The sequence below is a fragment of the Aerococcus urinaeequi genome (genome assembly GCF_001543205.1).
In the GTDB taxonomy this organism is placed as follows: domain Bacteria; phylum Bacillota; class Bacilli; order Lactobacillales; family Aerococcaceae; genus Aerococcus; species Aerococcus urinaeequi.
The window spans coordinates 1153427-1211097 of the sequence record NZ_CP014162.1; the positions used below are offsets into that span (position 1 = coordinate 1153427).

The following is a 57671-nucleotide window of genomic DNA, read 5'->3' on the forward strand; positions in this document are numbered from 1 at the left end:
ACGTGTAGACTACATGGACGTTTCACCTAAACAAGTAGTATCTGTTGCAACAGCATCAATTCCTTTCTTGGAAAACGATGACTCTAACCGTGCCTTAATGGGTGCCAACATGCAACGTCAAGCTGTGCCATTGTTACAACCACATGCACCACTAGTTGGTACTGGTATGGAACATAAAGCAGCAGCTGACTCAGGTGCTGCAGTCGTTGCACAATACGATGGTGTTGTTGAGTATGTTGATGCACGTGAAATCCGCGTACGTCGTGAAGATGGTGCTTTAGACAAGTATCCATTAATCAAATACCACCGTTCAAATGCCTCAGCATCTTACAACCAAACGCCTAACGTGACTATTGGAGAAAACGTAACTGCTGGAGAAATCCTAGCAAACGGACCTTCAATGGAAAAAGGGGAAATGGCTTTAGGTCAAAACCCTCTGATCGCCTTCATGACTTGGGATGGTTATAACTACGAGGATGCGGTTATCATGTCTGAACGTTTAGTTAAAGACGATGTCTACACTTCTATTCATATTGATGAATTAGAATCTGAGGCACGTGATACTAAACTAGGACCTGAAGAAATCACACGTGAAATCCCTAACGTAGGTGAAGATTCTCTACGTAACTTGGACGAACGCGGTATTATCCGTATTGGTGCTGAAGTTCATGACGGTGACATCTTAGTTGGTAAAGTAACGCCTAAAGGTGTAACTGAGTTATCAGCAGAAGAGCACTTATTACATGCGATCTTTGGTGAAAAAGCACGTGAAGTTCGTGATACATCATTACGCGTACCACATGGTGGTGGCGGTATCGTTAACGACGTGAAAGTATTCTACCGTGAAAACGGCGACGAATTATCACCAGGTGTTTCTATGTTAGTTCGTGTATACATTATCCAAAAACGTAAGATTCAAGTTGGGGATAAAATGGCCGGACGTCATGGTAACAAAGGGGTTGTGTCTCGTATCTTACCTCAAGAAGACATGCCTTACATGCCTGACGGAACACCAGTTGATATCATGTTAAACCCTCTAGGGGTACCTTCTCGTATGAACATCGGGCAAGTATTAGAGTTGCACTTAGGTATGGCTGCACGTGAGATGGGCATTCATATTGCAACACCAGTATTTGATGGTGCGAACGAAGAAGATGTATGGGAAACAATCAAAGAAGCAGGTATGGCAAGCGATGCTAAAACTGTTCTTTACGATGGTCGTACAGGTGAACCGTTCGACAACCGTGTTTCTGTAGGGGTTATGTACTACTTGAAACTTTCTCATATGGTCGACGACAAATTACATGCGCGTTCAACAGGTCCTTACTCACTTGTTACACAACAACCTTTGGGTGGTAAAGCACAATTTGGTGGACAACGTTTCGGTGAGATGGAGGTTTGGGCACTAGAAGCATACGGTGCGGCATACACATTACAAGAAATCTTGACTTACAAGTCAGATGACGTTGTAGGACGTGTACAAACATACGAAGCTATCGTTAAAGGTGAACCAATTCCAAAACCAGGTGTACCTGAATCATTCCGTGTATTGGTTAAAGAATTGCAATCATTAGGTCTAGACATTGAAGTATTAGACTCTGATAAGAAAGCAGTAGATTTACGTGACATGGATGAAGTAACACCGGGCTTCCCTAAAAAAGATCAAGAAAACAAAGAAAATGCAGTTGATGCAGATGCAACTGTTGAATCACAAGCAAGTGAAATCACTGCACAAAAACAAGTAAACGAATAATTTGGGCAAATTAGATAAGGGAGGTTGGCCCCTTGGTAGATGTAAATAGATTTGAAAGCATGCGTATCGGGTTGGCTTCACCAGACAAGATCAGATCTTGGTCTTATGGTGAGGTTAAGAAACCTGAAACCATCAACTACCGTACACTTAAATCAGAAAAAGAAGGTCTATTCGATGAAAGAATCTTTGGACCTTCTAAAGATTGGGAATGTTCTTGTGGTAAATACAAGGGCATTCGCTATGCTGGTGTTGTTTGTGACCGTTGTGGCGTTGAAGTTACACGTTCTAAAGTACGTCGTGAGCGTATGGGTCACATTGAGTTAGCGACACCTGTAACACATATTTGGTACTTTAAAGGTATCCCATCTCGTATGGGCTTAATGTTAGACATGAGCCCACGTTCTCTTGAAGAAGTAATTTACTTTGCATCATATGTTGTAACAGATGCAGGTGATACACCACTAGATTACAAACAATTGTTATCTGAAAAAGAATACCGCGATAATAAACGTGAGTATGGTGAAGGCTTCAAAGCAGCAATGGGTGCAGATGCAATCAAGACCTTGTTATCACAAGTACAAATTGATAGCGAAGTTGCTGAATTAAAAGAAGAATTGAAAACAGCTAAAGGTCAAAAACGTACACGTGCAATCCGTCGTTTAGATGTTTTAGATGCTTTCCGTAAGTCTGGTAACGATCCAGCTTGGATGGTTATGGATGTTATTCCAGTTATCCCACCAGAACTACGTCCGATGGTTCAGTTAGATGGTGGTCGTTTCGCTACTTCTGACTTGAATGATTTATACCGTCGTGTAATTAACCGTAACAACCGTTTGAAACGTCTATTAGACTTAAATGCACCAAATATTATCGTGCAAAACGAAAAACGTATGTTACAAGAAGCAGTGGATGCCTTATTCGATAACGGTCGCCGTGGTCGTCCAGTTACTGGTCCAGGTAACCGTCCGTTGAAATCATTGTCACACATGCTTAAAGGTAAGCAAGGACGTTTCCGTCAAAACTTACTTGGTAAACGTGTTGACTACTCTGGTCGTTCTGTAATCGTTGTTGGTCCATCATTGAAGATGTACCAAGCTGGTTTACCAAAAGAAATGGCCCTTGAATTATTCAAACCATTCTTAATGCGTGAATTGGTAGCCCGTGATATGGCAATCAACGTGAAACATGCTAAACGTAAAATTGAGCACCATGATGAAGATGTTTGGGACGTTTTAGGCGAAATCATTCGTGAACATCCAGTGCTATTGAACCGTGCACCTACCTTACACCGTTTAGGTATCCAAGCCTTTGAACCAGTATTGGTTGAAGGTAAAGCGATTCGTCTTCACCCACTTGTGTGTGAAGCCTATAATGCCGACTTTGATGGTGACCAAATGGCCGTCCATTTACCATTAGGTGAAGAAGCGCAAGCAGAGGCACGTTTATTAATGCTAGCTGCTACGCATATCTTGAACCCTAAAGATGGTCAACCAGTTGTTACACCGTCTCAAGATATGGTCTTAGGAAACTACTACCTAACAATGGAAGAACCTGAAGTAATGGGTGAAGGTATGTTAATGTCTTCTATTAATGAAGCGCATATCGCCTACACTAACGGTTACGTGCAATTACATACACGAGTTGCATTCCCAACAGATGCACTACCTAAAAAACCTTGGACTGAAAACCAAAAAGGTAAATTGATGGTGACAACTATCGGTAAATTATTCTTTAACGAGGTAATGCCTGAAGAATTCCCGTACATCAACGAACCAACAACTGAAAACTTAGAATCATCTCTATCTGACAAGTTCATCATGGAACCAGGTACAGACGTAAAAGAGTTCATCAGTCGTCAAGATATGGTTTCACCATTCAAGAAAAAATACTTAGCGCGTATCATCGCACAAGTATTTAAAGTATCTAAGATTACTGAAACTTCAATTATCTTGGATAAAATGAAAGACTTAGGTTTCAAATACTCTACACGTTCAGGTATTACCGTAGGTGTGGCAGATATTACAAACCTAGAATCAAAAGCGGCGTCTATCCAAAAAGGACATGACCGTGTTGACAAGATTACAAAACAATACCGTCGTGGTTTGATTACAAACGACGAACGTTATGACCAAGTTATCGATACTTGGAACAAAGTAAAAGATGAAATCCAAATCGCCCTAATGGACTCACTTGATCAAGATAACCCATTCTTCATCATGTCCGATTCAGGTGCCCGTGGTAACATTTCTAACTTTACCCAACTTGCTGGTATGCGTGGTTTGATGGCCGGACCTAACGGTAAGATCATCGAGTTACCTATCTTGTCTAACTTCCGTGAAGGTTTGACCGTACAAGAAATGTTTATCTCCACTCACGGTGCCCGTAAAGGTATGACCGATACGGCCCTTAAGACAGCCGATTCAGGTTACTTGACTCGTCGTCTTGTTGACGTTGCCCAAGATGTCATCATTCGTGAAGCAGACTGTGGCACTGACCGTGGTTTAGCGATTGAAGCAATCAAGAATGGTAACGAAGTGATTGAAACACTTGAAGAACGTTTGACTGGCCGTTACTTACAAAAAGAAGTACGTCATCCAGAAACTGGCGAAATCATTGCGCACCACAACGAATTAATCGACGAACAAACTGCTCGTCGCATCGTTGAAGCTGGTATTGAGCAAGTAACGATTCGTTCAGCCTTCACATGTAACACTCGTCACGGTGTATGTAAACATTGTTACGGACGCGACCTATCTACTAACCAAGAGGTAGAAGTAGGGGAAGCAGTTGGTACAATTGCTGCACAATCTATCGGTGAGCCAGGTACACAGTTAACAATGCGTACATTCCATACTGGTGGGGTTGCCGGTGATGACATCACTCAAGGTCTTCCTCGTATCCAAGAGATTGTTGAAGCACGTCATCCAAAAGGTCGTGCCGTGATTACTGAAGTTGCTGGAGAAATCGAAGCAATCGAAGAAGACGAAGCAAGCCGTACGAAGACAGTATTTGTTAAAGGTATGACAGACTCTCGTGAGTATAAAGTACCTTACACAGCGCGTATGAACGTTGCTGAAGGCGATACTGTTCACCGCGGACAACAATTAACAGAAGGTTCAATCGATCCTAAAGACTTACTACGTGTAACAAACACACTAACTGTTGAAACATACATGTTAGATGAAGTTCAACGTGTATACCGCTCTCAAGGGGTAGACATCAATGATAAACACGTGGAAGTTATGGTTCGTCAAATGCTACGTAAAGTACGTGTCCTTGATCCAGGTTCAACAGACTTGTTACCAGGTAAATTAATGGATACTGCAGACTTTACAGATGCCAATACGCAAGCTATCCGTTCAGGTGAACTACCTGCAACTGCTCGCCCAGTATTATTAGGTATCACCAAAGCAGCCTTAGAAACAAATAGTTTCCTATCTGCAGCTTCATTCCAAGAAACAACTAAAGTCTTAACTGACGCGGCAATCCGTGGTAAAGAAGACCACTTACTTGGATTAAAAGAGAATGTTATTATCGGTAAGATCATCCCTGCAGGTACAGGTATGGCTCGCTACCGTGAAATGGAACCGAAAAAAATCGGTGACACACAACAATTAATCTACGGAGAAGAAGCAGACGTAGATACTGAAATTAGCCCAATTGACTACTCAAGTATTCAAGAAAACTAATTCACCATTGTAGAAACGACAACTGAATATTCAGACGAGAAAAAATCCCTAGGCCAAATTGGTCTAGGGATTTTGTGTTTTATAGAGAGAAAAATTTTGAAATTTACGACCGGGCCGTCACTTTGAAGGCAATATAAGACCGGTCATCAAAGCTGACTTGGTCAGGGTTGAGGCCTTTTGTGGAAATATATTGATCAATTAAATACGGATCATTGTGGATAATTGCTTGCAGGTAAGCTTCCGTTTCTTCAAAAGTTGGTCGAATATCTGGATAACCATCTGATGTTAGGGCTATTTCATCCCCAGCTTGAACAGGTATAGTTGTGATTAAGCTGCTTGGAATCTCTTGTCCGTTTAAAACCGAATAACCAAACCGTGTATCAGCCTTGTTGGCAAATGCGTTTGAGGAAATTAAATAGGGCATAATGGCGTCTCTGGCCTCTTGGTGGTGATTAGGGTCGATATGCAAGATGAGTGACCGGAAGGCGCTTAAAATATCATCAGAGACCTTTGGTTGGGTATATAATTGCCCGTTTACACTAGCTTGGCAATCCCCAATTAGGTAGATACACTTGTAGAAATCAGAATACAAAGCCATAGCAGCTTGTGGACCATGTTCGATTCGGTCTAGCGGGAAATCCACATGTGTATAAAACTTGTCCTCAAAAGCTTGGTTAACACCTGAAATAACCGTTTCGATAGGTGCTTGTGGATCTAATGTGGCTAAGAAATCATGGATGATGTTGGACGCCATTTTGCCAGTTTTCATGCCTTTATGGGTAAAGTTCGACTTGGATGTTACCCCGTCTATAACAGCGATGAAGTGGTCATTTTTAAAAAGAGCGTCCTCGCATAAAGCTGGCTGGTCATATTTACCTTGGATGAAAGTGTGTTGAATTTGCAAATTCTCTCCCTCACATTCTATACTTTGCTAATTACAGTATATAGAAGACGATGGGATAGGCAAAGAATAAGTAAGGGATAAATGGCAGACCAGTCGGCGGGTTAACATTTTTTATTTTCACATAACAGATGTGGCAGAGGGCTAGACCACTAGCGATCAACAGAAGATATGAGAAGGTTAAGGGACCGAGCATTAGGCCTAAGACTGCTAGCGTCTTAACATCACCACCACCTATACCTTGATGAAGCAGGTAATTGCAAGTGATTAAAGTGGTGAAGACCAGCAGGGAAAAGGTAACGTGGGTTAAGAGCGCTAGGTGCGGGTTTCGGTAAAGATAATAAATAACAACTAATAATAATATGACTTGAAACCGGTCTGGTATGATTTGTAAAGCCAGATCGGCACTGGTCATGATGAGTAAGGTGGCAAAAATCATGCAGAGAAGAATAGCAGTTACAGTCGGGTGGTTCAGAAAAAACAAGAAAGAAAATATAGCGAAAAATCCTTCACAGAATGGATAAATAAAAGGTATTGATTGGCGACAAGTCTGGCATTTACCTGTTGATAGTCCGTAACCGATAATTGGTATCAAGGCTAAGGGTGAAATCGTGACTTGACAATTGTCGCATTTGGAACGACCGCGGATAAAGGATTGTCCAAGGACTGTTCTTGAACCGACCACCATAAAAAACGAAGCAAGACTAGCAAAAAGGGCCAATAAAATGCTATAATAAACAAACAATATCATTTTCAACCTCCATATGTTTTATATACGTGTTTTTTCTGCCGATGCGCTAAAAATGACGAAAAATAAAATTTTTATGGAAATAGTATTGACAGTGTCTAAATCAGATGGTATTATTTAATAGTTGTCTTTGATAGATAACTAATTGAAATATTTACGGAGAATTAGCTCAGCTGGGAGAGCGTCTGCCTTACAAGCAGGATGTCGGGGGTTCGAGCCCCTCATTCTCCACCATGACTCGTTAGCTCAGTCGGTAGAGCAACTGACTTTTAATCAGTGGGTCGTAGGTTCGAATCCTACACGGGTCATATTCATTTTGAATAAAAAATATTTGCCGGCTTAGCTCAGTTGGTAGAGCATCTGATTTGTAATCAGAGGGTCGAGGGTTCAAGTCCTTTAGCCGGCATATATAGAAAAACTCCTTCATCGAAAGATGGAGGAGTTTTTTTGCGTACATTTAAATACAAATGATTCATAAATTGAGGAGAATCCCTACAAGTTATGCTGTAAAAAGAATTATGAGTTTTTACTGTGAAGTGTAAATTTTTATAAACCGGTTTCAAGAAACATTTTACGTAATCCTTACAATTACCTAGCGATATTTACCCGATATATGTAAAGAATTAATATTGGATTGTTAAGATAATTGAGGAATTAAAGAGTGAGCTTCGAAGTCTATTCGTTAACGTAAGAAGTATTTATTCAAAATAAATGGAAAGGAGACATTGTATTGGCAGACTTACAGTTTTTGCATATGTCAGATACGCACTTTTTAAAGGTTTATCAAAATGCACTTGAGAAATGGGGCGTTGAATACAACCCTACAGAAATATTAGAAGGCTTTTTAAAGACGATTGATTTTACTAAATTTGATTTCGTTGTTCATACAGGGGACTTGGTTCATGATGGTGAATTGGCAGATTATCAATCTTTTAAAGAATTGATGGAAACCTATATTCCAGAAGAAATCCCGGTATTTTATTGTTTAGGAAATCATGATAAGAAAAGACTATTCCATCAAGTTTTCAACGGTGAAGATACTGATAAAAAGTGGGATTACATATCTGAATGTAAGGATTATCAGCTAATCTTTCTAGATAGTTCATCGGAAGAAATGCATGATGGCGTAATTGACCTGTCACAAGCTGAGTGGTTGAAAGCACAATTAGAGGCTAATAGAGACAAGGAAATTTTTATTTTCCAACACCATCCACTAGATATTAGTTGGATAAATGGGCTGGAGAAAACCCAAGTGCCAGATAATTATGATCAATTATTAAATCAATATGATATTAAAGGGATCTTTACAGGTCACTTACATCAGAATAGACATTACATGGTGAACAATCGTATTCCACAGCATACAGCAAATTCACTCGTATTTGGGATGACGATTGACGATGTATGGAATAATAATCGCTTAGGATATAGCGTTGTTAAAGTGGTTAATGGCAATTTAGATGTGTATACAGACATTGTTAATCCAGTTGTTGAGCGGTTTAATCAGAATATTTTATAAAGTAAGGGAGAAAGAAAATGAAATTAAATAAAAAGTTATTTTTGTTGGGGGCAGCGGCACTCTCGCTAGCAGCATGTGGCAATAGTGGTAGTGCTGATTCAAGTAATGGAGATGGGCCGATTACTATTGAGTATTGGCACCCAAATGCGGATACACAAGGTGGACAAGCTGTTACAGAATTAGTTGAAGAGTTTAATGCCTCTCAAGATGAGATTGTTGTTGAAGCAACCTTTAATGAAGGGATGTATCAAGGGTTGATGCAAAATCTTCAAACAGCAGTGGCGAGTGGAGATGCCCCAGCCCTCGTACAAATTGGTTGGTCTTACCGTGAATATTTTGCCAATAATTTTGAGTATACAGAACCGCAAACTGTTATTGAAGAGTATTTCCCAGATGATGCTGAATACCTTTCAACTAAATTTGCAGAAAATATTTTTGCTTTAGGTACGGGAAATGATGGTAGACAAGTGGGTACACCATACTCGCTATCAGTTCCTGTTTTATATTTAAATATGGACATTTTAAATGAAGCAGGTGTAAATCCAGACGATTTAACAACTTGGGAGGCAGTAGAAGAAGCTGCCAAAACGATTTCAGAAAAAACAGATGCTGATGGCTTATATATCGCAGAGCATGCAGATAACTGGAATATTCAAGCAATGATTGAATCAAATGGTGGAAAAGTCATTGGTGAAGATGGTAAGGCTGCATTTGCCGAACAAGCTGGCTTAGATACTTATACATTCTACCAAGATATGGTAAATGATGGGGTTGCCTTACATGCACCAAATGATCAAGGGCAACAAGCCTTTATCTCTGGCCAAGTTGGTATGGCACATATGACGATTGCTCAACGTTCAAATGTTACTTCTAACAGTACTTTTGAAGCTGCTGCTGTAGCGTCGCCTGCCTTTGAAGGACAAGAAGCAAACTTACCAGCAGGTGGTTCAATGTTAGTGATGACTGCTGAAGAAGAGGCTGAGCAACAAGCAGCTTGGACCTTTATGAAATTCTTGTATGAGCCGGATAATGTTGCTACGTGGACTGAAAGTACGGGCTATGTGCCAGAAACTGCTGATGCAACTGAAAATGCTGAATTAGATAAATTATTAAATGAAGATCCAATTTTCTCTGCAGCAAATAGCTCGCTAGATAAAATGGTACCTTGGGCGCCGTTCCCTGGAAACTCAGGTTTAGAAGCAGAACAAATGCTAATTGACTTACGTGATCGTATTTTAGGTGGCGCAGATGTTGAAACAGAAGTTCCAGCTACTCAAGATGATATTAATGCATTAATTGACTAGTGTATTCATCTTTAAAGAATAGAGGCTAAGGTAGTATAGATATCCTTTATACTACCTTTTTTATTAAGGAGGAAATAATGAAGTCATTCATTAAAAATAGACAATCGCTACTAATGCTTTTGCCAGCAATTGTCTTATTTGGTATTTTCGTATTTTGGCCAACGCTATATACCTTTTATTTGAGTTTTTTTGATTGGAATATGGTAAGTCCCAAGAAAGAATTTGTAGGATTAGAAAACTATATTGCCGTTTTCACAGATTCAGAGAGTTATGCTGTCCTATGGAATACGGTAGTTTATATTCTAATTTTAATGGTATTAAATTTTATTGTGCCCTATGTATTAGCTTTTGTACTACAATTTATGATTCCAAAATTCAAAGACTTTTTTAAATCAGCATTTTTCCTACCATCATTCATTTCAATGGTTGTAGGGTCAATGATTTATAACTGGATGTTAAATCCTTCATCTGGTCCAGTCGCAGAGATTGCTGGATTTATGGGTATGTCGATTCCTAACTGGACTACTTCACAGAATTTGGTAATTTTAGTGATTTGCTATATCACTGCTTGGAAGGTATTTGGTTATAACTTTATTACTTTGTATGCGGCAGTAGCGAGCATTTCTGAAGAAATCATTGAAAATGCACGCTTGGACAATGTCCCAACTTGGCGATTATTTTTAGATATTGTTTTACCGATGAGTTCTTCTGCTGGTTTATTTGTTTTGATTAATACAATAGTTACGGGTCTACAATATGTATATACGCCAATTTCAGTAGTAACTTCAGGTGGACCGGATGGTGCTTCGAGTAATTTAGTGTATGAATCGTATGAACAAGCCTTTGTTTTATTTGATACGGGTTACTCTGCTGCATTTTCTATGGTTACTTTATTATTATTCGCAATTTTACTATTGGTTCAAATCCGAGTAAGTGAACGGAGTGTGTACTATGAAAACTAGAGTAGGTATTAGTAATATCTTGTGGACAATCATATTCATTTTGATTTGTATTATCTGGTTATTCCCGATTGTTTTTGCAATTGGTACGTCCTTTAGACCACTCCAGGATGTATATAACAATGTCTTGAATATCGTGCCATTAAATCCAACATTTTCTAATTATCTGACACTATTTGACCGACTACCTATGTTAAAAATTATCATGAATACATTTACTATTGCGACAACTGTTACTGTCGGGAAAATGGTTATTTCATTCTTAGCTGCTTATGTATTTGTATACTTTGATTTCAAGAATAAAAGTACCATGTATTTTATGTTTATTGCGAGTATTTTTATTCCATTTACTGTCACTATGGTACCTAACTATTTAATGCTGTCAGATATCAACTTGAATGATAATATTATGGGTGTTATTTTCCCTCAAATCGCTGATGCGACAGGTATCCTGCTATTGAATCAAGCGATGCGCAATATTCCAAAATCATTAATTGAGGTTGCAAAGCTAGAGAATGCTAGCCATTGGCAAATTATGAGAGATATCATCTTACCGATGATTAAATCGCAAATTACATCGTCTGGTATTTGGTTTTTTGTGAATTCATGGAATGAATTTGTGTGGCCGTCATTAATCTTGCGTTCGCAGGAATCATATACTTTACCCTTAGCATTACAAATGTTCATTTCAGCAGAAGGTGGTACAAACTTCTCAGTAGCGATGGCAGTATCTGTAGTTACAATGAGTATTCCATTGGTCTTATATCTTATTTTCCAAAAGTATATCATTGGTACTTTCACATCTGCAGGTATTAAATAGGAGGAAATTATGACAAGTATTCAATTAAACCATATTAAAAAAGCATATGGGGAAACAGTAATCATGGAAGACATGGACTTCCAAATTAATGAAGGAGAACGATTGGTCTTATTAGGACCATCGGGATGTGGTAAATCAACAATCTTACGTATGATTGCAGGTTTTGAAGAAGTTAGCGGTGGAGAATTGAAGTTTGGCGATAAGGTCATGAATGGTGTAGAGCCAGGCCACCGTAATGTAGCAATGGTTTTTCAAAATTATGCCCTATACCCGCATATGACTGTTGAAGAAAATATTATGTACGGTTTAAAGGTAAATAAAGTACCCTTAGAAAAGATTCAAGACCGTTATGATGAAGTTGTAGAAGCTTTAAACTTGAAACCCTACTTAGATAGAAAGCCTTCTGAACTATCTGGAGGACAGAGACAACGTGTATCTTTAGCACGTGCAACGGTAAAAGAAAGTTCAGTATTCTTGTTAGATGAGCCATTATCAAACCTGGATGCTCAGTTACGTGTATCAGCTCGGGAATCTCTAATGGATATCCATGATAACTATAAACAAACAATGGTTTATGTTACCCATGATCAAATTGAAGCAATGACATTTGGTACCCGTATTGCCTTATTGAATTTTGGGGAATTACAACAAATTGATACACCAGAGAATATTTATCGCAAGCCAGCGAATATTTTTACAGCTAAATTTATAGGTAATCCACCAATGAATGTGATTGAAAATAGTTATGTGGATGCTGGAAATGTTGTTATTGGTAGTCAGAAAGTGCGTTTAGCAGCTAATTGGCAAGATTATTTGAAAAATAAAGAAGCAGATAATCTACGGGCAGGTATTCGTCCAGAATCTATACGTCTACATAGAAGACCTAAACCTAATACCTTTGAAGGGAAACTCATCCATGTGGAACATCAAGGGGCAACTTATGCAAATGTGGTAGAAGTAGATGGCGAACTAGTGACAGCCGTATCTAAATTTAGAGTTGCTGTAAAAGGGGATAATGTTTATCTAGAATTTATCAACGATCAGCTACACTTCTTTGACCACACTACAACCAACAATGTTGGTTATCCTGAAAATATTCTACAGAAAATTGAAGCGAATACTGTTGGTAATAGAGAGTTGTTTGAAATGATTGAACAAGATAATGCCAACCAACAAGCTGAAATGGTAGAAGCTAACCTATAGTCATAATATAAACGGAAGTATCCACATTCACTCTTATCAATTGAATCAACTTCCGTAAAAACCACTCTTACATTGTCACAATTGATGATGACTATATAAGGGTGGTTTTTGTATTGATTAACGTTTTCTTCTACAAAACAATTTTCTTAAGAGAATACTAAACAAAACTTTACCTTTAGGAGTAGCTATCTCACGTATAATTTAAGCTTAGAAGAGAAATGGAGGATATGTAATGGTAGATAATCAATACCAAGGTCTATCGGATGAAGAAGTACAGTCCAGGGTAGCTGAGGGGCAAGTAAATCAGACAAGTCACTCAACGCAAAAGACAAACATTGAAATTATTAAAGAAAATGTTTTTACTTTATTTAACGCCTTGAACTTTTTATTGGCTTTCTTACTGTTGCTGGTTGGGGCATATAGTAATATGGCATTCATTGCAATTATCATATTGAATATTATTATTGGGATTGTTCAAGAAATCAGAGCCCGTAATTTGGTTAGTCAACTCACGATTTTATCGAATAAGCCTGTGAAAGTTATCCGGGATGGTCAAGAAACTACGGTGGCTTCTACTGATTTAGTCTTAGGAGATCTTATTTTACTAGAGGGTGGTGACCAAGTACCTTCAGATGCACGGGTAGTAGAGGGTTCAAGTGAATTGAATGAGTCCCTTTTAACCGGTGAATCAGATGCTATTTTAAAGCAAAAAGACGATGACTTATTATCTGGTTCCTACTTAACAAGTGGTCAATTACTGGCTGAAATAGTGCATGTTGGGGATGATAATTATGCAGAACAACTAGTAGCTGAAACAAAGTCCCAACCCTATGCACGTTCAGAATTAACCGAAGCGATTAAAAAAATTGCGAAGTTTACCTCTTATATTATTATTCCACTAGGAATTGTACTATTCCTACAAGCCTTCCTTTTAAGAAGCGATGCAGTAGATGTGGCTGTGATTAATTCAGTTGCCGCTTTGATTGGTATGCTACCTAAGGGATTAGTCTTATTGATTTCTTTAGCCTTATCAACGGCGGTATTAAAACTAGGAAAACAGCATGTACTTGTGCAAAATATGTATGCTGTTGAAGCTTTAGCCCATATGGACACTTTGTGCTTAGATAAGACAGGTACAATCACCCAAGGGAAAATGTCAGTTGAAGGGATTTATCCACTTGCCAACGTATCTCAACAAGAATTAGGAGAAAAATTGGCTAACTATACCGCTGCAAGCATGGACAGCAACTTAACGATGAGCGCTTTGAAACAACATTTTGAAGATCAGTCAGCTACAGTAGGTGCAGCGCAAGTGATGCCATTTTCATCCGAACGTAAGTGGGGGGCAATTACTTTTGAAACAGCAGAAACTATTTTCGTGGGTGCGCCAGAATATTTACTCAATGAAATGATTGATGAGATTATTACAGCACAAAATGAGGGCTTGAGAGTCTTGTTAGTAGGTCAATCTACAAACGCACTTGGAGATGACCAGCCTGATATTGCTGATATGGGTATTCAGCCTATTGGTTATATCACACTAAGCGATCCTATTAGACCTAACTCGAAAAGTACGATGGACTTTTTCCAAAATGAGGGTGTAGATATTAAAATTATCTCAGGTGATAATCCGCAAACCGTTGCTAGAGTAGCGAAAAATGCTGGTCTTGAAGGGAGTACTCAAGCAATTGATATGAGTCAAATTCAAGACGAAAAATCAGTTAGACAAGCAGCCCACCAATATAATGTATTTGGCCGGGTATCACCGCAGCAAAAGAAATTGCTGGTTGCTGAGTTACAGGAGGCAGACCATATTGTTGGGATGACAGGGGATGGGGTAAATGATATTTTAGCCTTATCACAAGCTGACTTGTCTATTGCTATGGCAGAAGGAGACGGGGCTACGCGTCAAATGGCTGATTTAATTCTTGTAAATTCAGATTTTGGTGATCTACCAGCGGTAATTTCTGAAGGCCGTCGTGTGGTGAATAATATTACACGGTCATCGAGTGTCTTCTTTATCAAAACCTTATATTCACTAATTGTGACACTAATCTGTATTGCTTTAAATTTTCCGTTTCCATTTATTCCATTACAAATTACAATGATTGATGCATTTATTGAAGGTTACCCTGCCTTCTTCATATCATTTGAAGCAAGTAATGAACAAGTGAAGGAACGATTCTTACCTAAAGCACTAGCTGCTGCATTACCAAGCGCCTTAACTGTGTCTCTAGCTATATTTGTTTCTTTACTTTTGGTTAAAATGGGTATACTAGATTTTGAAACAGCCCGTACTTTTGATTATGTCTTTTTAACTGGGGTATCATTATTTGCGGTATGGAAATCTTGCTTCCCATTCAATAAATTACGACTCTTCCTAGCGTTAACGAGTACGATTGCTATGGCAGTGATTGCGGTGGCATTACCACATTTTTCTGATATTTTGACTATTCAACCGATGACCATCAATGAAGTGATTATCAGCTTTATTTTATTAGTGGTTGCTTTTGGTTTTTGGAAAATATTACATCGCTATGAATCAGCCTTTAAAGCCCTTTTCATACGATTGCATTTTTAGTAGCCTTTCATTGTGACATTTTAAAGTAAGGCATTATATAAAGAGGCCCCCAGTAAAACGGTAGATAACCAGTTTACTGGGGGCTATTTGTGTAACTTTATTTCTTCAAAATGTCGACTTTATCTGTTTTTTCCCAAGCAAAATCTTGGTCATCTCGACCAAAATGGCCGTAAGCAGCAGTTTTACTGAAGATTGGTTGACGTAGTGATAACATATCGATAATCCCATTTGGGGTTAAATCAAAGTTGTCGCGCACAAGGCCGACTAATTCATTTTCAGATAAGTCACTTGTACCAAAGGTGTCAATCGCAATAGATACAGGTTCTGCAACCCCAATAGCATAGGCTAATTGGATTTCAACTTTACGCGCTAAGCCAGCTGCGACCAAGTTTTTGGCAATATAGCGAGCCGCATATGAAGCAGACCGGTCAACTTTAGTCGCGTCTTTACCTGAGAAGGCCCCACCACCGTGGTGAGCAGATCCACCATAAGTGTCGACGATAATTTTACGACCAGTTAAACCTGAATCGGCTTCTGGACCACCGGATACAAACTTACCAGTTGGGTTGATGAAGTAACGCGTGTTTTCATCTAACCAGTTGTCAGGCATCGTAGGTTCAACAACGTGTTTGATCACGTCTTGGCGGATTTGGTCTAGTTCAATACCTTCAGTATGTTGTGTTGAAATGACGATGGTATCAATGCGTTGTGGTTGGTTGTTGTCATCATATTCGATGGTTACCTGAGTCTTACCATCTGGACCTAAGTAGTTTAATTCACCACTTTTACGGACTTCAGCTAGTCGACGAGATAGGCGGTGACTTAAAGCAATTGGCATTGGCATTAACTCTGGTGTCTCGTCCGTAGCATAACCAAACATAATCCCTTGGTCACCGGCACCAATCAGCTTGTTGTCCACTTCGCCCGTTTCCCGGGTTTCAATGGCATCATCTACACCTTGTGCGATGTCAGGTGATTGTTCATCTAGTGAAACCAATACGGCGATGGAGTCAGCGTCAAATCCGAATTTTCCATCACGATAACCAATTTCACGAACGGTATTGCGAACGATTTTTTGGATATCCACATATGCGCTAGTTGTTACCTCACCGAATACTAGGACAAGTCCTGTATTTACGGCAGTTTCGCAAGCAACTCGAGCTTGTGGGTCTTGTGCAAGAATCGCGTCTAGAATGGCATCAGAAATTTGGTCAGCAACCTTATCTGGATGTCCTTCTGTGACTGATTCAGAAGTAAATAGTCGTTTATTCATGTTGTTTCCCCCAAAATATAAATTTTATGGTTACAAGGAATTTTTGCCTAAGCAAACCCTATCGGGAAGAATTTATTGTAACGTCCCCCATTATACATGATATGAAGGGAATAGTAACGGGAAAATGGCGGTATTTTCAATTTTCTGATAAGTTTTTATAGACTATTTTTAAGATTAAGATAACCCTGCATTAATTGCCTTACTATAGTTTCATGTTATAATATTCGAGATGATTAAATGTAGCAAGTTTAAGGAGGCAGCGATGAGTTACCAAGCATTATACCGCGTTTGGCGGCCGCAGACATTTGGAGATATTGTTGGCCAAGAGGCTGTTGCGCGTACGCTGCAAAATGCCATTCGAACTGGCAAAACGAGTCACGCTTACTTGTTTACGGGTCCTAGAGGGACTGGTAAGACGAGTGCGGCAAAAATTCTATCGAAAGCCATCAACTGTCCAAACCAGGTGGATGGGGAACCATGTAATGAATGTGAAATTTGCCGGGCAATTACTGATGGTACGCTACCTGACGTGATTGAAATTGATGCGGCTTCAAATAATGGTGTTGAGGAGATTCGTGATATCCGTGATAAGGTTCGCTATGCACCAACGGAAGCGCAATATAAGGTCTATATCATTGATGAGGTCCACATGCTTTCAACGGGTGCTTTCAATGCTTTATTAAAAACCTTAGAAGAACCACCAGCTAATGTAATTTTTATTTTAGCAACGACTGAGCCGCATAAGATACCTGCAACGATTATTTCAAGAACCCAACGTTTTGATTTTAAACGTATTTCACGTCAGGCGATTGAGGAACGGATGGCATTTATCTTGGACCAGGACGGTATTGAATATGAGAATGGCGCCCTTACTGTAATTGCTCGGGCAGCAAACGGTGGGATGCGGGATGCCTTGTCCTTGTTAGACCAGGTGATTTCCTTTTCCGATGGGACTTTATCACTTGAAACGAGTCGGTTGGTGACGGGGGCCTTGTCTGAAGAGCAGTTGGTTCAATATACGGAGGCCCTAGCTAATGGGCAAGTGACGGCAGCTTTAGACCACTTACATGCTTTAATGGCTGGTGGTCAAGATGCGGCGCGTTTTGTGGAAGAGCAGTTGGTTTTTGTGCGTGATTTAATGATTGCCAAGGAAACCAAGGCGGATACAGCTGAGATTGAAGATTTGACCCAACGTTATGACGAAGCTTTTTATAGTCTAGCGAAAACGATTGATGTGAATGTCTTGTATAAGATGATGAAAGTCTTCCGAGAAACACAGGCAGAGATTCGTTTTTCATTGCAACCAACGATCTATCTAGAGGTCGCGACGGTCCAGGTGGCCAGTCAAATCGGTGGTCAGGCGGCTGTTGTTCATAGTGGTAACCAACAAGTGGCGGCCAACCAAGAAGGCGAACATGTCTTGCCAACGCAAGTGAGTCAAGCGCTAGCTGAATTGCAAGAACAAGTGGCAAATTTAACGGCACAGGTCCAAAATGGAAGCGGAGAGCCAGCTAAACCTGCGCCAAGTAAGCCAGCTAAGCGGTCAGGGAATGCGACGGCCTTTACGCCAAATTTGACGAAGGTCTTTCAAGTGTTAAATCAAGCGACTAAGAAAGACTTGAATGATATCGCGAATTTATGGGAAGGGCTGATAGAGAGTCTACCAAGCATGCAGGCGGCCTTATTGAAGGCAACTTTCCCAGCGGCGGCTTCACCAAATGCATTCGTAGTGCGGTTTGATTATGAAATTCTGTGCAAGAAGGTGGATGACGATACGGAGACCCGTCAAGAAATTGAGCGGATTCTATCTAATCAACTAGGTCACCCAACGAAGATGTATTATTTAACGAGTGACCAGTGGCAGTCTGCCCGTCAAAGTTATGTCCAAGCTATGAAGAATGGCGAATTGAGTGACTTGGTTGGGAACGATGCAGTGGCTACTAAAGGGTCGGCGACAGATGCTGAGGCCTTTACTCAGGAAGATGAAGTGGTGGATGATGGGCTGGATGAGAACGGATTGAATGAGGAAGAATCGCGTTCGCGTCAAGAGCAAGTCGATCAAGCAACTTCACTATTTGGTAAGGATAATGTTACAATAATAGATGATTAGGTCATGGGGCTTGATGCCAAAATGACAATGAATATGTAATTTGAAAAATATGAAAAGCTAAAAGGAGACGATAAAATGGCAGGCGGAATGGCAAATATGCAACAAATGATGCGTAAAATGCAAAAGATGCAACAAGAGATGGAGTCAGAACAAAAGAGTATTGAAACAAAAGAGTTTCAAGGAACTGAACCTTCAGGTATGGTAAACGTGACGGTAACAGGTGACCGCCGTGTGAAAGCAATCAACATCAAACCGGATGCAGTCGATCCAGAAGACGTTGATATGTTGCAAGATTTATTGATTGAAGCAGTGAACAACGGACTTGGAAAAGTAGACGCTGAAACTGCAAACGTTATGGGCAAATACACTAAAGGTATCCCAGGACTATAATCAAGGCAAAGAATATGGTTGATAATGATGGACCATTTATACCATGAGTAGCGGGACTACGCATGGTATTTTTTTGACAGGATGTGAGCACCACTTGTGCTAATCCTGCCTTTTATTAGCCAGCGCGTGACCTTTTTGCCAAGAATGATTGAAACAATGTTAGGAAAGTTAGATGCAGGGGTGTAGAGAATGCAGTATCCAGAACCAATCGCTAAGTTAATCGATTCTTTTAGTAAGTTGCCAGGGATTGGCGCGAAGACGGCGTCTAGGTTGGCTTTCTTCGTCTTGGACATGCCTGAGGCGGATGTGCTGCAATTTGCGTCTTCCTTGGTGGACGCCAAGCGTGAGCTGCGGTATTGCTCAGTTTGCGGGAATATTACCCAGTCTGATCCTTGCGAAATCTGTGCGGATGAAAACCGCGACCAATCACGGATTTTAGTGGTGGAGCAGGTGCGTGATGTGGTGTCTATGGAACGGATGCGTGAGTATCACGGCCTCTACCACGTCTTGCACGGGGTCTTGTCACCAATGGAAGGGACTGGGCCGGAAGACTTAAATATCCAACCCCTATTGACCCGTTTGCAAGATGACCAGGTCAAGGAAGTGATTGTGGCGACGAATGCGACAGCTGAAGGGGAAGCGACCGCAACCTACCTGTCTCGTTTGATTAAACCTGCAGGCATTCAAGTATCGCGGATTGCTTACGGATTATCCGTTGGTAGTGACATAGAATATGCGGATGAGATGACCCTATTGCGTGCCCTTGAAGGCCGCCGTGATATCGATTAACTAGTCTATAATAGATTTTAAGGAGACCTCATGGACACACAAACATTTGCTGGGAAATTTATCACTGTTGAAGGACCGGATGGCGCAGGCAAAACGACCCTTATTCAGGGACTGACACAAAAGCTTGAAGACAAGTTGGCTGTACCTTTAAAGTTGACCCGCGAGCCAGGTGGCGACCCGATTGCGGAAGATATCAGAGAAGTGATTTTAAGCCCGGAAAACGTGGCTCTAGATTCTAGAGCTGAAGCCCTTTTGTATGCAGCTAGCCGTCGTCAACATTTAGTCCATACCGTACTGCCTGCACTTGAAGCTGGGCACATGGTCTTATGTGACCGGTTCGTCGACTCGTCAATTGCCTACCAAGGCTACGGTCGTGAAATTGGCGAAGAGGGGATTATTGCTATCAATCAATTTGCAACTGATGGTTGCCAACCAGATCTTACTTTATATTTAGATATTACTGCTGAAGAAGGGATTCGCCGGATTCAAGCTAACCGTAGTCAGGCTGAACAAAACCGCTTGGACGTTGAAGCCATTGATTTCCATCAACGTGTTCATAAAGGGTATGGCGTCTTGAAAGACCGTTTCCCAGAACGGATTAAAGTCATTGATGCCACCCAAGATCCTGAAAGTATACAGCGGGATGCCTTGGCTATTTTAGAAAGTCATTTCCCAACTTTATTTCGTTAATAGAGCTAGTCATCCAAATCATTAAAGCGCCTTAAAGCAATGGAAAGGAGTCCATCTATGGCACACGAACATTTTGATATCGCCAAGAAGCAAGCGGATTTGACCGCTATGATGGACCGGGTCCTCGTCAATAACCGTCTTGGTCATGCCTATATTTTTGAAGGGATGGTCGGCGCTGGTCAAGAAGACATGGCACTTTATTTAGCAGCTTATTTGAATTGCTTAAATCCTGATGACCAAGGGGCTCCTTGTGGTACTTGTAACCATTGTCGTCGGATTCTGTCTGCTGATTATCCGGATGTTTTCCATATTGAGCCAGACGGCAATACCATCAAAATTGACCAGACCAGAGATTTGAAAGAACGGTTGTCTATGTCTTCACTTGAAGGGGACAATCAAATTTTTATCATTCATGAAGCAGAGAAAATGACCGTCAATGCAGCCAACTCTTTGTTGAAGTTTATCGAGGAACCGCATGAAAATGTCTTTATTTTCCTTCTAACCAATAATAGGGACGCGATCTTGTCGACGATTGTCTCCCGCTGTCAGATGATTCATTTTCCTCAATTGAACCAGGTAGATTTACAGGCTTTGTTTGAGGAAGCAGGGATTAAACCAAGTATGGCGACAACTTTAACTGCCTTGACCAATGATATTGATGAAGCGATTGCCCTGGCTGAGGATGAAGATTTCCAACAACGTTTGACCTGGTCGATGCAATGGGTAGATTTAATCGTGAAAAAGGACCCTCGCGGACTAACCATGGTGGCCTCAGACTGGATGAAGGGTCCTAAAGGTAGAGCGGATATGATTCAAGCGCTTAATCTTGTAGCTTTTCATTTTCATGATTTACTTTATTTATTGCTGCATGCAGATCAAGGACAAAACAACCAAGATCAGATGGTTTTTCCTAATGATTTTGGGAAATATCAAGGAATGCTGGCTAAGATTACGGTCGAAGAAGCAACAAAAGCCCTACATTTAGTAGGGCAAGCACAACGGATGATTCAATCAAATGTGAGTGTACAATCCGCTATGGAATATATGGTGCTAGCCTATTGGAAGAAATAGGCTTAAATCTTTATAAGACACCGATAATACCAAAGATAGAGATATTTGTTAGTAAAGATAAGATCTTTCGTTTCATGATTTCGTCTCCTTTTTGTTAGAATATAGCAGAATTATAGGGGAAATTTTATTTATTGTCATATATTACAAAGGAGCAACAGCGTGAACATTGGCACAAAATATAGAGATTTAAGAACGGAGCGAGGGTTAACCTTAAAGGATGCAACCACTGGGGAGATTTCTTATTCCCAACTCTCAAAGTTCGAACGTGGTGAATCTAGCATCACAATTCATCATTTGGTGAACTTAGTTCATAATCTGGGTATATCCTTTTCAGAATTTATTGCTGCTATTGAAAAATTCGATAGTCCATATAAATTATATATTGAAGAAATTGATAGTGCTTATAAACAAGGTGATATTGCTGCTTTGAAAATGATTATTCAAACTCATGAAAAATTGTACCTTGAAACCAACCAGGTGTTGTTTAGATACAATGCTATTATGACGAAACTTTTACTAAATGATTTAACTGAGGTTGAGATTGCTGAAGCAGACAAGGTGGCCATTAGTGATTACATTTTGAATTGTTCAATCTGGACGACTTATGAAGTGATTTTATTAGGGAATTCCCTTAGAGGATTAACAATGTCTTTACAGGACTTATTAGTCCATGAAATGGTTAAAAAACTGTCTACTCTACAAGAGACAGATGCTATCAAAAGTCACTTGCTCAGCATTCTAATCAATGTGTGCTTTGACCGTTTGCGGTCGGGGCGGACTGACGAAGTGAATGATATTATGGCAGCAATTGAGCCACAATTGAGCACAAATGCGTATTACTTTAAAAACCGTCTCTTATTCCTAAAAGGGATTGTGGCGATTGTTCAAGGACAAACAGATGAAGGTGTCGCTCAATGCCAAACAGCCATTCAAGTCTTTGAGTTATTTGACCCACCATTCGCTAAAATGCACGAAGATGAACTGAATAGCTACCTAACTATGGATGAATAAATGAAAAATTGTTATATATGACTATTTTCGATTTTAACCAATATTTTCTGTAAAATGTAAAGCAACAATATGACTTTACATATCTGACAGAGAATTGGCAAAATACCGATTCAATAGAAGGATTTAAGAGATCTGTAACGAATATTGTTGCAGGTCTTTTTCTGTTTTGAAAAAGGGCAATCGCCCAAAAAGCTGATAACAGTGTAGACATTATTGTTGCGGGTAAATAAGTTTGGACAGATACATAGATACTTTTAGCATTGGGAGGTTTTTATCATGAAAAGATTGCTATTGTTTTCCAGTTTAAGTGTATTTTTGATGGCTTGTGCTAATCAAACAATAGAGGAAAATGAAAGTGTGGATGCAGAAACATCCGTAAGTAGTGAACAATCATCGAGTTCGGAGGCGTCTGAAGCCACATATCAGAGTATTGTGGAAAACTTTACTTTGGTTACGGCAGAAGAAGTCACAGATAAAATCAATAATGGCGATGCATTTTATCTATTTGCGGGTGAGGAAAATTCTCAAGACGCAACCTTGTTTGCTTCTAAACTTGAAGAAGCTTCTGCTATTTTAGAAAATCCATCTACAGCAGGAATAGAAAGTGAGATTTACTATCTGGACCTAACAGAGGTGGATGATCAAGCAACAGAAGCTTTTGTGGATGAATATGACATTGAATCAGTGCCTATCTTCCAATTCTTCGAGGGTCAGATTTACTATAGTGCCATATCAGATATTGATAGTGAAAGTATCACAGTTGAAGATATTCAATATTTCATCAATTATCCATACAGCGATGAAGATGTCACAGCAGCACCGGATGTAGAGGATGAAAATGGAGAAGCATAGATAAAGTGAGGTAAATAAATGAGAATTATATTCCTTGAAGATAGCATTTATCAGCAAGCTTACTTGAAAAAATTATCAATAAAGCTGGGCGAGCGATTTTCAATTCGTGAAAAAAACATTGTAATTACATCGAAAGTTGAAGAAGTGATTGATTGTGCAAAACACCATATTGGGCGTACCTTATTTTTTCTAGATTTAGAAATTTATGATGATCCTATGTATGGATATAAAGTTGCAAGAGAAATACGGAAATTTGATATTTTTTCAAATATAGTAATCATTACTTCTCATAATGAGTTAATGGATCTCGCATTTGACTATAAAATTTCGGCAATTGATTTTATTGATAAAAAAATATTACGAATTGAGGATAAAATTTTTGAAAATGTCGCAATTTTTCAGGAAAAACTGCGATTAAATTCATCTTCACCAGTACTGACAATTGATAATAAGTTTGAGTTTTTTAAAATTCCTATTTCTGAAATATTTTATATTGAGACCTCTCATGTACCACACAAATTGCACTTAGTTGGGGAACATCAAGATATAAACTTTTATGGAAAGCTAAAAAATATATTGCTTGTAGATCCGTTATTTGTGCAGACACATAAGGCTAATGTAGTGAATGTTGCAAATATTCAACAAGTCGATAAGAAAAATCGCCGAATAATCTTCAGAAATGGTATAGAAACGAATTTAATATCAAGATGCTACTTCAATCAATTAGTGGAATCATTAAATTAAAAGAAAACGAACTTAATTTTTTATGTTAAGTTCGTTTTTTGACATATTTAAATGATTTTATAAGGGTTGAAACCACTGTTTAAATTACAACCTTGTATTATCTTTTTTTCTCCATAAGTAATTCAAAATAAATGTAATAAAGGTTGGGAATAAAATTGTTGCGGCAATTTTTAAATTAAAAGAGGATGTCCCTTTTATTATCCAAGCATAAATAACTAATATAATTAAGAATAAGATGCTTGCAATGATATAATTTTTCTTCATAGATACTCCTTTAAGAATGTAGTTGCTGATTTTTTAAATAATAAATTTTAGATGCTAACTGATTTTGAATTTCGGTAGAATGGGAAGAAAATAAAAATATTCTCCCTGTTTCAGCCTCCTTCTTAATTAAATTAATCATAATATTTTGACTATCGTGATCTAAAGAGTTAAGTGGCTCGTCTAGTATGACCAGGGGTGTATCGATTGAGAAAAAACAGGCCAGGGCTACCTTATATCGCATACCTAGAGAGTATGTCTCAATAAGCTGTGTATTGCTAGTATCAAAATTCAGCTCATCTAAAAATTGAAAGACATTATCTATATATGTATTATCTTGTTTCCAAAGGTACTGAATTATTTGAATATTTTCAAGTAAAGACAACTTATCATAGAATTGGGGTTCACTGGGGATGAATACTAACTTCTTTTTAAATTCTTCGACATTAAGTGTTGTTGTATCGACTAGAATTTTAAACTTATTTTTAGGATGAATAATCCCGGTTAAGAGTTTTAGCAGGGTGGTTTTTCCAGTTCCATTATCCCCAATAATGCAACTGATGTCTCCAGCATTCATTTGCAGATGGACGTTGTTTAGTATAGGCATTGTGTCATAACTAAAGCTCAGGTCTGCAATTTTTATTAATTCGACGCGATTCATTTCTTCACCTCCTAAAGTTTAATATTTAATCTAGATTCTATCAGAGCTGCCAATATCAATAGACAAGTTAATAAAATGAAAAAATATAAACTATATCGCAATTTTATATATCGGATTTCCACATGACGGATATTGTAGATAAATTTCTGTGTTTCAAGCGAGATACTTCCTGCCATTAAAAGGGCGATCATTTCAGGGAAAACATGGGGCAATATCCCAGTTATTAATGGGTTTACGCCATACTTATTAAATACAGAAATAAGCACATTACCTAGAAATACACCATTAAAAATAACTATGAATGAGCTACCGATGCCAAAAGATAAATTACCTACGATGATTAAGACTAGTGCTAATATAATATTATTTTTAAAGACATATAAAAAGGATACTGATTGAGGATTGATGCTGTATGAACTATCTTTAAAAATAATGATTCCAATCAATAATGAGAGGATGTATAGAATAACCATGAATAGAAAGGAATCTTTAAAATAACGAAAAGCATCTGCATATTTAGATAGAAGTGTTTTCAAAAATGTAAACTCCTTTTATAAGCAATTTTTTTTCTTCACGAATTAATGCAAATGTATATGGTAAGATAAAGCCAAAATAAGCTAAGAAAAGAATATATATCAAATTCTCAGGGATAATGATGACAATGCTATTAAACAATAAAAGGTAATACCAAGGTAGAATGAGTATATTTTTCCATAAAGAATAAATTCTAAGATAAATTTTTTCTTCAAGAGAATCAGTATCATTTATGTAATTCGTACTCAACAAATTGATTAAACTTTTGCTGAATATAAATGGACTAGCCAACAAACTTAATGTATTCCCTATAAAATAGGACCAAATTGTGATTAAAACGATCAAAGTTGAAGTGATTAAGGCTATCACAAAGTTAGGAATAAAATAAAAATTCAATAAATTCACTAAAACAAAAGAAATTAAAATTGGTACGATGGTCATTATGAATAACAATTCTTTTTTTACAAGATATAGTTTTTCCAGGCTCGTTCCAGACAATTTGAAAAGATAAATGCTTTGTGTATCTATATGGTAACGAAAGATGGATAAAAATTTATATTGAATTTCTTGAATAATACCAGTCACAATCACTAAAGTAATAAATACCAATAGAAAACTTTTCAATACAAGATTTTCTATATGGGTCATAAAAATAAAAGTAATCCATAAGCTCAAAATAGTTTGCGTAGAAATAAAGTAAGAGATAATATTTCTTTCTGCAAGTTCTTTGCTATTTCTAATTAGATTTAGTTGGATATATGATATCGGGTTATTAAACTTAAACTTTCTTCCAATGAAATTCCATAAATTTAATAAGCGTGTTTTATTGTCGGAAGGAGTATACACGAACTCATTTGTTGTAAAAACCCGTTCTAAGCCATTTTTAACGTGAAACCCTATAATCAAAATGATAATCAGAAGAATTATAATAATAGAAAAAATTGCAAATTCTTGTGAAAGGATTCTGGATACTTCTAGATAGTACGAAATAAACTGATTGCTTTTATGTGTCCAAAGAATTAACAATTCATCATTTAAGATATTCATCGAGTCAGCAGAGAAGCTTTCAGTTTTTAAAATAGATTTAACCAGTTGAAAGCTATCTATTAAAAACTCTAAAAAGATGTAGATAGTCCCCATGCCAATTGCTAGTTTTGACCAATGTAATATAACCGAAGTTGGTTTGTGATTGGTTTGTTTTTTTATTAAATCCCGTTTCTTGTATTGAAAAATTCTAAATAACAAAATGAATAGAGAAAGTAATGGACATATTATTAAAAGCGCTAGCGCTAACATAGAATTTGTAAAACTTAAGAAAATTAAAATGCCAATTAACTTATCAAAATAAATGTAATAAAAAAGCAAGAATTCATTTAAAACTTCAAGATACAAATTATTCCAAAAACCTCTAGGATTAGTTGATACCCATTCAAAATTTAAATTTGCGACAATAACTTTTGGTTTTTTTATGACGAATTCTAAGTGCAGAAAAATAAATAATAAGGTAAGGATATTCACATAGATATTCTGTATACCAAGGTTTGTCATTAATTTTTGAGCTAGGAATAACGTCAACATGAAAATTATATATTTGCTAACTAGTAAACCTATGAATATAACTTTTTTATTTTTTATAGGAGAATGAGACAGTAGTAACTGATAATTGCTAACTAATCGATTCTTTAAATTATTTCTTAAATATTGATACAAAACATTTGACCCCCAGTTATGATTAACTTATATTAGTTACGTTAGTATGCGATTGCTGAAGCCATACTTTTCTTTGCAAGGTTTTGAACAGTCTTTTTAAACGCTGCCCATCCAATTGTCATAATTGTTGTTGCACCCCCAGATGCAACAGAAGAAATTATACCTAGTACAGTTACTAATGTGCCGGCCCCTAAGATAACATTAACTACGGTTGTTGCTACCGCGGTTGGGATACCAAGGGCAGCTGCTACAAATGCTAAAATCATTATGATTCATTCCTCTCTTTTTATACATTTTTGGGGATCAAATGATGTCCTCGTATGGGACACATATATAATATCAACGGCAAAAACAAAAAATTGTATAATTTCATAAGAAGTAGACAAATTGTCTTCAAATGCTAGATTAAAAAATATATTGGATGATATTATGATTTTTTTGTTATTCTCCTCACTATAGTGAGAAGTAAGTATCCGTGCTATCATGAAGATAACTTGAACAGCGAAAATAAATGTAACACTTGGCAACAGACAAAATACTGATTATCGATTTTGTATAGATCACAACATAAAGGCGCAAGAGTTGATGAGCTCTTGCGCCTTTTAATGATTCTAATTTCTGCTATGCTGCCTTATTCCTCATCCATTTCTGCTAGGGCAGTGATGGCTGCGATCCGTCCAAAAGTAAAGATATCAGTTAGGGCGTTACCACCTAAACGGTTACCAGCGTGGATCCCACCAGCAACTTCACCAGCTGCAAATAGCCCAGGAATTACTTGGCCATCAGTGTTGATTACTCTAGCTTCTGTATCTATTTTTAAACCACCCATTGTGTGGTGAACGGCTGGTTTACGTGGCGTTGCATAGAATGGTGCTTGTACCACTTTTAACGCAAAAGCTGACTTGTGGAATTCAGGGTCTTCACCAGCATCAACATAGCTATTGTATTTTGCAATCGTATCTGCAAGCACAGCTGGATCCATACCTAATTGCTCGGCTAAGCCTTCGATCGTATCATCGCGGAAAAGGGTACCAGCAGCGACTTGTTGGTCGATTTTTTCTTGACTGGTATTATAAGCTGTTTCCTTGATTAAATCATCGGCAATTAAGTAGAACAATCCACCCACATTAATAGCCGCTTGGGCTAGTTCGTCACGGCTACCAAATTCATTGACGAAGCGTTTTCCTTCAGTATCGACCATTACAAAGTTTGCTGGTGGCACTTGTAAACCAGAGAATAAGCCACCCGTTTCAGGATCGGATGTAGGCATCAGTTGTGAGAAGCCCATACCAACTAAGTCGGCGCCTACAGATTCACCTAATAAGATACCATCCCCTGTAATAGCTGGCGAGTTTGAGGTTTTAATGTCATCTGCAATTTCAGTCCAGTAGGTATTGTATTTTTGAAGCATCTTCGTATTGGCACCGAAACCACCAGAAGTAATAATGGTTGCTTTGGCGTGAACAATGACTTTATCACCCTTAGCGTTTTGTCCAATTGCGCCCGTAATTTTACCATCTTCTACCAGTAATTCTTTAGCAGGTGTTTCAGTGAGGATGAGGCCACCGTTTTCCTCAACGTAAGGTTTTAAGACAGAGATGAAGGCAAAACCTTCGTTTCCTTCAGGTTTATGACCACGACGCCATAAAGCACCAACTGGCATAGAGACGTCGTCACGTTCAAATGGTACGCCAATCTCAGTCAACCATTCAACAGATCCTAAGGCGTTATCAGTCAGTTGTTTCACAAGTTTATAATCACCATAGATTACTTGACCATTTAAGTCCTCACGTTTACCACCTAAATAAGTTTGAATTCTGTGGAGTAGGACTGAATCAAATAGGTAATCTTCACCTTGTTGAGTTCGTTCTAAGTAGTCATTGATTTGTGCACGTAAACTGATGAAGTCCTCTAAGTATTCTGAATCAATCGTGTCTTCGTCAATGGCTGCAATTTCCTCTAAGGTATGTCCTTCACCGGGGTTAGCAGAGAAAGTTGCTTGCCATTCGGGTTCAGCAGCATTCATCGGTCCACCAGCACGGACAGTATTACCACCTAATGATGGGAATTTTTCAAGTAAGATGACTTCTTTACCCGCTTGAACAGTTGCAGCAGCTGCGGCTAAACCGGCACCACCGCCACCAATAACAAGGATATCGGTGTCATATTCAATGGTTTCAGTTGCTGATTTAGTAGCGATTTTTGGCCGTTTTTTCAAAATATTTGGATCAGCGCCAGCTAGTCGTACTGCATCGGCAACCCCATCAAGCACACTTTGACTCGTTACAGAAGCACCAGAAACAGCATCTACATTTAAGGTTTGATTTTCTATAATTTGTTCAGGGATGCGGGTGAATACCAAATCAGCGATCCCTTCCGTTTCACCACTTGAATCAATATCGATCCGGTCAATACGTGTATCACTAAATGACACAGTGATTGGAAGTGGTCCGTTATGACCAACAGCTTTTACTTCATAGTGACCAGGTTCAAAGCGAACTTCTTCAGGTAGAGATAAGATACTTGCAACATCGGTAAAACGAAGGAATTGACCGAAACAAGTTTCTAAGAAATGAACAGTATTTTCATCTTTAAGATTGCCATCTTCATCAAATGCTTCATGAGCGCGACCCAGTAAAAATTCATGCCCAGGCATCACTATGGCGTTTACACCGGGTGTATCTAAGATTTGACGCAAATGTAATTGGGCACGTGACGAACCTTGAATATCATAGGAAGCACCTACTAGCATGATAGGTTTCCCGTCAAGTGGGTGTAAATTAAAGGATAAGTGTTCAATGATATTTTTTAGGGCAGAAGGGATGGAGTGATTGTGTTCAGGTGTAGCTAAAATGACCCCATCTGCAGCAGAGATTTTCTCATTAAAAGTTTGAATAATTGGTAAGTCATCTTGCTCTTCAGTTTCTACGAATATAGGTACTTGGCGAAGGTCTAGTATCTCTATTTCAGCTTTATTAGCAAAGTGCTTTTGCATAAATTCAAGTAAAGTCCGGTTATATGATTTTTCAGCGGCACTACCAGCGATAGCAATAAATTTCATCATGTATCATGTCCTCCTTAGCCAATTTCCCACGAAAAGTTTGTGTCCCGACGGCTTGTTAATTGCTCTTGTTCACGCAGTTGTGCAAGGATTTCAACAAAGCCAATGAATTCGGTGAAATGTTTTTCTAGTTCAAGAACTTTCTCTGGATAGATTAAGTGGCCATCTTCATCAAAAGCTTTACCTGAATTAGATAAATAGTATTCAGTACCTGGCATGACACGTGCTTTTAATTCAGGTGAATCAAGGATTTGACGAAGATGATTTTGTGCACGAGAAGTCCCTAAGCTACCTAGTGAGCCACCAACAATCATCACCGCTTTATCCATGAGTGCTTGGTCAGTATAGGAAATCCATTCTAATAAGGATTTCAAACCAGCGGTAATTGAGTGGTCATATTCAGGTGTTGAAATAATCACCCCATCAGCTTCAGTGATTTTTTTCGAGATAGCTTGGACAATCTCAGGTGCAATTTTGTCTTCTGGTTGGGTAAAAACAGGTACGCCCTTGATTTCTACTACTTCTATTTCAGCCTGGTTAGCAAAATGATCAGCCATAAAATGCAACAACTGGCGATTGGTTGATCTATCAGAGTTTGTACCAACAATAGCAACAAATTTCATGTATTAACCTCCAATTTTATTGTGAATAAAATAACGAATTTTGGTGAGTTAAAAAGAACACTTTTTGTACAGAAGTAGATAAAATCATAAAACGCTTATTTTACAGGTTTTTACCACGTACAAATTTACTAAAGTCTTCTAACTTACACGAGTATATAACAAAATATTTGTGAAAACAATTACAAAGAAGGAAGGGAATCGTATGAATAAATCTCGATAAATCACAAAAAACCGAGACGATTAGGTCTCGGTTTTTAAGCTTAATGCAAGGTCTATTTCTATAGGACTAATCGTTTTTTCAAGACTAAAGCTAGGGAAATGGCTGCTACGTTTTTAATGATATCGGTTGGTAGGAAGATTATCATACCTGACATAAGTGTTTGCATCCAAGTGATTGGTGAATCTAGTAAGAAGTTTAGTGCCAAGTACATGTATGATAAACCACATAAGAATATTATGACATTCATGACAATTGCACGAATGGTTAATACTTTCCATCCATTTTCAAGTGCCGGGTTTTGACTGGCAAAAATCATGGCTACAATAAAGCCGATGATAAAACCAAAAGAAGGGCTGTAAATAAAGGCACCTTTAAACATAAATAAAAGAATGGCGTTTAATAGCATAGCAACTGCTGCATATTTTCTTGGTAGTAATAAACCTGTTAAAATAACCGCTAAGGTTTGTAGTGTGAAAGGAATTGCGCCGAATGGTACAACAACATAGGAAGCGATGAGCGTAATTACGCTCATAAGTGCTGAAAGTACCCAGTAGTAAGTAGATGATTTTGTCATATTGTTCTCCTTTTAATTGAGTCAACCATATTTTATTTATGGTTGACCATTTATTTTTTACATGGATGTGCGCTAAATGATCACACATCCAAAAGTTGTTGCTATAGTTAAGTTTAAGTGCGCTATTGGTCAGCGAATTGCTGACTAGAGAAAGACACTTCGCCAGATACAAGGGTTCGTACTTTACCTTCTGGTGTTTCAATTGAAAGATGACCAAGATCTGTTACACCAAGGATTTTACCACGATAGTTTTCGTGATTTTCTGTATAGTTAACCCACTGGTTTTTACCTAATAAGTGACTGCGGTAAAAGTCCAAGAAAGCCAGACTAGATAGGTCATCATAGTAGGATTTAAATTTAATTATAAAGTTTGTAATTAAATCGTTCGTATTAAATGTTCTTGGCAATTGTGGTCCAAATAAGGTACCCGCAACAGATTGATTTTCAGCATTTTCTTTGGAAAAGTCACCCGCAAGGTTAGACCCAACCCCAAGTACCAAATGTGAAATGGTCTGACTTTCCATATCAAAAGTTGCTTCAGTTAGGATACCGACGACCTTTTTCCCTTGATAAAATAGATCATTCACCCACTTAATCATGACATCATCAGGTAAATAAGTGGATAGGGTTTCTGCATAGGCTGAAGCAGAAGCAATCGTCATTGAAGCGACTAGGTCATTATTGACACCTTTTGGTGGGGTCATGACGAGTGAAAAGTAAAGTCCCTGGCTAAGCGATGAATAAAAAGCACGACCACGACGACCGCGACCAGCTGTCTGTTCATTTGAAATGAAGAGGGCAGGCTGGTTAGGATGATCTGCTGCGTGTTTACGACCAAGGTCATTGGTTGACGAGGTAGATTCTTGGTAGTAAACCTTTAATTCAGGCCAAACGTTTTGTAGGCCATGGCTAATTTGGTTAGGATCAATGGCATGGTTTAGGTTTTCTAAGGCATAGCCATTTTTAGGATGACGGATAATTTCATATCCTTCAGTTTCTAACTGCTTGACGGCCTTCCAAACAGCATTCCGGCTGACTTGGAAGTGGTCGGCTAACTCTGGACCAGTATGGAAATGACCTGGGTGGTCTAGTAAGTAAGCCAATAATTTCGCTTTAACTGTCATGAAATATATCCTTCCTTTCTTTTTATACAAGCATTAGATTAGCAAGTTAATTAGATGTTGTCAACTGAATTTTAAAACAGGGTGACGACGTATGTTTAAGCAAATAATAAAAACCCTTTATTCATGTACTTTTGACTTTAGTGAATCAAAAGTTTTAACACGATCAAAGGGCTTTTGTAATACTTATTTTATTCGTCTTCAAATGCTTCGAATTCATCAAAAGCGGCATTTTCAAGCATATAAGCAACTGGGTCAGCTTGGTAAGTTTGGATGTCTTCAATGATGGGGGCTTCGATTTTTCTATTTAGCCCAATTTGCATACCCTGGTCTTGGTAGCCTTGTTTTACATACATGTCATAAGGGGTATCGTCAGCATCAGCAGACAGGATAACCATTTTACCTTCAGCGAGGGCTTTATCACATACCCATTGTTGGATGAGTGAACCGATTCCTTGACGCTGGTAATCGTCTAAAACTTGGAAATTATCAATTTCATAGGCATGAGCAAGACGGATGACATCTGTAATAGCGACTAATTTGTTATCGATATAGACAGCTAGGGCAGTAGTATTATTTTCCGCTAAAAACCATGGGTAATAATTTAACTTTTGTGCTGCAAATTGACCTGAGTCATCAATCGCTTTATCAAAAACTTGGTTGAAATTAAAGTAGTCTTGTTCAATAGAAGAATCTACTTCTTTTAAGACGAGACGGTCGCCGTAGGTATCTTTGGCTTTGGTTGTAGCTTTGAAGTCAGCGGGATCTAGCACCATCAACTTGGTTAGTGAAATTTCGTAGCCCACTTCACCGATTGAAGTGAATAGGTCTGGGGCTAGTGGTTGATTCATTGGTAGTACAAAGCTGTAGTAAGCAAGGTTTAAGTCATATGCGTAATCTAGGAAATTGTCTTCTAGGATATCTAATTCTTCAGCTGTAGGGACGAAATCTAGGACGATTTTGTTGTTACTATACATGCTAGGGACCTTGCGATTACCAATGAAATAGTATAATTCGGTTTCATCGTAGGTATCAGCTAGGGTAAACATATTGTCAAAGGTAAATGCTTGCATGAGTGAAACTCCGTTCGTTGGAAATTTTTTGTCGATTCATTGTCTTTATTTTAGCACAGGTCAGTCTAATCGTTTTAGGAAATGGTAGGTAAGGTAAAGCTACTGCATCAAGTAATATGACTAAATCACTTTATCCGTACATTTTACCAATCAAAAACCGAACAGGTGTGCTATAATTGACGCTAGTTGAAAATGAAGTTTTCATTTAGGTTAGCCACATCATGTGGTATCATGGAGAGTGAAAAAGCGTAGATATTGCGTTTTAACTGAAATGATCCGATAGCCAAATAGGCTTTGGCTAAACAGGTATAGGATGACTAGTAGAAAGTAGGTGTGGGAACGTGGATGAACATCATGTAGCAGAAGAAATCACTGCATTGAAGAGTGATTTGCAGGGGATGATTGAAAAAATTGATGCTATCAATGAGGAATGGGACAAATTATTGATTTCTTCCCATAACTTGAAAATGGAAAATTTTTATTTACGTGAACGGGTACAAGAGTTAACGGAATTAAACGATAGTTTATCGCAAAATACTGCGAAAACAGATGAACCTGCTGACGAGGATACGCCACAGGTGATGTCAAAAGCCCGTCAAAATCTTATGAATATCTACGAAGATGGCTTCCATATTTGCAATATTTCCTACGGCCAACGCCGTGGAAATGACGAGCAGTGCATGTTCTGTTTAGATATTCTGTATGGTGAGCGTGCTGGTGAGGGGAATCAAGGCTAATGGAGACACCCTTATTACAAGCAGGCGAACGGTTGGATGCCTTAATTCCGCAAAATCTTGAAATTATTCAAAGTGACCTGACCTTCTCCTTTTCAGTAGACGCAATTTTATTGGCGCATTTTGCCCAGGTGTCTTCGAGCCGGGTGAAACAGGTCATTGATTTTTGTTCGGGTAATGGGGTGATTCCTTTATTACTGTCGGCTAAAACGAGTGATAAAACCCAGATTCATGGGATTGAAATTCAACCTCAAGTAGCAGACATGGCCAAGCGATCGATGGTACATAATGACTTGGCGGACAAAATTACGGTTCACCAGATGGATTTAAAAGCTGTCCGTGATGCCTTTAAAAAGGATTCTGTGGATGTAGTGACTTGTAATCCACCATATTTTAAAAAATATGATGAATCTAAGGTCAATTTATTAGATGCGAAAACCTTAGCGCGTCATGAAGTGGCCATGACAGCGGAAGATATTTTCCAGCAGGCTCAGTTTGTCCTACGTAACCGTGGTAAATTATATATTGTCCATAGACCTGAGCGGTTGAGTGAGTTGATTGTACTTGGTAACCAGTATCATTTAACTTTGAAGCGGCTGCAGTTTATCTATCCTAAACCAGGTAAAGAAGCGAAAACTATTTTGCTCGAATTCATGAAAGATGGTCACGATAAAGGATTGCGGGTCTTGCCACCTTTCTATACCCAAACCGTTTCAGATGAATATACACCGGAGATGAGACAGTTAATTTATGGCGAATAAGTCAGAAAAATGGCACTACTTCTATGTGCTAGCTTGCAGTGATAATACGCTTTACACAGGCTATACGACTAATCCTGATCGTCGGGAAATGGTTCATAACCAAGGTAAGGGGGCCAAGTATACTCAGGCAGCTAGGCGTCGGCCCGTTCATATGGTTTACAGCAAGCCGTTTACATCAAAGTCGCGGGCCATGTCAGCGGAATATCGATTTAAACAATTAACCCGTAGACAAAAGGAAGCCTTCCTTAAAGAAAAGGGCGTCAGCCAAGTTTGGCCCCCAAAAATGTGGACGGACCGGGTGTCTGACAGCTTAGAGGGCAGTTTACCCTTTTTGCCGGAGGAAGAAAAAGCAGTTAAAGATGAGGAGTGAGGGCATGGTTCAGGTACAACATTCATTTACAAAGCAGGAGAATGAAGGGTTTGGTACCTTGTATTTGGTGCCGACGCCGATTGGTAATTTGGAGGATATGACTTTTCGTGCAGTCAATACCTTGAAATCGGTGGATATGATTTTGGCTGAGGATACGCGAAATACGCAGAAGTTGCTCAATCATTTTGAGGTGACGACGGGGCAGATGTCCTACCACCAACATAATAGTCAAACGCGGATTCCACAAATTTTGGCTATGCTAAAAGAAGGGCAGAGTTTAGCGCAGGTGTCTGATGCAGGGATGCCAGCAATTTCTGATCCGGGATTTGAGTTGGCGCAAGCAGCTATTGCAGAAGGTATTCGGGTTGTGCCGCTACCTGGAGCCAATGCGGCCTTAACTGGGCTAGTGGCTTCAGGTTTGGATACTGACCAGTTTGCTTTTATTGGATTTTTACCGCGTAAGAAGTCTGAGAAAAAAGCTTTCTTGGATGACTTGGTGAATTTTCCCTACACGATGATGTTTTATGAATCGCCTTACCGCTTGGTGCAAACCCTTGAGGATTGTCGTGATGCCTTCGGCCCTGACCGGTCTGCGGTAGTGGTGCGGGAGTTGACTAAGAAGTTTGAAGAGTTTAACCGAGGCAGCCTGGATGATTTGGCTGTGCATTTTGACCAAAATGGGCCGATTAAAGGGGAAATTTGCTTCTATATTGCGGGTAATGATGCGCCAGTGACTGAGGCGACGATGTTACAGGATGCTTTAGAGGAGATGTCCTTGAAAGACCAGGTGGACTGGTGGATGGGGCAAAAAGACTTGTCGACAAAGGATGCCATTAAACAAGTGGCTAAGCAAACGGGCGTGAATAAGCGGGACGTGTACGCGGCTTACCACGAAATCTAGGAGGCTTTATGATTCCATATCTCATAGCGCTGACATGTTTTCTTGTTGGCATCGTCATTTTAGTGATTGCGCCCAGGAATTTGGTGGATAATTTCCTGTTTTTAGCGGGCTTTATTATTTTATTTTTTGCGATTTTAAATGATCCGACTTTTAACAACCATCCCTTCTTCCAGCATGTCTTTTATTGGTTGGACAGGTACGTCCGGTTATTAGCGCCTTTATTTACCATGATTTTTGGAGTTGGGATGATTTCCTATGCGTTGAAAGTCTACCGGGTTGAAAAGTCGAAATTGCAGTTGACGGTAGGTTTACTATTGGCTGCTGTATTGATTGGCGGAACTGTCTTCCAATATGTTGCCAGTTTCTTCTACTCGACCCTTTTTCACCAGGAAGTGGTACGGGTCTTCCAGTTTGCGATGGCCTATTTCGTGCTCGCTTTCGTCAATTATTTGGTGGTGACCTTGCGATTGACCTTGTTGGAGGATGAAGGCCAGCAGGATTTTGTGGTGATTTTGGGGGAGCAGCTGTCTAAGAACGGGGAACCTTCGGGTGCTCTGGAGAGTCGGTTGGATATGGCGGTGGATTACATTGAACGGCAACAGTTCCAATTTCAATCGGTGCCACGGATAATCGTGAGTGGGACGTCGACTGGGGCGGAGTCGCAGGTGAGTGAGGCGCGGATTATGGCCGATTATTTGGTGGACCACGGGGTGCCACCTGAGATGATTTTAATTGAGGACCAGGCGCGAAATACCCATGAGAATTTTATTTACGCAAAAGGGATTATGCAGGCGAATGTGAAGCAGTTGAAAACGACGAAAGCGGTCTTTGTGACGTCGTCTTACCATTTATACCGCAGTCAGTTGTACGCCAATATGGAGGGCTTGTATCAGATGTCTGGTGTGGGTGCGCAGGCGACGATGATGGAGCGGATTTTAAATTGGGTGCGGGAGTTTGTGGCCATTATTTTCATGCACCGGAAGTTGCATTTAGTGGTTTCTTGTTTGATGATTGGTTTAGGGGTCATCAATTTCGTACATTTTTAATACAATATTGAAATATTCAGCTTGAAATTGTACTTTCTTTGTATGGTTTTAGGCTATTTTTTTACAAAAAATGAGAGATATGGTTTAATAAGTTATGTATTATTAATCATATTTTATTTAGGGGAGGAAACAAAAATGTTAAAAGAATTCCGCGATTTTATTGCTAAAGGCAATGTTTTAGACTTGGCTATTGGGGTTGTAATGGCGACTGCTTTTACTGCTATCGTTAACTCGTTAGTAAGTGATATCATCATGCCGTTTGTTGGATTGATCTTAGGGTCAACTGACTTTACTTCTATCACAGTTCAATTAGGTTCTGCTGTATTGACTGTAGGTAACTTTATCCAAGCAGTGATTACATTCTTAATTATTTCATTGGTATTATTCTTCGTTATGAAAGCTGTAGCATCATTGAAGAGCCAATTCGAAAAAGATGGTGTTGAAGAAGACGAAGAAGTTGCACTTGTTGATAGCCAAGAATTACTATTAACAGAAATCCGTGACTTATTAAAAGAACAAAATAATAATTAAGGTGTGAGCTTTGGCGTTTAGGCAGGTAGCACTGGAAGGAATATGCCGTAGCAAGTTTACTTGCTGCAAATATTCCTGAAGTGAACACCTGACTGCCAAAGCGAGTCCGATTTTAGGATGCGAGATCCTCGAGCTCGACTATGAGGTGTGGGCCCGATTTTAGGCTCCGCCCTTTAATCTACCTTCATCTATTTTGAATAAAGTAAAAGGCCTAGCTGAGTATGTAAGTATACTCAGCTAGGCCTTTTTTAGTTGGCATAATGTACTTATTTGACTTTCACTTGTCCTAGTAAGTCAGTTAAGACGCTGATATCAACGTTTTCGATATCTTTGATGGTAGCAGCAATCTTATCTGCTAGGTCAGCATCGATTTTACTTGTAAGGCCCTTGTATTTTTCCATTAAGACGTCCCAATCGGCAGGGTGGGTGTTGAAGCCATGGTAGTCATTTTTCTCAATTTCAAATACTTGGCCGTCATTGGTTTCTAGTTCAATACGGCAAGCCATTTCTGCTGGGAAACGGTCGCTGTAGGCTTGAACTGGTTCAACGTGGACTTTTTGTAAGAGGTCTTGAACGTCTGAACTAGTAATGCGGGCTGGTTCGTATTGGTCAGGCATGACTTGTCCGTCTAAGTAGGCGACAGCTAGCATGTAAGGTAGTGAATGATCTGCTTCCTCTTTGAATTGGATGTTCTTTTTGCCACCTTCCTCGCCACCACCGATAATATTGAAGGCTACGTCAAAGGTGTACAATCGAATTTCCTTAATGTCATCAGCGGCGATATTTTCTGCGTCTTTCAATTCCAACAAACCTTCAATAGAAGATTGGGAATGAATTTCAGCATTGTAGCGTTTGGTGATGGTTTTAGTTACTCGGTTTAAATCTTCTTTCGACCAGTCGATATCAAATTTACCAGCAATCGAATCCATGAATCCTTTGTTTCCTTCAAATACTTCTTCAGGTCCAGTAATGCCGTAGCTAGCGAGTAAAGTCGCATGCATGGCACCCATGGCCGTGTTTGGATAAGCCAACCCTTTCCAGTGAGATAGGGCACCGGTTCTAGTCACCCGCAATGAATTGTAGCCTGTACCTGCAATGGCAATCGCATTTGCGGTCTTATCAGCGTCTAATTTCAAGGCAGCGGCCGCACCTGCAGCGGCACCGTAACTTCCTTGTACGGTATGATCAAAACCATGGTCACGTACGGGAGCAACGTCAGATAAGCGAGCTTGGACTTGGTAGGCGATGCCTAAGCCAAGTAAGAAGTCTTTCCCGCTACCACCAGCGTATTCAGTGGCGGCTAATACTGGGGCAATATTGTCAGATGGGTGGCAGGTTTCGTTTTTCGCTAGGTATGAATCGTTGTAGTCTAAATAACGGATAGCTGCCCCGTTATAAAAGGTTGCGTAGTCAGGACTGGATTTACCGCCACCAAGTAAGGTTACTAGTGGGGCGCCACCTAAATCTTCTGTCATCGTGCGGATATCTTTCACGGGTTGGCCTTCTAAGGCACCGATCCCAACTCCAATACTATCTAAGAGACGTAATTTTAATACTTTAATGGCTTCATCTGATAAGTCATCATAGCTACGGCTTTCTACCCAGCTTGCAAGTTGTTGAACCAATGTTTGTTTATCGTTTGACATCTACTCGACCTCCGATATTTTATTAAGTCTATTTTCTTTATAGATATATAAGGAGTATATGGTCAAAAACGCATACCCCCTATAGTTGATGTTTATATGACTACTTAGTTTTTACCGTCGTTTAAGGTAATTACACGGCCGAATAACTCGTTGTTACCCCAGATACCGCGACGAATACCTTCTAATTGTACGATTTGACTATGGTCAACGAACAAGTTCACGTCTGGACCGTAGTTTTTAATGTACCAAGAGAATACATCCGGATCAGCTGCTTCAAACATGACTTTTTCAGTACCTAATTCTGAAGCGAAACGGGTAGCAATTTCTGTTCTCCAGCTAGCCACACTTTCAGTGATTCCTTCAGACTCGATCATCAACATGTAAGCCCCAGCTTCTAAACAACGTTTACCTACTTCAATCGCTTGAGCGGGATCAAGTAGACCGGCTGCTTCATTTTGTTCGATTGTGTTGGTACCACCTGAACCAAATTGCACACCGATTTCTGGCTTGGCTAATAGACCTGCATCTTGCACGCGTTCTACTAAACGGACAATATCATCAGTTGGCATGGTAATAAATCCTGTAGAAATTTCAATGATGTCAAAACCAACACGTTTACATTCGCTAATGTAGTAGTCTACCGCTTCGATTCCTTGTGTTAAAACATATTCCATGAATCCACCTGTAGATACTTTGACACCATATTCATGCGCCAAGTCTAAAATTTTAATCAATTCTTCTTCAGGCATTAAGGTGAAAGAACCACCAGCAAATTTCAAGATATCTACATGTTCACCCATTGTTTCTAACACATCACGTAAGTAGCGTTCACCCATAACTGTATAGTATGGTCCACGGATTTCTGTAATCCCGCGTGTACGTGGTTTTGCTTGACGGTTGTTATGTTTAATTTTAGTAAATGCTTCTTTATTGTTTAGATCAGTGTTGTTTCCCATAGTAATCACTTTCCCTTTCGTAAACCAGAGTGTCTGTTGTTATTTGATCGTTACTTGAGAGCTAATTGACTGTGTTTGCTTTGCCTATCTTCCATGGCAAGGTAGGCCTTGTTTTTGGAAATGTTGACATAAGCTGGGCGGATAATTTTCGGGTCTTGAATTTGTTCCAAACGATGGGCGCACCAACCGGCAGTTCGTGCGACGGCAAAGATTGGGGTATAGAGGTCTGGACTCAGTCCAAGCATTCTATAAACAAGGCCCGTGTATAAATCGACGTTGGCACAAATTTCACTGGCAGGACGCTTTTCGTTGATGAGGTCTTTGGTGATGGCTTCGATGTTACTTAGGAGGTTGAAGTCATCGCAATAGCCTTTTTCAATGGCCATTTCTTTCGCCTTATCTTTCAGCAAAACAGCTCGTGGGTCTGACTTTGTATATACTGCATGCCCCATACCGTAGATGAGACCTGACTGGTCAAAGGCTTGCTTATTTAAGATGTCACGTAAGTATTTTTCAACTTGGTCCTTATCCGTCCAATCAGCCGTTGTGGCTTTTAAATCTTGCACCATGGCTTCTACCATCGAATTGGCGCCACCGTGTTTTGACCCTTTAAGCGAACTTAAGGCTGTTGAAATGGTTGAATAAGTATCCGTTCCTGTTGAAGACACTACGTGAGTAGCGAAGGTTGAATTGTTCCCGCCACCGTGTTCCGCATGGATAATCAAACATAGGTCTAGTAACTTGGCTTCCTCATCTGTAAATGTCGCGTCTGGACGAATAAGATGAAGGATTGTTTCAGCTGTGGACATATTCGGCTCCAGGTGATGCAAGATAAGTGACGCATCATCGTAGTAATACTTCTTACCTATGTAGGAATAGGCAAGTATGAGTGGCATCTTCGCAATGATGGAAATGACTTGGGAGATTTGGTTTTCAAAATCACGATCTTCCGCCTTATCATCAAAGGAATAAAGTGCCAATAATACCCGTTGCATATTATTCATTACGTTTTCGGATGGTGAATTAATAATGAAATTTTCAATGAAGCTATCGGGGAGTTTTCGATTCTCCTCCAGCAATTCATCAAAAGCAGCCATTTCTCCTTTAGTTGGTAAACTGCCAGAGAGCAATAGGTAGATGGTTTCCTCATAGCCGAACTTATCTTCTTTAAAATAATTCTCTACTAAGTCTGTCAATCGAATTCCCCGATAACGGAGTTCCCCTTCTGTCGGAATTATTTTATCATCTAGCATTTTATATCCTGAAACTGAAGCAATCCCTGACACCCCAACTAATACACCTGTACCATCGTCATTCCGTAGACCGTGTTTCAAGTCATAGGTAGAATAATGGTCAGGAGAGATGGTTGTGTTAGCTTTTACTACATCAACAAATTGACGTCCAAACTCTCTATTATCAAAATCGATAGACAAGATATACCGCACCCTTTCTTTAATTTTAATAAAACATGCAAAACAGAAACCCTGTAGAAAACGCTACAAGTAAGTTTTGATAACTGTATCCTAGTCACTTTAGATTTGAATGTCAACCACTATTTTAAGAATGTGATGAGAGTGAATCTCATCTTTTTCTTATCTCACAAGGGTTTGTGCCGTGTAAAATAATTTAAAAATATTTTCAAAAAAGTAACATGACAGAAAAATACCTCACATGATTTTCTCATCAATGTAAGATTTTCTCCGCAAATCATGTGATATTTGTAAGAAAAGACACAGAACTGGAAGAAGTGGAAAATAATTTAAAAGTTATGCAAATTAAGTGTGCAAATAAATATAAATGAACACCAAAAAAAGCCCTTGCTGATTCATTTGATGCAGCAAGGACTGTGTATGATATTAACTATTTGAAATGATTTGAAAGACTTTCCTACTATTGGACACGCTTTTGGATATAATTTTCAACGGCATAGTCGCTAGGATCAAGCAAGGTTTCCTCATTATTGATTAAGCGACTCATCTCTCTAGCAATCAAAGGGCCGGTGGTTAAACCGGATGAACCCAAGCCGGATGCCACATAAACATTTGGCCGGTCAGGCAATGGTCCATAGAAGGGCGCATAGTCAGAGGTATAAGCCCGGCTACCGATTTTATAGTCAGTGACTGGATAGTTAGCCAATTCAGGGACCAGTTGATAGATTTTGGAAAAGATATCCACTAATTGGCTTGGGTCTGTGGACAAATCAAAGCCTTGATTGTCTTCATGACTAGCGCCCACAAAGATTTTCCCGTCTAAATGAGGTATAAAATCACCTTCACCTTCAGGCATAATCAGGGGTAATGCTTGGGTATCCCAGTCGGTTTCAATCACTGCCAGTTGGCCTTTTTGAGGGCGGACATCTACTTGATAGCCCAGTGGGTCAAGGACCTGACCCAACCAAGCACCAGTCGCTAAAACAACGGTATCATAGACTTCTTGGTCATTTTTCACCATAACTTTACCATCATCTAAGAAAGTTAAATCAGCCCGAACATTCACAACTTTTAGATTTTCCCCCTTTGCTGCGGTAATTAAATCCTGACATAAAGCTTGACCGTCTACTACCGCACCGCCATCCGTTTCAATCAGGTCGTTGTCATAGTGAAAATGGGGAAATCGAGCCTGTTGATAAGTTGGGGATAACTTGTTAATTTCTTGGATTAAAGAGGCTTCTCCTTGTCGTTTTTCAGCAATCGCCATCAAATCATCAATCAGTTTGGGCTTCTTCTTCAACAACCAAGTCGTTTTTTGTTGATAAGCCTGGGTCACTATCCCAGCGTCCGCCAAATCTTTCAATAAGTCTCGGTAAAAATGGGCCCCACCATTGGCTAGGCGGTACCAGGGTTTATTGCGACGTTTAGAGAACCAGGGGCAGATAATGCCGGCCGCCGCTTTAGTAGCTTGCCCAATTCCGTCGTCATATAGGGTTACATCATGGTCTTTGGTTAAATAAAAGGCAGCGGTCGATCCAAGGATCCCGCCACCTATTACTGCTATCTTCACTTAGTTAGCTCCTTACTATATATCGGTACAATGTATCAGTACTATTAATCAGTACCAATATCAGCGAAATTCAGCTTTTGCTAGCCCTTATTTTTTACGGCGCTGACTGGTTTTGCCAGATTCGCTATTTTTCTTGTTGTCTTTATCTGCCTTATCGCTGTAACCATCACGTTCTTGACGGTCTTGCATTTCCCGGTAAGTCTTCCGGTTAATAATCGGCCGTTTTAACATGATAGTATTCCACAAGTTATTTAAACGCATGGGTTCATCAGAGACAGCTAGTTTTTCCTCATTATTACTATCAGGTGTTTGGTCTAATTCCCGAACTGGGGTTAAATCCTTATCTTCATTCCCTGGTTGGCCTGTTAAATAGGCTCCTAAAGTTGGTGAATAGGTGTCGTCATCACTTAAAGTCGACTGAGCCGCTCGGTTTGAAATCCATAAGTCTACCTTATCGCCCACATTGAAGTAAGAGACCAAGAAGTAGTATCCCATAGCGATAATGGCAATGGCCCATACCAACCAGACTGGTAGGTTAATCTGCGCTACCCGGTATGAATGAATAATGTAGGGTAGGGTGAAAACCAGTGCGGCAGAAAAGATGCCGGCCAATAAATATAAGACATTAAAGCCTTGGTACCACTTGCGACCAAAGGCAGTATTCCGCTGGAAAGTCACCCAAAAGAAAATGGCTGTGAAAATCACGAAAACCTGGAGAGGCAATCCTAAAATTGATACCGCAACTGGCATCTGGAGAGCAGAAGCAAAGTCACCCCACCATGCGTAACCGGCAATAAACATATAAGTCGCATAAATGGTTAAAGTTAAGACCACAAATGATAGAACAGCTGGTACATACTTAGCTAAATTAAAATCATATCGTTCAATATTCAAGCGACGAAGGGTCAACTTACAATAATCCTCCCCCGACATCCCTAGCACTTCCTCAGCTGAAATTTGTCGCAGTTCCGCTACCTGCAATCGGTCCACCAATTTCGATAACTCCTGATAAATCGCAGGTTGCGCCGGACCACTCGTTAGAAAATACCCCTCACAATCCTGGAAGAAGGACCGCATATCCGCCGACAAGGCGCTGGCTTTTTGATGTGTTTCCGCCCGCAAAGATTGCATCTGGTTGACACTCGCATCCGTATTATATCTTCGTTGTGCCATTGTATACACTCCTCATTAGTACAATTGATACAGCTTTTTGGAAAAGGGGGAATCGCGCTTTTGCTCGCACCCCTTATTTTTCCACTTCTTTTTATTATATACTACCAAAAGTTAGACCAATAGCGGTAGCCTTTAAATATTTTGTAATTTTTAGAGGTTAGGAACTGTCCTTTTACAAAAAGGTTTAGAAAAGGCATCACGATTTTTGGGGATAAGTGCTACAATATAGGAAATATGCGGTTGGGGGACTGGCCGGTTAATGAGAGGATTTTTGTGGTATGACGATTAATGAGCGATTAAAGCAGATTACGCCGTCTGAGATTCGGGCTTTTGATGCGCAGGTGTCGACGATTCCTGGCTTGTTGAATTTTACGATTGGGGAGCCAAATTTTGATGTGCCTGAATTTATTAAAGATGCGATGAAAGAGGCTTTGGATAAGAATTTCACCCACTATGCGGCTTCGGATGGTTTGCAGGAGTTGCGTCAGGCGATTGCTAATTTTTACCAACGTCGTCATCAACTAGACCTAAACTGGCAACAAATTATGGTGACGGTGGGGGCTAGTCAAGGTTTTATGATTACCATGATGGCCCTTTTGAATCCTGGGGATAAGGTCTTGATTCCATCACCATATTTCCCACTATATGGCTATTCTTCTATTTTATCTGGTGGGGAGTCAATTTTTGTGGATACGTCTGCTGATGGTTTTGTCTTAACGCCTGAAGTTTTGGACCACCAGCTACAAGGTCATCCTGAGATCAAGTTGTTGATGCTGAATTATCCAAACAATCCAACTGGGACCACTTATTCTAAGGATCAGGTCAAGGGGTTGGCAGAGGTCTTGCGGAAGTATCCGGATGTTTATGTCTTGTCGGATGAAATTTACGGGGATTTGGTTTATGAAGGTGACCACTATTCAATGGTTGAAGAATTGCCTGACCGGACAATTTTATTGGCAGGCGCGTCTAAATCTTATGCCATGACCGGCTTTAGACTAGGCTTCTTACATATTCCAGCTGACCTATACGAAGAGTTGTTCAAAATTTTCCAAACCATGGTAACCTGTGTATCAACACCTGACCAGTGGGCCGGGGTAGCTGCTTATAATGACGGCGACCAAGCCATTGATGACATGAAGGGTGAATACAACCACCGCAGGAATATGATTGTGGACCGGATGATAGCTATGGGATTTGATATCCCGCATCCAGCTGGCGCATTTTATGTATTCCCCCGCATTCCAGCCAAATACGGTGATGATGACCAAGCCTTTGCTCTAGATTTAGCTGAAAAAGCGAAAGTCGGTGTCATTCCTGGCTCAGCCTTTGGACCAGGCGGCCAAGGTTACTTCCGTTTCTCTTATGCCGCAGCCTATGAGGATATTGCCGTAGCCATGGACCGGATGGCAGCCTTTATGGAAGCATTATAGAAAAATAAATAGATCAAATAAAGTCGGGGCCACTGGTCTCGATTTTTTATTTCGTTAAAGTGGGTTTCAATTTGATTGGAAAATGAATATAAATATAAATATAAATTGCCTGTACATGCCCATTTGAACGGCTTAAATATCGACAGGGACGGCTTGGTCGAGTAAGATGGAAGACGAAGAAAGTTTGAAATATGGGGGAGATTTCCATGAATGAAATCAATAAACAGGCAAATAGAAACTGGGTAAGGGATGTCGCTTTATTCCTAACCAGTCAGGGGATTTCCCTATTCGGATCATCCATCGTCCAATATGCCATCATGTGGCATATTACGATTGAAACCGGGTCCGGTGTCATGATGACCTTGTATATCATCTGCGCCTTTTTACCAACCTTTTTACTGTCACCAGTAACAGGGGTCTGGGCTGACCGGTTTAACCGAAAGCAATTAATCATGTGGGCTGATGGTGGGATTGCGGTATCAACGCTTATTTTAGCCTTGTTGTATATGCAGGGTTACCAAGAGATTTGGATGTTACTGATTGTGGCGGCCATTCGTGCCTTTGGCGCAGCCGTCCAAACACCGGCAGTGGGTGCTATTTTGCCACAAATCGTCCCTAAATCAGAATTAACTCGGATTAACGGCCTCAATTCCTCTATTCAAGGGATTCTAAACTTCGGGTCGCCTTTGATATCAGCGGGTTTGCTAGCAGCCTGGCCACTGGCTTACATCTTCCTAGTCGATGTGGTTACAGCGGGATTAGCGATTGTCACCATGTTATTTTTGAAAGTCCGGACCCATGACAAGGCAAGTAGAGACCAGGCGGCGTCCTATACTGCCGACTTTATGTTGGGCGTCCGGTACGTCAAAAACCATGACTTCCTAAGAAACCTATTCATCTTCTTCGGCATCTTCATGTTACTAATCGCGCCAGCCTCCATGTTACCGACTTTAGTTGTGACAAGGACATACGGAGACGAAGTGTGGCGGTTGTCAGCTATTGAAATTGCTTTCTCAGTCGGGTTCGTCTTAGGTGGCGGTTTGATTTCTTGGTGGCAAGGATTTCCCAACCGAATCAAGACCATGGCCTTGGGTTCCTTTATCTTGGCGGCCTGCACCTTGGGATTAGGTTCGACCAGCAACTTCTGGTTGTATGTCGTCCTGATGGTCATTACAGGGATTGCCGTCCCTTTATTCAATACCCCATCTATGGTACTGATTCAAGACCATGTGGAAGAAGCCTATCTAGGTCGGGTGTTTGGGGTCATGTCTATGATCAACACCGCCATGATGCCTTTAGGAATGGCCTTGTTTGGCCCCTTAGCTGATTTTATGCCCATTTCTTATATCCTATTATTCGCAGGATTTGCCTTAGTTATCCTGTCATTTGGCTTCCTGCGCAACAAAGCCTTGCTGGAAGCAGGGAAACCTGTATTGAAGGTGGATTAAAAAGTTCAATTATTTAAAAGAGTAGAGAATGTGACCAAAACACCAATCTCTACTCTTTATTTTACTTGTTTAAAATCTATTTGACTCTTTAAGAATCCTAATGAGGTGCTTAGTTTAGTTGATCAATATCTAAATCTTTCAATTTAACCAGGACATCTCTTAATGAGTTAAAGGGTGCCACTATAAATGAAAAACCTTATGCCAATGTGTCTGTTGAATTTTCATCCAGTGGGGTAATTGTACCCGTTTTTGTCATAGCATGAATTTGTTTTAGAATTGGTTCAAACAAGGTAATGTTGTCACGGTTTTTCCCATAGAATAATTCATTCGGTAAGAATAGTCGCTCATCACCGCGCTGTTGACCAGTAAAGGCTGCGATTAAACTCGAAGCTTTTGACAATTCAACCATGTGGCCATTTTTCTCAACTAATTCAATTTGCGTACGTGGTTTCTCGGCACTTGGTCGGTAGAAATCATACGGTAAATCAAAGCGCGAGTTCATAGCAACATAGTATTGGATGTCGTAGCCTAATTTGCCCACTAAGTCGATCAATACTTTCACGTCTTCTTGGTTTTCAACCTCGTTGTAAGTGACTGACTTAAATGGTTTGCGGTTAACAAAGCGGTCAGCTAAATCTCGCAAGACTGGGTCTTCTGCATAGAAAATCCAGTGTTGGAAATAAGTTTGTAAGACCCCATCATCTAGGCGCAGGTAATCCTCTAACGTCCAATCTTGAGTGAAGAATGGCTCTAAAAAGAATGCGTAGGTATCATGGCTAGTAAATTGGTCTTTCGTGAGGAACAATTCCTGTGCACGTTTCAGTAAGTGGTGTAGTAGCATCTCCATACCTCGTGATACAGGATGGAAGTAGACCTGCATATACATTTGATAACGACTAGTGATATAGTCCTCCACTGCATGCATACCGTTGTAGTCAAAACGAATACCATCTTTATAAGGGTGCATCACTCGTAGAATCCGGCTCAAATCAAAGTTCCCGTAATTAGTGCCAGAGAAGTAAGAGTCACGGAGTAGATAATCCATTCGGTCAGCGTCAATTTGACTAGAAATCAACTGAACAACTTGCGGATTTGGATAGGTTTTATCAATGACAGACGCTACTTGTCTTGGGAAATCAGCGGATACCCCGCGTAAAATCTGGTTGACCTCAGTGGCTTCTGACAAAATGATTTCTCTTGTCATGGTTTCGTGGTCAGTATTGAAAATATTCTCAAAGGTATGGGAGAAAGGTCCGTGCCCAATGTCGTGTAAGAGTGCAGCACATAAGACGACCAATCGCTCACTATCGTCCCAAGCGCCACCATCTTCAACGGCATAATTTCGTACAAATTTATCACAAATCTTTCGAGCAATTTCATAAACACCCAATGAATGGCTAAACCGTGAATGTTCCGCCCCGTGGAAGGTATAAGAAGCCGTCCCCATTTGTTTGATTCGGCGTAGGCGTTGCATTTCTTTAGAATTGATCAGGTCCATAATTACCTGGTGTTGGACGTGGATGTAGTCGTGCACGGGGTCCCGAAACACCTTCTCGGGTATGCGTTTACTCGCTTCTGCAATACTCATAACAGTCTCCTTTGTCAAATTCTGCCTCTCTATATTTATACGTGAAGGCGGGCGGTTTCTATCTATTGATTTGCTAATATATCGTAAAGGACTTGGTTTCGTTTCTGCATTCGTTCGATATAAGTCGCCGTATCTAATTCACTTTGTTTTCTCTCATTTAAGTTGACGCCAGCATGGGCGATAACTGCTAGCAACTGATTTACAAATTGTTCAACTGAATCAATGCTTGAAAAGTCAGAAAGGTTCGCCATGACACTTGGGTCAACTTGAGGATAGCGACCTTTTTCGTCTTGGTTCGCTTGCCCCTCATGATACATATCAGCTACTAATTGGCCGCGACTCTCTTGGTCTCCGCTGATTGACATGTATAGGTAAATCCCTACCGCATGACCGATTCTACGTTGGGCAATACCGGCTACTTTTTGCCCACGAATGGATACGTCAAATTTACCAGGGCAGTAGGATGTAGCGACTTCGCCAACTTCCAGTGATACGCCATGTGCGTCCATCATTTCTTGTAAGAGTGCGACGATAAATTCATAAGCCTGATCTATGGTTAAGGCTTGGTTTTTGGTGTCTATCAATAGAGTCACGTTCAAGACATTTGGGTCAGATACCACCGCTAAACCACCAGCAGGGCGTACTACTGGTAAAATATCCTGGTTTTTATATAACCAAGTTACGGCCTGGTTAAAGTTGGGTAAGCGAGTATCCATTCCACCAAGAATAACTGTTGGGCGGGTTGGCCAGAAATGGATGGCTAATGGGGCTTCAAAAGTTTCTTGGTTGATGGCATTCAAGATAGCATCGTCAACCGCAAAGGGTAGCAAGGCTGCATCTGCCTCCTCTAAACCATAGGCTTGATTATTTTTAGTAATATCTTTATAGACCGCCATAGTCAGCGGTTTGTTGCTTGTTTTAAAAACCTCAAACATTATGTGAAAGTCCTTTCCACTAATTTGTCTATATTGTAACATAAAAGTAGCTATTTCCCCTATTTGACGGCGGTTTCACCGGTATACAATCTTTGAAGTCCTAAGGAATCATGTTAGAATAGGGAGGTAAAATATGCATACAATGATGAAATTAGAGGAGGTTGCCAAATGGCAAATACTGGTAAACAAGAAATCCAGTTAAAGGTTAAAAACTATATCCAACAAGATCGTGATGGTCAACAAGTGCAAGAGGAATTTACCACTAAAACAAATGGTTACTTCTATGAAGTAGGCGAGGCTATCTATGTAGAATATGAAGAAAAAATTACCGAAAACATCGTAGCGGTTCGTTTAAAATTTGAAGCTAACGATAAAGTGACTATCCGTCGTCAAGTGAACGGTACAGAAACGACAATGAATTTAGTCAAAGGTAAAAAAACGGATATCCTCTACCATGTGACAGATGCACAAGCAATTACTTTCCAAGGACAATTAAATTTACTTAATGTAGACCAAAACGATGCGGACACGTTTAATGCCCGGATGGCATACAACTTATACCAATCAGAAGAAATGATTGGTCAATACCAAATCGAATTGCAAACAAGGGTCCATGTGTAGTAATATATAATGGATATACTAGACGATTAATCACAAGTGCGTTGGTTATAAGGCGAAAGGATGAACTAGTAGTGGAATTAAAAGGATTTGCTGGTCAAAACAAAGAACAGTTATCAATGATCGAAGTCGCATACCAAATTTTAGTAGAAACGAATAATGTATTCGAGTTCAATGATTTATTAGCTGAAATTCAAGATTTCTTGAATATGCCCCAAGATGAATTAGAAAGCAAAATGGCGACTTTCTATACAGAAATGAACTATGACGGTAGCTTTATCTCTTTAGGTGAAAACCGTTGGGGCTTACGTGAGTGGTACGCAGTTGATTCAATCGATGAAGAAATTATTTCGTCAATTGATGATGACGATATCAAAGCGAAACACAAAGGTAGCAAGAGTCTATTGGCTTCTGTTGAAGATGATGACTTAATTGACTACGCGTCTGACGACCCAGAAGATGTGGACTACGTTGAAGACGAAGAAGATTACGATGAAGAAGAAGAAGAAGAAGAAGACGAAATTTCAGCTTACTCTTCTGATTTAGGTGAATTAGGCGACGACGAGGAAGAAGAAGATCTTGAAGATGGTCTTGAAGGCGACCTTAGCTTAGTTGACGAAGATGATGATGAGGAAGACGAAGAAGACTTCTAACAAAGATTTCTAAACCTCTATAAAAAAACATGTTGTTTTTCCTTGACTCAAATAAGTGAATGGATTATTATTCTATTTGGGCACTTTAGTTTCATAACTATTGTGAGATGAACACGTTACTCCCTGTCTTTCTTAGGAAAGATGGGGATTTTTTTATTTTTTCTAAGGAAAATAGTTATCCGCATCTCCCTTCTTATTGTAAGCATAAAAATTTTTAGAAAAGGAAGGATATCATGACAAAGTATATTTTTGTAACCGGTGGGGTAGTTTCTTCAATCGGTAAAGGTTTAGTAGCAGCATCTTTAGGACGTTTATTAAAAAATAGAGGTTTAAAAGTAACCATCCAAAAATTTGATCCATACATTAACGTTGACCCAGGTACTATGAGCCCTTATCAACACGGGGAAGTATTTGTATTAAACGATGGAACTGAAACTGACTTAGACTTAGGGCACTACGAACGTTTTATTGATATCAACTTAAATCAATACTCAAACGTAACAACTGGTAAAATTTACTCAGAAGTTATCAACAAAGAACGTCGCGGGGACTACTTAGGGGCAACTGTCCAAGTAATTCCACACATCACTGACTCAATCAAAGATAAAATCTTACGTGCAGGTGATACAACAGGCGCTGATATTGTGATTACTGAGGTAGGTGGTACTGTTGGGGATATTGAATCAACACCATTCGTTGAAGCATTACGTCAAATGCGTTCACAAGTTGGCGCAGATAATGTTTGTTATATCCACACAACATTACTGCCATATATTGCAGCAGCTGGTGAGTTGAAAACAAAACCTACGCAACACTCTGTGAAAGAATTGCGTGGTATGGGGATTCAACCTAATATCTTAGTTGTACGTTCAGAGCATCCACTACCAGACGGTATGACTGCAAAAATCGCACAATTCTGTGACGTTGAAGAAGACGCCGTTATCGAAAACCGTGATGTAGAAACAATCTACACACTACCATTGCGTCTACAACAAGAAGGTTTAGACGATAAAGTATGTGAAGTATTAGGTCTAGACGAAACACCGGAAGCAGACATGCGCGAATGGCGTAACCTTGAAAATCGTGTACTAAACCTATCTAAGAAAGTGAAAATTGCTTTAGTAGGTAAATACGTATCTCTTCAAGACGCTTACCTATCAGTAGCCGAATCATTACGTCACGCCGGCTATGCCCATGACGCTGAAGTTGATATCGACTGGATTGACTCTGAAACAATTACTGCAGAAAATGTACAAGAAATCCTTGGCGATGCTGACGGTATCTTAGTGCCAGGTGGATTTGGTAACCGTGGTATTGAAGGTAAAATCCAAGCCATCAAATATGCACGTGAAAACAATGTACCATTCCAAGGTATCTGTTTAGGTCTACAAGTGGCTTCTATTGAGTTTGCACGTAACGTCTTAGGTTATACTGATGCCAACTCTACAGAAATCAACCCAAATACTGAACATCCAATAATCGACTTGATGACAACACAATCAGGCCTAGAAAACTTAGGTGGTACACAACGTTTAGGTTTATACCCATGTGCCCTTAAAGAAGGTTCTAAAGCACGTGAATTATACAACGATGAGGCCTTAGTTGAAGAACGCCACCGTCACCGTTGGGAATTTAACAATGCTTACCGCGAAGAATTCGAAGCGGCTGGTATGGTCTTCTCTGGAACATCTCCAGATGGTAATTTAGTGGAAATCGTAGAAATTCCAGAACATCCATTCTTTGTGGCATCTCAATTCCACCCAGAATTTATTTCACGTCCAGACCGTCCGCAAGCAATCTTTAATGGCTTTATTGGCGCTGCCTTAGAAGCATAATTCTCTTTTAGAAAAGTTTATTTTAACTTGTGAAAAGACAATAAAAACCTACTCCAAAAAATTTAGGGAGTAGGTTTTTTTATTCACAATATTACAAAATGGTCTCAAATTGAAAGAGATATTCCTATTTAGGGATTATAGGTATATAATATATCTAGTTTTGTATATTGTTTTAATTTTACTAAAAAGAATAATTTTTTCGGAGGAGAAAATATGGTAGGGAAGAATAATTGGGAAGTGCAATTGAAACGTGGCGCTAATAAGGTTAAACGTTATACAATCAAGCGCACAAGTGTTGGGGTAGTTTCGGCAGTAGTAGCTGCTGGACTTATTTTTGGGCAAGAAACTTCTGTGCAAGCTGATGAGATTACAGCTGGTGAATCACAAGTAACAGAAGTATCTAATGAAGCACCTGTTGTAACTGAGGAAAGTGTGGAAGAAGTAAGGTCAGCAGAAACTTCTCAAGTCGAAGCAACAGCTGAAGAAAACGGAACAGTTAGCGAAATAGATGCAGAAGAATTATCTGAACCTGTATATGAACAAACAGAGGTTGTAGCTGAAGAAGTATCTGAAGGTGAATCCACTGAATATGATGATGTTGTAGCTGATAGTGCAGTAGCAGATCAAGAAGAAGCTGGAAGTAACGAAGCAGTTGCTGAAACAGAAACGACTGTTGCGGACACTAAATCAATTCAAGAAGATACTGAAGTTGTGGAAGAATCAAGCGTACAAGCACAAATGAGTACCTTTGCAGCTACAGCTAACGCTAGTGAAGCAGATACTGAATTCCCTGAATTAATTTCTATCTCTACAGATAAAGAAGTATATAGAGCAGGGGAAGATATCAAAGTAACGGCGATTGTTAAAGAAAACGATGAATTGTCAAGGATCAGTGCCAATTTCAGCAGAACTAACGGAACAACAGGGACTAGTTCACTCTCTGGATATGCCAATAAATGGTCAGGATTAACCCGTCAGTCAGACGGTACATATAAAGCTGAAATGATTATTGAAACTGATGAAAAAATGCCGAGTAATACCTATCAATTATCTTCTGTAGATATATATGATGTAGCTAACAACAATACATGGCTTACTTCCTATAACGATACAACGGGGTTATTTGATTTAAGTGTTGATATCCTTAATGAAGATGGAGATACTGAATTCCCTGAATTAATTTCTATCTCTACAGATAAAGAAGTATATAGAGCAGGGGAAGATATCAAAGTAACGGCGATTGTTAAAGAAAACGATGAATTGTCAAGGATCAGTGCCAATTTCAGCAGAACTAACGGAACAACAGGGACTAGTTCACTCTCTGGATATGCCAATAAATGGTCAGGATTAACCCGTCAGTCAGACGGTACATATAAAGCTGAAATGATTATTGAAACTGATGAAAAAATGCCGAGTAATACCTATCAATTATCTTCTGTAGATATATATGATGTAGCTAACAACAATACATGGCTTACTACCTATAACGATACAACGGGGTTATTTGATTTAAGTGTTGATATCCTTAATGAAGATGGAGATACTGAATTCCCTGAATTAATTTCTATCTCTACAGATAAAGAAGTATATAGAGCAGGGGAAGATATCAAAGTAACGGCGATTGTTAAAGAAAACGATGAATTGTCAAGGATCAGTGCCAATTTCAGCAGAACTAACGGAACAACAGGGACTAGTTCACTCTCTGGATATGCCAATAAATGGTCAGGATTAACCCGTCAGTCAGATGGCACATATAAAGCTGAAATGATTATTGAAACTGATGAAAAAATGCCGAGTAATACCTATCAATTATCTTCTGTAGATATATATGATGTAGCTAACAACAATACATGGCTTACTACCTATAACGATACAACGGGATTAGTTGATCTAATTGTATCAATAAACGTTGCCAATGTACCTTATGAAACTATTCGTGAGTTAAATATGGATTTGACACCAAATAGTGAAGATGTTTTGGTTCAAGCGGGTGTTAATGGATCTGCAGATGCTACTACAGGTGAACTAATAAACGCACCAGTTTCAGAAATTATTCATTATGCACCGGTTGAAATTCCATTTGAAACTGTTGAAGTTGAATCTGATGATTTATACTTTGGAGAAAGTGCTTTAACTCCAGGACAAGTTGGGTTATTAGATCCTGAAACAAATGAAGTAATCCTTGAACCAGTAAATGAAATTATTGAAATTGGCTCAAAATTAGCACCAGAAGAAATTGCTTTTGAAACTGAAAAAATTCTAGATATTCATTTAGCGCCTGGTTCATCTGATCAACTAGTTCAAGAAGGACAAGTTGGTCTTCGTGATTCGGAGACGGGCGAAGTAATTAGTAATCCTATTAAACGAATCTATAGTTACGCGCCGACAATAGTTGATTATGAGATTATACGTATGTTCAATCCTAATCAAGAACCAGATTCAATAGATATCGTGGCCAAACATGGTGAAATTGGATTGATGGATCCTGAAACAAATGAAGTGGTTATTAAACCAATTGCAGAAGTTATCTCATTTGCACCAGTAACTATGGCTTATGACGTTGAATATCAAATAGATGATTCTTTAGAGCCAAATTCAGGCGACACGGTTGAATTACAACCAGGTTCAGAAGGGTTACAAAATCCAGATACTGGTGACGTATTAGTTGCACCAGTTAACCAAATTATCGGTCAAGCACCTACTGAATATATTGATGATACTACTGTTCAAAATATTATTACGATAGTTGATCAAGTAAGTAACCAAGAAATTGCATCTACTACATTCTTAGGTAATGAGTATTCAGTGCGTTTAAATTATTTTATTAACCAATTAAATAGTCAAAATGATCTAGAATTGGAAGTAGTAGATGAAAAAACTACGTCTGATGTATTAAGATCCAGTACTGTGAATGGATTTACTGTCTCATCTCGTACTATCAAGAAAAATATTTATGTTGTAAACAACAACAATACGGATACAACTATCGAAAAGCCATTCTTACCAGAAGGTGTAATTTATAATAATCAAGATTATATTAGAGCATATAGAAAAGTTACAATTCAAGATAATGGTGGTCGTGAATTGTATAGAGTAAACTATGTAGCATATGAATCTACAGATGAAACAATTAGAAATGCTATGTCAAATATTAATTCTTTAGATTATTATTATGATAGTGTAGATGTTAGTGAGGGATTCACTTCTATCGTCGGTAGTACAGGGTCTTACAGAGGCCCATTAAAAGAAATTACTATTCTGGTGAATCGTATTGAAGAACCAGAAGTTCCAGAAGTAGAAGAACCAGAAACACCAGTAGAACCAGTAGAACCAGAAGTTCCAGAGGTTGAAGAGCCAGAGACTCCAGTGGAACCAGAAATTCCAGAGGTTGAAGAACCAGAAATACCGATAGAACCAGAAGTTCCAGAAGTAGAGGAACCAGAGACACCGGTAGAACCAGAAGTTCCAGAAGTAGAGGAACCAGAGACACCAGTAGAACCAGAAGTTCCAGAGGTTGAAGAACCAGAGACACCGGTAGAACCAGAAGTTCCAGAGGTTGAAGAACCAGAAACACCGGTAGAACCGGAAGTCCCAGAGGTCGAAGAACCAGGGACACCGGAAGAACCAGAAGTTCCTGAGGTTGAAGAACCAGAGACTCCAGTAGAGCCGGAAATTCCAGAGGTAGAGGAACCAGAAACACCGGAAGAACCAGAAGTCCCAGAGGTTGAAGAACCAGAGACACCGGAAGAACCAGAAGTCCCAGAGGTTGAAGAACCAGAGACTCCAGTAGAACCGGAAGTC

General features: G+C 39.6%; 48 protein-coding genes, 3 tRNA genes and 1 riboswitch (2 of these 52 running past the window's edge). Of the genes, 31 read left to right on the plus strand and 20 right to left on the minus strand.

Features of this window, described 5'->3' with window-relative positions:
- Together rpoB and rpoC are read left to right on the plus strand one after the other, a co-directional pair.
- Positions 1-1753, plus strand: the 3' end of a protein-coding gene (gene rpoB / locus AWM74_RS05185; RefSeq protein ID WP_026465644.1) for a DNA-directed RNA polymerase subunit beta. Its footprint begins 1829 nt before the window's first position; 1753 of the gene's 3582 nt are visible here — the last part of the coding sequence; its start codon lies beyond the left edge, outside the window; its stop codon occupies positions 1751-1753.
- Between the two features lie 32 nt (positions 1754-1785).
- Entirely contained in the window at positions 1786-5442 is a 3657-nt protein-coding gene (gene rpoC, locus AWM74_RS05190; protein ID WP_026465645.1) for a DNA-directed RNA polymerase subunit beta', read from the plus strand.
- A gap of 103 nt (positions 5443-5545) precedes the next feature.
- On the opposite strand, the gene AWM74_RS05195 is transcribed toward rpoC, so the two are convergent.
- Together AWM74_RS05195 and AWM74_RS05200 are read right to left on the minus strand one after the other, a co-directional pair.
- A complete protein-coding gene (locus tag AWM74_RS05195) occupies positions 5546-6346 on the minus strand; it encodes a hypothetical protein (protein ID WP_026465646.1) in 801 nt (266 codons plus the stop codon).
- 31 nt (positions 6347-6377) lie between these two features.
- Entirely contained in the window at positions 6378-7094 is a 717-nt protein-coding gene (locus AWM74_RS05200) for a prepilin peptidase (RefSeq protein WP_026465647.1), read from the minus strand.
- 155 nt (positions 7095-7249) lie between these two features.
- On the opposite strand from AWM74_RS05200, the gene AWM74_RS05205 reads away from it, so the two are divergent.
- From AWM74_RS05205 to AWM74_RS05245, 9 genes are all read left to right on the plus strand, one after another.
- Positions 7250-7325: transfer RNA gene (locus AWM74_RS05205), tRNA-Val, on the plus strand.
- Between the two features lies 1 nt (position 7326).
- Positions 7327-7399, plus strand: a tRNA-Lys gene (locus AWM74_RS05210).
- A 25-nt stretch (positions 7400-7424) separates the two neighbouring features.
- Positions 7425-7497 (plus strand) — tRNA-Thr (locus tag AWM74_RS05215).
- Positions 7498-7821: 324 nt separating this feature from the next.
- Positions 7822-8610 (plus strand): metallophosphoesterase family protein, encoded by a 789-nt coding sequence (locus tag AWM74_RS05220; protein ID WP_026465648.1) that lies wholly within the window; start codon positions 7822-7824, stop codon positions 8608-8610.
- 17 nt (positions 8611-8627) lie between these two features.
- Positions 8628-9914 carry an ABC transporter substrate-binding protein gene (locus AWM74_RS05225; protein ID WP_026465649.1) on the plus strand — a complete coding sequence of 429 codons (1287 nt, stop codon included), beginning with the start codon at positions 8628-8630 and terminating at the stop codon, positions 9912-9914.
- A 77-nt stretch (positions 9915-9991) separates the two neighbouring features.
- Positions 9992-10876 (plus strand): carbohydrate ABC transporter permease, encoded by an 885-nt coding sequence (locus tag AWM74_RS05230; protein ID WP_026465650.1) that lies wholly within the window; start codon positions 9992-9994, stop codon positions 10874-10876.
- On the plus strand, positions 10866-11693 hold the full coding sequence (locus AWM74_RS05235) for a carbohydrate ABC transporter permease (RefSeq protein WP_026465651.1): 828 nt from the start codon (positions 10866-10868) through the stop codon (positions 11691-11693). The genes AWM74_RS05230 and AWM74_RS05235 overlap by 11 nt, the downstream gene beginning before the upstream one ends.
- Before the next feature lie 9 nt (positions 11694-11702).
- Entirely contained in the window at positions 11703-12896 is a 1194-nt protein-coding gene (locus AWM74_RS05240) for an ABC transporter ATP-binding protein (RefSeq protein ID WP_081665639.1), read from the plus strand.
- Between the two features lie 232 nt (positions 12897-13128).
- Entirely contained in the window at positions 13129-15477 is a 2349-nt protein-coding gene (locus tag AWM74_RS05245; RefSeq protein ID WP_026465652.1) for an HAD-IC family P-type ATPase, read from the plus strand.
- Between the two features lie 97 nt (positions 15478-15574).
- Here AWM74_RS05245 and metK read toward each other — a convergent pair whose 3' ends face one another.
- Complete coding sequence (gene metK / locus AWM74_RS05250) at positions 15575-16750, minus strand: methionine adenosyltransferase (RefSeq protein ID WP_026465653.1); 1176 nt, start codon at positions 16748-16750, stop codon at positions 15575-15577.
- Positions 16748-16836, minus strand: a riboswitch (SMK box riboswitch). It overlaps the preceding gene by 3 nt.
- A 176-nt stretch (positions 16837-17012) precedes the next feature.
- Between metK and dnaX the strand changes: the two genes are divergently transcribed.
- From dnaX to AWM74_RS05290, 8 genes are all read left to right on the plus strand, one after another.
- Positions 17013-18860, plus strand: a complete 1848-nt coding sequence (gene dnaX / locus AWM74_RS05255; protein WP_026465654.1) for a DNA polymerase III subunit gamma/tau — start codon at positions 17013-17015, stop codon at positions 18858-18860.
- A gap of 75 nt (positions 18861-18935) precedes the next feature.
- Positions 18936-19250 carry a YbaB/EbfC family nucleoid-associated protein gene (locus tag AWM74_RS05260; RefSeq protein WP_026465655.1) on the plus strand — a complete coding sequence of 105 codons (315 nt, stop codon included), beginning with the start codon at positions 18936-18938 and terminating at the stop codon, positions 19248-19250.
- Positions 19251-19439: 189 nt separating this feature from the next.
- On the plus strand, positions 19440-20039 hold the full coding sequence (gene recR, locus AWM74_RS05265; RefSeq protein WP_026465656.1) for a recombination mediator RecR: 600 nt from the start codon (positions 19440-19442) through the stop codon (positions 20037-20039).
- A gap of 30 nt (positions 20040-20069) precedes the next feature.
- Positions 20070-20729 (plus strand): dTMP kinase, encoded by a 660-nt coding sequence (gene tmk, locus AWM74_RS05270; RefSeq protein ID WP_026465657.1) that lies wholly within the window; start codon positions 20070-20072, stop codon positions 20727-20729.
- Between the two features lie 57 nt (positions 20730-20786).
- Positions 20787-21800 carry a DNA polymerase III subunit delta' gene (gene holB / locus AWM74_RS05275; protein ID WP_034258030.1) on the plus strand — a complete coding sequence of 338 codons (1014 nt, stop codon included), beginning with the start codon at positions 20787-20789 and terminating at the stop codon, positions 21798-21800.
- Positions 21801-21959: 159 nt separating this feature from the next.
- Complete coding sequence (locus AWM74_RS05280) at positions 21960-22811, plus strand: helix-turn-helix domain-containing protein (protein ID WP_026465659.1); 852 nt, start codon at positions 21960-21962, stop codon at positions 22809-22811.
- A 276-nt stretch (positions 22812-23087) separates the two neighbouring features.
- Positions 23088-23663 (plus strand): DUF6568 family protein, encoded by a 576-nt coding sequence (locus AWM74_RS05285; protein ID WP_026465660.1) that lies wholly within the window; start codon positions 23088-23090, stop codon positions 23661-23663.
- An 18-nt stretch (positions 23664-23681) separates the two neighbouring features.
- Positions 23682-24407 carry a response regulator transcription factor gene (locus AWM74_RS05290; protein ID WP_026465661.1) on the plus strand — a complete coding sequence of 242 codons (726 nt, stop codon included), beginning with the start codon at positions 23682-23684 and terminating at the stop codon, positions 24405-24407.
- Positions 24408-24491: 84 nt separating this feature from the next.
- On the opposite strand, the gene AWM74_RS05295 is transcribed toward AWM74_RS05290, so the two are convergent.
- The 10 genes from AWM74_RS05295 to AWM74_RS05340 all read right to left on the minus strand — a co-directional run bounded on the left by AWM74_RS05295 (position 24492) and on the right by AWM74_RS05340 (position 34245).
- Positions 24492-24671, minus strand: coding sequence for a hypothetical protein (locus AWM74_RS05295; protein ID WP_026465662.1), 180 nt, complete (start codon positions 24669-24671; stop codon positions 24492-24494).
- A gap of 10 nt (positions 24672-24681) precedes the next feature.
- Positions 24682-25329, minus strand: coding sequence for an ATP-binding cassette domain-containing protein (locus AWM74_RS05300; protein WP_026465663.1), 648 nt, complete (start codon positions 25327-25329; stop codon positions 24682-24684).
- An 11-nt stretch (positions 25330-25340) separates the two neighbouring features.
- A complete protein-coding gene (locus tag AWM74_RS05305; protein ID WP_026465664.1) occupies positions 25341-25865 on the minus strand; it encodes a stage II sporulation protein M in 525 nt (174 codons plus the stop codon).
- Positions 25846-27573: a hypothetical protein gene (locus tag AWM74_RS05310; RefSeq protein WP_026465665.1), complete on the minus strand. Its 1728-nt coding sequence runs from the start codon at positions 27571-27573 to the stop codon at positions 25846-25848. The genes AWM74_RS05305 and AWM74_RS05310 overlap by 20 nt, the downstream gene beginning before the upstream one ends.
- Positions 27574-27614: 41 nt before the next feature.
- On the minus strand, positions 27615-27839 hold the full coding sequence (locus AWM74_RS05315; protein ID WP_026465666.1) for an uberolysin/carnocyclin family circular bacteriocin: 225 nt from the start codon (positions 27837-27839) through the stop codon (positions 27615-27617).
- Positions 27840-28204: 365 nt separating this feature from the next.
- Positions 28205-30634: a flavocytochrome c gene (locus tag AWM74_RS05320; protein ID WP_026465667.1), complete on the minus strand. Its 2430-nt coding sequence runs from the start codon at positions 30632-30634 to the stop codon at positions 28205-28207.
- A gap of 17 nt (positions 30635-30651) precedes the next feature.
- A complete protein-coding gene (locus AWM74_RS05325; RefSeq protein ID WP_026465668.1) occupies positions 30652-31257 on the minus strand; it encodes an NADPH-dependent FMN reductase in 606 nt (201 codons plus the stop codon).
- Between the two features lie 278 nt (positions 31258-31535).
- Entirely contained in the window at positions 31536-32051 is a 516-nt protein-coding gene (locus AWM74_RS05330) for a biotin transporter BioY (RefSeq protein ID WP_026465669.1), read from the minus strand.
- 122 nt (positions 32052-32173) lie between these two features.
- Positions 32174-33175, minus strand: a complete 1002-nt coding sequence (locus tag AWM74_RS05335) for a biotin--[acetyl-CoA-carboxylase] ligase (RefSeq protein WP_026465670.1) — start codon at positions 33173-33175, stop codon at positions 32174-32176.
- 188 nt (positions 33176-33363) lie between these two features.
- Complete coding sequence (locus AWM74_RS05340) at positions 33364-34245, minus strand: GNAT family N-acetyltransferase (RefSeq protein WP_026465671.1); 882 nt, start codon at positions 34243-34245, stop codon at positions 33364-33366.
- Positions 34246-34586: 341 nt separating this feature from the next.
- Between AWM74_RS05340 and AWM74_RS05345 the strand changes: the two genes are divergently transcribed.
- The 6 genes from AWM74_RS05345 to mscL all read left to right on the plus strand — a co-directional run bounded on the left by AWM74_RS05345 (position 34587) and on the right by mscL (position 38588).
- On the plus strand, positions 34587-34982 hold the full coding sequence (locus AWM74_RS05345; protein WP_016897868.1) for an initiation-control protein YabA: 396 nt from the start codon (positions 34587-34589) through the stop codon (positions 34980-34982).
- Positions 34982-35740, plus strand: coding sequence for a tRNA1(Val) (adenine(37)-N6)-methyltransferase (locus AWM74_RS05350; protein ID WP_026465672.1), 759 nt, complete (start codon positions 34982-34984; stop codon positions 35738-35740). The genes AWM74_RS05345 and AWM74_RS05350 overlap by 1 nt, the downstream gene beginning before the upstream one ends.
- The gene (locus AWM74_RS05355) at positions 35730-36110 is read left to right on the plus strand and encodes a GIY-YIG nuclease family protein (protein ID WP_026465673.1); all 381 of its coding nucleotides are present in this window, start codon (positions 35730-35732) and stop codon (positions 36108-36110) included. The genes AWM74_RS05350 and AWM74_RS05355 overlap by 11 nt, the downstream gene beginning before the upstream one ends.
- 4 nt (positions 36111-36114) lie before the next feature.
- Positions 36115-37011 carry a 16S rRNA (cytidine(1402)-2'-O)-methyltransferase gene (rsmI, locus tag AWM74_RS05360; RefSeq protein ID WP_026465674.1) on the plus strand — a complete coding sequence of 299 codons (897 nt, stop codon included), beginning with the start codon at positions 36115-36117 and terminating at the stop codon, positions 37009-37011.
- A gap of 83 nt (positions 37012-37094) precedes the next feature.
- Positions 37095-38057: a YdcF family protein gene (locus tag AWM74_RS05365; RefSeq protein WP_236702821.1), complete on the plus strand. Its 963-nt coding sequence runs from the start codon at positions 37095-37097 to the stop codon at positions 38055-38057.
- A gap of 135 nt (positions 38058-38192) precedes the next feature.
- The gene (gene mscL / locus AWM74_RS05370) at positions 38193-38588 is read left to right on the plus strand and encodes a large conductance mechanosensitive channel protein MscL (RefSeq protein ID WP_026465676.1); all 396 of its coding nucleotides are present in this window, start codon (positions 38193-38195) and stop codon (positions 38586-38588) included.
- Between the two features lie 266 nt (positions 38589-38854).
- On the opposite strand, the gene AWM74_RS05375 is transcribed toward mscL, so the two are convergent.
- From AWM74_RS05375 to AWM74_RS05395, 5 genes are all read right to left on the minus strand, one after another.
- Positions 38855-40234: an MmgE/PrpD family protein gene (locus AWM74_RS05375; RefSeq protein WP_026465677.1), complete on the minus strand. Its 1380-nt coding sequence runs from the start codon at positions 40232-40234 to the stop codon at positions 38855-38857.
- Between the two features lie 104 nt (positions 40235-40338).
- Positions 40339-41190, minus strand: coding sequence for a phosphosulfolactate synthase (locus AWM74_RS05380; RefSeq protein ID WP_016897861.1), 852 nt, complete (start codon positions 41188-41190; stop codon positions 40339-40341).
- Between the two features lie 50 nt (positions 41191-41240).
- On the minus strand, positions 41241-42623 hold the full coding sequence (locus tag AWM74_RS05385; protein ID WP_026465678.1) for a citrate synthase: 1383 nt from the start codon (positions 42621-42623) through the stop codon (positions 41241-41243).
- A gap of 457 nt (positions 42624-43080) precedes the next feature.
- Positions 43081-44190: an NAD(P)/FAD-dependent oxidoreductase gene (locus AWM74_RS05390; RefSeq protein ID WP_026465679.1), complete on the minus strand. Its 1110-nt coding sequence runs from the start codon at positions 44188-44190 to the stop codon at positions 43081-43083.
- An 87-nt stretch (positions 44191-44277) separates the two neighbouring features.
- Entirely contained in the window at positions 44278-45363 is a 1086-nt protein-coding gene (locus AWM74_RS05395; protein WP_026465680.1) for an ABC transporter permease, read from the minus strand.
- Between the two features lie 278 nt (positions 45364-45641).
- On the opposite strand from AWM74_RS05395, the gene AWM74_RS05400 reads away from it, so the two are divergent.
- Positions 45642-46793 (plus strand): pyridoxal phosphate-dependent aminotransferase, encoded by a 1152-nt coding sequence (locus AWM74_RS05400; RefSeq protein ID WP_026465681.1) that lies wholly within the window; start codon positions 45642-45644, stop codon positions 46791-46793.
- A gap of 206 nt (positions 46794-46999) precedes the next feature.
- Complete coding sequence (locus tag AWM74_RS05405) at positions 47000-48241, plus strand: MFS transporter (protein ID WP_026465682.1); 1242 nt, start codon at positions 47000-47002, stop codon at positions 48239-48241.
- Between the two features lie 196 nt (positions 48242-48437).
- On the opposite strand, the gene AWM74_RS05410 is transcribed toward AWM74_RS05405, so the two are convergent.
- Together AWM74_RS05410 and AWM74_RS05415 are read right to left on the minus strand one after the other, a co-directional pair.
- Positions 48438-49829 (minus strand): HD domain-containing protein, encoded by a 1392-nt coding sequence (locus AWM74_RS05410; protein WP_026465683.1) that lies wholly within the window; start codon positions 49827-49829, stop codon positions 48438-48440.
- A gap of 62 nt (positions 49830-49891) precedes the next feature.
- The gene (locus AWM74_RS05415) at positions 49892-50764 is read right to left on the minus strand and encodes a lipoate--protein ligase family protein (RefSeq protein WP_236702822.1); all 873 of its coding nucleotides are present in this window, start codon (positions 50762-50764) and stop codon (positions 49892-49894) included.
- A gap of 168 nt (positions 50765-50932) precedes the next feature.
- On the opposite strand from AWM74_RS05415, the gene AWM74_RS05420 reads away from it, so the two are divergent.
- From AWM74_RS05420 to AWM74_RS05435, 4 genes are all read left to right on the plus strand, one after another.
- A complete protein-coding gene (locus tag AWM74_RS05420; protein ID WP_026465685.1) occupies positions 50933-51385 on the plus strand; it encodes a YwiB family protein in 453 nt (150 codons plus the stop codon).
- Between the two features lie 71 nt (positions 51386-51456).
- Complete coding sequence (gene rpoE, locus AWM74_RS05425; RefSeq protein ID WP_026465686.1) at positions 51457-52035, plus strand: DNA-directed RNA polymerase subunit delta; 579 nt, start codon at positions 51457-51459, stop codon at positions 52033-52035.
- 233 nt (positions 52036-52268) lie between these two features.
- Positions 52269-53870, plus strand: coding sequence for a CTP synthase (locus AWM74_RS05430; protein WP_026465687.1), 1602 nt, complete (start codon positions 52269-52271; stop codon positions 53868-53870).
- A gap of 213 nt (positions 53871-54083) precedes the next feature.
- A protein-coding gene (locus AWM74_RS05435) for a YSIRK-type signal peptide-containing protein (RefSeq protein WP_060774345.1) crosses the window boundary here: on the plus strand, positions 54084-57671 show its 5' portion. The gene runs 528 nt beyond the window's last position; the window shows 3588 of its 4116 coding nt (coding positions 1-3588); it begins with the start codon at positions 54084-54086; its stop codon lies off the right edge, out of view.

Coding starts and splice junctions, on each gene's coding strand:
- AWM74_RS05200 (WP_026465647.1), bottom strand. CDS start 7,094: ATGATATTGTTTGTTTATTATAGCATTTTATTGGCCCTTTTTGCTAGT.
- AWM74_RS05225 (WP_026465649.1), top strand. CDS start 8,628: ATGAAATTAAATAAAAAGTTATTTTTGTTGGGGGCAGCGGCACTCTCG.
- AWM74_RS05230 (WP_026465650.1), top strand. CDS start 9,992: ATGAAGTCATTCATTAAAAATAGACAATCGCTACTAATGCTTTTGCCA.
- AWM74_RS05235 (WP_026465651.1), top strand. CDS start 10,866: ATGAAAACTAGAGTAGGTATTAGTAATATCTTGTGGACAATCATATTC.
- AWM74_RS05240 (WP_081665639.1), top strand. CDS start 11,703: ATGACAAGTATTCAATTAAACCATATTAAAAAAGCATATGGGGAAACA.
- AWM74_RS05245 (WP_026465652.1), top strand. CDS start 13,129: ATGGTAGATAATCAATACCAAGGTCTATCGGATGAAGAAGTACAGTCC.
- metK (WP_026465653.1), bottom strand. CDS start 16,750: ATGAATAAACGACTATTTACTTCTGAATCAGTCACAGAAGGACATCCA.
- dnaX (WP_026465654.1), top strand. CDS start 17,013: ATGAGTTACCAAGCATTATACCGCGTTTGGCGGCCGCAGACATTTGGA.
- AWM74_RS05260 (WP_026465655.1), top strand. CDS start 18,936: ATGGCAGGCGGAATGGCAAATATGCAACAAATGATGCGTAAAATGCAA.
- recR (WP_026465656.1), top strand. CDS start 19,440: ATGCAGTATCCAGAACCAATCGCTAAGTTAATCGATTCTTTTAGTAAG.
- tmk (WP_026465657.1), top strand. CDS start 20,070: ATGGACACACAAACATTTGCTGGGAAATTTATCACTGTTGAAGGACCG.
- holB (WP_034258030.1), top strand. CDS start 20,787: ATGGCACACGAACATTTTGATATCGCCAAGAAGCAAGCGGATTTGACC.
- AWM74_RS05285 (WP_026465660.1), top strand. CDS start 23,088: ATGAAAAGATTGCTATTGTTTTCCAGTTTAAGTGTATTTTTGATGGCT.
- AWM74_RS05290 (WP_026465661.1), top strand. CDS start 23,682: ATGAGAATTATATTCCTTGAAGATAGCATTTATCAGCAAGCTTACTTG.
- AWM74_RS05295 (WP_026465662.1), bottom strand. CDS start 24,671: ATGAAGAAAAATTATATCATTGCAAGCATCTTATTCTTAATTATATTA.
- AWM74_RS05300 (WP_026465663.1), bottom strand. CDS start 25,329: ATGAATCGCGTCGAATTAATAAAAATTGCAGACCTGAGCTTTAGTTAT.
- AWM74_RS05315 (WP_026465666.1), bottom strand. CDS start 27,839: ATGATTTTAGCATTTGTAGCAGCTGCCCTTGGTATCCCAACCGCGGTA.
- AWM74_RS05320 (WP_026465667.1), bottom strand. CDS start 30,634: ATGAAATTTATTGCTATCGCTGGTAGTGCCGCTGAAAAATCATATAAC.
- AWM74_RS05325 (WP_026465668.1), bottom strand. CDS start 31,257: ATGAAATTTGTTGCTATTGTTGGTACAAACTCTGATAGATCAACCAAT.
- AWM74_RS05330 (WP_026465669.1), bottom strand. CDS start 32,051: ATGACAAAATCATCTACTTACTACTGGGTACTTTCAGCACTTATGAGC.
- AWM74_RS05335 (WP_026465670.1), bottom strand. CDS start 33,175: ATGACAGTTAAAGCGAAATTATTGGCTTACTTACTAGACCACCCAGGT.
- AWM74_RS05340 (WP_026465671.1), bottom strand. CDS start 34,245: ATGCAAGCATTTACCTTTGACAATATGTTTACCCTAGCTGATACCTAC.
- AWM74_RS05350 (WP_026465672.1), top strand. CDS start 34,982: ATGGAGACACCCTTATTACAAGCAGGCGAACGGTTGGATGCCTTAATT.
- AWM74_RS05355 (WP_026465673.1), top strand. CDS start 35,730: ATGGCGAATAAGTCAGAAAAATGGCACTACTTCTATGTGCTAGCTTGC.
- rsmI (WP_026465674.1), top strand. CDS start 36,115: ATGGTTCAGGTACAACATTCATTTACAAAGCAGGAGAATGAAGGGTTT.
- mscL (WP_026465676.1), top strand. CDS start 38,193: ATGTTAAAAGAATTCCGCGATTTTATTGCTAAAGGCAATGTTTTAGAC.
- AWM74_RS05375 (WP_026465677.1), bottom strand. CDS start 40,234: ATGTCAAACGATAAACAAACATTGGTTCAACAACTTGCAAGCTGGGTA.
- AWM74_RS05380 (WP_016897861.1), bottom strand. CDS start 41,190: ATGGGAAACAACACTGATCTAAACAATAAAGAAGCATTTACTAAAATT.
- AWM74_RS05395 (WP_026465680.1), bottom strand. CDS start 45,363: ATGGCACAACGAAGATATAATACGGATGCGAGTGTCAACCAGATGCAA.
- AWM74_RS05400 (WP_026465681.1), top strand. CDS start 45,642: ATGACGATTAATGAGCGATTAAAGCAGATTACGCCGTCTGAGATTCGG.
- AWM74_RS05405 (WP_026465682.1), top strand. CDS start 47,000: ATGAATGAAATCAATAAACAGGCAAATAGAAACTGGGTAAGGGATGTC.
- AWM74_RS05410 (WP_026465683.1), bottom strand. CDS start 49,829: ATGAGTATTGCAGAAGCGAGTAAACGCATACCCGAGAAGGTGTTTCGG.
- AWM74_RS05415 (WP_236702822.1), bottom strand. CDS start 50,764: ATGTTTGAGGTTTTTAAAACAAGCAACAAACCGCTGACTATGGCGGTC.
- AWM74_RS05420 (WP_026465685.1), top strand. CDS start 50,933: ATGGCAAATACTGGTAAACAAGAAATCCAGTTAAAGGTTAAAAACTAT.
- AWM74_RS05430 (WP_026465687.1), top strand. CDS start 52,269: ATGACAAAGTATATTTTTGTAACCGGTGGGGTAGTTTCTTCAATCGGT.